This window comes from Paenibacillus prosopidis, assembly GCF_003337375.1.
Lineage (GTDB): Bacteria > Bacillota > Bacilli > Paenibacillales > Paenibacillaceae > Pristimantibacillus > Pristimantibacillus prosopidis.
In genome coordinates this window covers 288,357-346,027 of record NZ_QPJD01000007.1, presented here as the reverse complement: position 1 = coordinate 346,027, position 57,671 = coordinate 288,357, and the positions used below count along the sequence as shown (strand labels likewise).

Sequence of the window (57,671 nt, the reverse complement as noted above, 5' to 3'; positions counted from 1 at the left end):
CGCAAATCGTTGACGTTGACAGCATTCCTGCTGAATGGGAAGGCATCGACATCGGACCGAAAACGCGTGAACTTTATGCTGACGTTATCAAAAGCTCCAAGCTGGTCGTATGGAACGGACCGATGGGCGTATTTGAAATCGAGCCTTTCTCGCATGGTACAATAGCTGTTGCGCAGGCATGCGCAGAGACTTCCGGCTACACGGTAATCGGCGGCGGCGATTCGGCTGCAGCAGCTGAGAAATTCGGCTTGGCTGATCAAATGGACTTTATCTCGACTGGCGGCGGCGCTTCCCTGGAGTTCATGGAAGGCAAAGTGCTTCCAGGCGTTGTTGCACTTAACGATAAATAATAGATTGCCAAAAGATCTTATGAATTTTAGGAGGGAATACGCATGAGCAAAAGAACACCGATTATTGCTGGTAACTGGAAAATGTTCAAAACCGTTTCCGAAGCGGTAACCTTTTTCTCCGAAATCAAAGGAAAAGCTGAGGTTGCAGGCGTAGAGAGTGTTATCTGCGCACCATACACAACTCTTCCCGCGCTTGTTGAGGCTGCAAAAGGTACGTCGATTGCCATCGGCGCGCAAAACGTCCATTTTGAAGATAACGGCGCGTTCACTGGTGAAATCAGCGGCGTTATGCTGAAGGACCTTGGCGTAAAATACGTGATTATCGGACACTCCGAGCGTCGCGCTTACTTCGCGGAGTCGGATGAGATCGTGAATAAGAAGGTTCATGCTGCGTTCAAGAATGGCCTTCTGCCTATCGTATGCGTAGGCGAGAAGCTGGAAGAGCGCGAAGCAGGACAAACGAAGGACATATGCAGAGTGCAAACGGAAGCGGCTTTCCAAGGTCTCTCGGCAGCGCAAGCAGCTGAAGTCGTTATTGCATACGAGCCAATCTGGGCAATCGGAACAGGCAAATCGTCAACTTCCGAAGATGCGCAAGATGTTATCGGCTACATCCGTGGCGTCGTTGCCGGTCTTTATGACCAAGCAACCGCCGAAGCCGTTCGCATTCAATACGGCGGCAGCGTAAAACCTAACAATGTGGCTGAATATATGGGTCAAGCAGATATCGACGGCGCACTTGTCGGAGGCGCGAGCTTAGAGCCTGCATCGTACATCGCACTGGTCGAGGGGGCCAAGTAAGATGGCTGCTCCGAAACCTGTAGCACTAATTATTCTTGACGGCTTCGGTTTGCGCGATGATGTAACGGGCAACGCAGTCGCCCAAGCAAACAAACCAAACTATGACCGTTACTGGTCCACATACCCGCATACAACATTGACGGCATCCGGAGAAGCGGTTGGTTTGCCTGAAGGTCAAATGGGCAACTCCGAGGTTGGTCATTTGAACATCGGCGCAGGCCGGATCGTTTATCAGGATTTGACACGAATCAGCAAGTCGATTCGTGACGGTGAATTTTTTGATAATGAGACGATTCTCGGCGCTGTCCGTCATGTGAAAGCTAACAGCAAGAAGCTGCATCTGTATGGCTTGTTGTCCGATGGCGGCGTTCATAGCCACATTGAGCACTTGTTCGCTTTGCTTGAGCTGGCGAAAAAGGAAGAGGTTGAGGAAGTTTACATTCACGCCTTTCTCGACGGACGCGATGTGTCCCCGGACAGCGCGAAAGGCTACTTAGAGCGTCTGCAAGCAAAAATCGAGGAAGTTGGCGTTGGTCGCATCGCGACGGTTCAAGGCCGTTACTACGCGATGGACCGCGACAAACGCTGGGAACGTACAGAGAAGTCCTATCGCGCTATGGTATACGGCGAAGGTCCTAAATATACGAATCCGGTTCAAGCGGTAGTTGAATCCTACGAGAAATCGGTTTATGATGAATTCGTTATGCCAACGGTTATCGTAGACGGAGAAAACAAACCGGTAGGCCTCGTTGAAACTGAGGACGCGGTTATTTTCTTCAACTTCCGTCCTGACCGTGCGATTCAATTGTCGCAGGTGTTCACGAACGAGGACTTCCGCGGCTTTGACCGCGGCGAGCATCATCCGGTTAACCTGTATTTCGTCTGTTTGACGCTATTCAGCGAAACCGTCGGCGGTTTCGTCGCGTATTCACCAAAGAACCTTGATAATACGCTTGGCGAAGTGCTCGCACAGAACAACAAAAAGCAATTGCGCACAGCTGAGACGGAGAAGTATCCGCATGTGACGTTTTTCTTCAGCGGCGGCCGCGATGCAGAGCTTCCTGGCGAAACTCGTGTGCTCATTAATTCGCCTAAGGTCGCAACGTACGATCTGCAGCCGGAAATGAGCGCTTACGAGCTGGCCGAATCTACGGTGCGCGAGATTGAATCAGACAAGCATGACGCGATCATTCTAAACTTCGCGAACCCTGATATGGTGGGACATTCCGGCATGCTGGAGCCAACGATCAAGGCGGTTGAAGCTACGGATGAGTGCCTTGGTAAAGTAGTGGAAGCCGTGCTTGCCAAAGGCGGCGTTTGCATCATCACGGCTGACCACGGTAATGCGGATATGGTATTCGATGAGAATGGCCGTCCGTTTACCGCGCATACGACAAATCCGGTCCCTCTTATCGTAACGAGAGCGGACGAGACGCTTCGCGAAGGCGGCATTCTTGCCGATATCGCGCCGACGTTCCTGGATTTGATGGAACTGGCTAAGCCGAAAGAAATGACAGGCGCTACATTAATCAACAAGTAAACAAAATCAACCAAATTTAAAACCAAAAAGGAGTGTTTTCTCTCATGTCAATTATCGTTGATGTATACGCACGCGAAGTGCTGGATTCCCGCGGGAATCCGACTGTAGAAGTAGAGGTTACTCTTGAGTCTGGCGGAAAAGGCCGCGCTATCGTTCCATCCGGTGCATCCACAGGCGCATACGAAGCTGTAGAGCTTCGCGACGGCGACAAATCCCGTTACCTCGGTAAAGGCGTTCTGAAAGCTGTTGAGAATGTAAACACGGAAATCGCTCCTGAAATCATCGGTTTGGACGCTCTTGATCAAGTAGCAATCGACCGTAAAATGATCGAGCTTGACGGTACGCCTAACAAAGCTAAGCTTGGCGCTAATGCGATCCTGGCAGTATCGATGGCAGTAGCACGCGCAGCTGCTGACGCGCTTGATGTGCCTCTTTATACTTACCTTGGCGGATTCAACGCTAAGACGCTTCCAGTTCCAATGATGAACATCATCAACGGCGGTGAGCACGCAGACAACAACATCGACGTACAAGAGTTCATGGTTCTACCTGTAGGCGCTGCAAACTTCAAAGAAGCGCTTCGTATCGGAGCTGAAATCTTCCACAACCTGAAAGCTGTATTGCATGACAAAGGCCTTAACACAGCTGTAGGCGACGAAGGCGGCTTCGCACCTAACCTTGGTTCGAACGAAGAAGCAATCACAACTATCATCTCCGCTATCGAGCGCGCAGGCTACAAGCCAGGCGTTGACGTATTCCTTGGTATGGACGTTGCTTCGACTGAGTTCTTCAAAGACGGCAAATACGTGCTTGCAGGTGAAGGCAAATCCTTTACATCTGCTGAGTTCGTTGACCTGCTTGCATCATGGGTTGACAAATACCCAATCGTATCGATCGAAGACGGCTGCTCTGAAGACGACTGGGATGGCTGGAAATTGCTTACTGATAAGCTTGGAAGCAAAGTACAGCTCGTTGGTGACGATCTGTTCGTAACGAACACTGAGCGTCTATCCGATGGTATCGAGAAGGGTGTAGGTAACTCCATCCTCGTTAAAGTAAACCAAATCGGTACGTTGACTGAAACATTCGACGCGATCGAAATGGCTAAACGCGCTGGTTACACAGCGGTTATCTCTCACCGTTCCGGCGAGAGCGAAGACAGCACAATCGCTGACATCGCTGTAGCAACAAACGCTGGCCAAATCAAAACAGGCGCACCGTCCCGTACGGACCGCGTCGCGAAATACAACCAATTGCTTCGTATTGAAGACCAGCTCGGTTCGACTGCTCAATACGGCGGCAAACAAGCGTTCTACAACTTGAAAAGCTTCAAATAAGATGCGTTTGCGGCTTTTTTGAGAAGGGTATGCCCTATTGGGGCATACCCTTCTTTTTAAGACAGCAGCTTGAGGGTTATAAAATATGGAGATCTAGGGTTGTCCTATTGAAATACGTGCCTAGCTATGGTACAATCGGTTTACGTGTTTTTACGGAGCTCCTATGCTGGAGGTGGAATAAATGGAAATCTTCTTGAAGATCGTGCTCGTTATATTTTCTGTCGGCTTGATTGCTGTCGTATTATTGCAAAAAGGTAAGAGTGCAGGTTTGTCCGGAGCAATTACGGGCGGCGCTGAGCACTTGTTCGGCAAACAGAAAGCGCGCGGTTTGGATTTGTTCTTGCAGCGCCTGACGGTTGTTTTGGCAATCGGCTTTTTCATTTTGGCGCTAGTTGTTTCTTATTTCGTTAAACAATAATCGATACGCATGCGGAAAGCGAGGATAATCCTCGCTTTTTTTGTATTTTCGTCATAATCGCGGATGCTCGGCTTCCATTTCGTGTATACTACATGGTATATGATAATCTATCAACCTGTTGCAAGCGATGAGAGGCTGCAGCAGCAGGTTTATGAGGAGAAAATGCGATAATGATGAATAACGAGCAGGAGCTGCTTGATTTTATGAGAGAAACGGCTTATAAGCCGATGACTTATCAAGAACTGGAAAAGCATTTTGGCATCCAAGGTGCGGAAGAGTTCAAACAATTTCTAAAAACGCTCAACAAGCTGGAGGATGAGGGCAAAATCATTCGAACGCCTAATGAGCACTACGGAGTACCGGAGCGGATGAATTTGCTGCGTGGCAAGCTGCAGGCGCATGCGAAGGGCTTTGGCTTTTTAATACCCGATGAGAAGGGTCACCCGGATGTTTATTTACATGCTAACGATTTGAAAAGCGCGATGAATGGCGACATCATTCTCGTGCGCATCACATCGAGAAGCGAGCACGGAGGACGGATGGAAGGAGAGGTCGTCCGTATCGTCGAGCGTGCCGTTACGCAAATTGTCGGAACGTTCGAGGATCACGAAGCTTACGCTTTCGTTGTGCCTGATGATAAACGGATAAACCGGGATATTTTTATTGCAAAGGGCGGTTATCAAGGGGCGGTTTCAGGCCAAAAGGTCGTCGTGCGAATCGTGTCGTATCCTGAAGGACGTTCTGCGGCCGAAGGGGAAATTGTCGAAATTTTAGGACATAAGAACGATCCCGGTGTCGACATTTTGTCGATTATTCGCAAGCATCAGCTGCCTGAGGGCTTCCCGGATGAAGTGATGGCCGAGGCCGAAGCGGCTCCCGATTCGATAACGGAAGAGGAGATCGTTCAGCAGGGACGCCGCGATCTGCGTGGAGAGGTCATCGTAACGATTGACGGTGAAGATGCGAAGGATTTAGACGATGCGGTGCATGTGAAGCTGCTCGAAAACGGCAACTATTTGCTGGGCGTTCATATTGCGGACGTAGGCTATTATGTGAAGGAAATGTCTGAGCTGGATCAGGAAGCATACCGCCGCGGCTGCAGCGTTTATTTAGTAGACCGCGTAATTCCGATGCTGCCGCACCGTTTGTCGAATGGGATATGCTCGCTTAATCCGCAGGTTGACCGGCTTACGCTTTCATGTGAAATGGAATTTGACCCGAATACGCTGAAGCGAGTTCGCCACGATGTATTTACAAGTGTAATCCGTACGAAAGAGCGTATGACTTACTCGAATGTGCGGAAGCTTTTGACCGCTTCGGAAGAGGAACCGCAGACTGAGCTAAAAGAGCGGTATGCGGATCTGCTCGGCATGTTCGAGATGATGGAGCAGCTGGCCATGCGTCTGCGTTCGAAGCGAATGAAGCGCGGGGCTATTGATTTTGACTTCCAAGAGTCCAAGGTCATAGTCGATGAGTCAGGTAAAGCGATCGACATCGTGAAACGTGAACGTTCGATAGCGGAGCAAATTATCGAGGAATTTATGCTTGTGGCGAACGAGACGGTGGCTGAGCATTTCCACTGGCTGCGCGTTCCGTTTTTGTATCGGATTCACGAGGACCCGGATCAAGAGAAGCTATTGAACTTTATTCAGTTCGCGTCGAATTTTGGCTACGTGGTGAAGGGTAAAGGCAATTCCGTGCACCCTCGCGCGCTGCAAACGCTGCTGGAGGAAATTCGCGGCTCTAAGGAAGCGACGGTTATTTCGACGGTTATGCTTCGTTCGATGAAGCAGGCGAAATATGACTCGGAAAGCTTGGGTCACTTCGGTCTGGCGGCCGAGTTTTATTCGCACTTTACTTCGCCGATTCGGCGTTATCCGGATCTGGTTATTCACCGCGTAATCCGCGAGGTGATTGAAGGCGGCGGACATTTGACGGATGCGCGTCATGAAGCGTTGACGGCGCGCATGCCTGAAATCGCGCAGCACTCATCGGAGCGTGAGCGCGTAGCGGTGGATGCGGAGCGCGATACGGAGCAGCTGAAAAAATGCGAATTCATGCTGGATAAGGTCGGCGAAGAATTCGAAGGCATTATTAGCAGCGTGACGAGCTTCGGTATGTTTATTGAGCTCGACAACTCGGTTGAAGGCTTAATCCGTATGAGCGATATGTCAGATGATTATTACCACTTCCACGAGCTGCATATGGCCCTTATTGGCGAGCGTACCTCGAAGGTGTACCGGATCGGCGATGAAGTAAAAATCCGCGTTGCCCGGGTGAACATGGCGGATCATACGATCGACTTTGAAATGGTGGATATGAAGCAGCGGAGCGGCTATAGAGGCGTAGCAGACGGCGGCTTAGGCGGCGATGCACGGGGCGGTAATAAGCGCGGCGGATTTGGCAGCCGTGCGGATAAAGGCACGGCTGCGAGAGCTGGCGGAGCACCGCGTGGCGTAGCAGGGCGCGGAGGAGCTGGCGGCGGCCAAGGCGGAGCACGCGGTGGACAGGGCGGCAGCGTAAGAGGCGGCAACGGCGGGGCGCAGCGTGGTGGAGCGGGACGCGGCGGTGCAGGCGCTGGCGAGCGCGGGAATCCGTGGCGCGTCGGCGCAGCGGATAGCGCCGGCGGCGGAAGCAAGCGGCGCGGCCAGGGTGGCGCCGGCAGAGGCAGCGCCGGTGCTGGAGCAGGGGCGAACGGCGGCAGCGGGAACGCGCCGGCGGAGCGGTCGCCGTGGCTGGAGGCGGATGTGCCGCCGGGCCAAGGCAGTGAGCAGCAGCGCGGCGGCGGCAGCGGGCAGCGCAAGGATATGTGGGGCCTGCCCATCCGCAGCAGCGATGGGTCTGGCTCTGAGGTTCGGGGCGGCGGCGGGAATCGGCGCGGTGTCGGCAATGGCGGCGGAGAAGGCAATAAAAGCCGCAAGAAGAAGAGCGGAGGCAATTCCACAGCCGCTTTTGTTCGTAAAAAACGTAAGTAAATTAGGCTTGGTCGGCGGTTTCTGGCTTTTATTGGGTATAGGAGCCGCCGAGTTTTGGACGAACTGGGAAAATATATTTAAGCTTGTCGCTTGCTTTTTAATTCCGGGTATAGTACACTCAAGGCAAGATAATATGAACCTGAATTCACATATTGAAAAGGGTGTCATTATAGTCATGAAACCCTTTCCAATGTGTGAATTTTTTGTTTAAAGACAAACCAGGCGCATATTAATATTATTTTTTTGGAGGTTTTTACACATGCAACAAGGTACAGTAAAATGGTTCAACGCAGAAAAAGGTTTTGGCTTCATCGAGGTTGAAGGCGGCAACGATGTATTCGTACACTTCTCCGCAATCACTGGCGAAGGCTTCAAAACTCTTGAAGAAGGACAACGCGTTGAATTTAACGTTGTTCAAGGCAACCGTGGACCACAAGCAGAAAACGTTGTAAAGCTGTAGTAGCTTACGAACGTTGATTAAACCGCCCTTAACCGTTTAGGTTAAGGGCGGTTTTTTTTATTTATTAATAAAAAATTTAACTTGCTGGTTGATCAAGATATGTACGTGCTTGCCTAACAAGCTTCGCGTCGATTTCACCATTAATACTTCCGCCGGTTCGAACCCCGGACCCCAAGTGAACAGCTTGAACGCCAGTCGCTTGAACGAACTGCGGCAATGATGGGACTGTTAATCCGCTGCCGGCCATAATCGTTAAGCCATACGGATTGCTAAGCTCAATGAGACGGCTAATACGTTCAACGGCGTCAAGTACGCTTCGCTTGCCACCAGAAGTCAGCACCCACTTAATTTGCGGAAAACGAAGAAGTACGCGCAATGCTTCTTCTTGATCTGCCGCTTCATCGAACGCCCGGTGGAACGTGACTGGACGTTCATCAGCAGCCTCTAACAGTCTCTGCAGTGATTCTTCATCAATAGTACCATTAGGCAGCAGCGTGCCTAGAACGAAAGCATGTACGCCGAGTTGACGCATATGCTTGATTTGAGCGATCATCGTGCTTAAATCTGCCTTATCGTAAACAAAGGACTTACTGTGCGGTCGCATCATAGCATGTATGGGTACCTTTTTTGAAGCTCGTACATCATCTGCAGTTTCTAATCGTTTCAGAGCTTCAAGTACAGCAACGGTAATGGTTTCGTTAGGGGTAAGACCGCCTTGATCAAAAGCAGAGATTAGCTCAATTCGATCTGCGCCGTGAACAGCGGCTGTAACCGCTTCATCAGCAGTGGTAGCAATGACTTCAAGCAGCATAACCATTCTCCTTTTTCTTTGATTGAACATGAGTAGGCTTTGACTTTCCGCCTTGATTTCCGTACTTAAAGTTGTTACAATGAATTCCTGTATACCGTGCAACAACCATTTTATCGTAATAATGTCGAGGTGACCAGCGTGGGAAAGAAAAGTGACGGCAAGCAGCTCGCCCAGAACAAGAAGGCTTCCCATGACTACTTCATCGAAGATACGTTCGAAGCTGGCATGGTGCTGATGGGTACGGAAATTAAGTCCCTACGGAACGGCAGGGCGAACATAAGCGATGCTTTTGCAACGATTCGTAACGGGGAGATTTTTATCCACAATATGCATATTAGCCCATTCGAACAGGGTAACATTCATAATCCGACTGATCCGACTCGTCCTCGCAAGCTTCTGCTGCATAAGACTCAAATTCACAAGCTGCTCGGATTATCCAAGCAGGAAGGATATGCGATTGTGCCTTTGAAGATATATGTGCGCAACGGATATGCGAAGCTTCTCATCGGACTAGGTAAAGGTAAGAAGCAGTACGACAAAAGGGATACAGCAGCTAAGCGCGACGCTCAGCGCGATATCCAGAGAGCGCTCAGGGAGAAGCAGAAGGTCGCTCGTTAAACTTCTGATTTCCATGGATGTATCCATCCATCGCTGCCAATAACAAATGTACACAGTAGCTGTCCATTCGTGATATACTAAGGCAGTAGCAACGGCAAGACAAACAAGAATGTATAAATGCATTCACGCTTTACACTCGGAACAGCCGGCAGATTCATTGATCTGACGTTTGCTGCGCCTTAATCCTAAAGCTTCATTCAAGCTAAACGTTAGTGTCGATCTTATACTCGTCAGTAGTGTAGATCTACAGCTGGCTGTTTATGCAAAAATGGGGGCGTTTATGGATTCGACGGGGATTGTACGAGCGCGGGTTGCGGGTAGCGGGGAGTCGTCCGCTTCATCAACGCTAAAGCCTATTAAACGGCAAACAACAAAACACTTACGCTGTAGCAGCTTAATAACCTGTTAGCGTGCTCCTACCTAGCATCGCCCATGTGACTAGACTAGGGGCTAACAAGTAGTGGGATACGCCGCTTCGGTCTCCGCCTGGGGTCGACGGAAGAAGATAATCAGGCTGACCCAAAGCATAGCCGGTTACGGGGCGCTGCTCGGGTGACATCAAAACTGTGACTACACCCGTAGAAGCCTGTGTGGCGTGATTTTCGGACAGGGGTTCAAATCCCCTCGCCTCCACCAATATGTAAAACCCCGACCGCAAGAGGTTGGGGTTTTTGCATGCTAGGAGAAGCTAGGGAGTAAACATTACCAGTCCGAAGAGGACAAAGTTGTATCTTATTGGCCTATAGCAGCACCTACATGCTTGATCAGTATATTTTCAATCTCTTTTGCATCATCAGGGTGAAACATATGCGAAGACTTCTCGACCCAGAACAAATGTTTTGATTTCGTCGCATTCAAATGATCAAAGTATGTTTGAACGAGGTTGCCGTAAACATGAACATCTTTACGACCATGAATAAAGTAGATAGGTATATCGATTTTTTTAGAGGACTTTATAAAGTTAACTGTAGAAAAATCTTCGATCATTTGTTGAGTGAAAGAAAATATGAAGCCTTTATAAAATGAATTATAAATGTCCTTAAGCGTATAATCAGGCGAGTGAAGCATAATCTTTACAGCGTCCAAAAGGCTGGGAGGTTGAATCTCTTTATCTTTATAGATCATCGAATTAAATTTCATTAACCACTTTCTCAGCTGGCCCCATTGCTTGAAGCTTTCGATATAGGGTGGTTCTCCTAATCGAGTCAATTCATCAACAGCTTTTTTGTGTCCTCTCTTTTTTGCCTCGTTTATTGCCCATTCCCGACATAATCGGTCGTTTTCAGGCCAATCTACAATCTGAGAAATTCCTATGTAAGCATGTAATTTATCGGGAATTTTTGCTGTAAGAGATAGACCGATAATGCTTCCCCACGAATGTGCAGCAATGACTATTTTATCTTGGTTAAAACGTTTCCTGAGATAATCTACAAGCTCCTCTGCGTCAGAAATGAACTGAGATAGTTTTATTGATTCTTTGGGGATGCTTGGGTGATATGACTTCCCTGTTCCTCTCTGGTCCCAAAAAACAAGTACATAATGTTGAATGAGTTCCTTAGTGGTAGTTGCCACCGTATAATCCCGAGATCTACAGCTTACACCTGGCAGCGGCATGCTTGGACCACCATGTATGAATAGAAGTACAGGTTTATCGATATGTTCGGCTTGAATTAAAATCGATTGTTCAATCCCGCCAATGTTCAATATCTCAACTGTACTGATTCCAGTTCCTGATATTTCAAATTCTCTCTTTCTCGAGAGCAACTTCAAATCGCACACCATCCTTATTATATTTATGGTCAGGACTATTTTACCATACGGGGCGCTGCTCGGGTGACATCAAAACTGTACTACACCCGTAGAAGCCTGTGTGGCGTGATTTTCAGACAGGGGTTCAAATCCCCTCGCCTCCACCAAAACTATGAGAAGAGACACCTAGCGAGGTGTCTCTTTTGCGTATACGAGTCGTAAAAAAGTAAAATTTGCTATTAATGATAATGTGAGGTATAATAAGTATATTGGAATTTGACCTGAAATTCACATATTGCAGAGGGTTATTATTTTAATTACTACTAACCTTGTGCAATATGTGAATTTTTTATTTGTAACCGAATAAGAAAGCTCATGTAAAATTAGGAGGTGTTTCTATGCAAACAGGAACTGTGAAATGGTTTAACGCAGAAAAAGGCTTTGGTTTTATCGAGGTTGAAGGTGGCGAAGACGTATTCGTGCATTTCAGCGCGATTGCAGGAGATGGTTTTAAATCGCTTGATGAAGGCCAAAAAGTGGAATTTAACGTGGTCCAAGGCAACCGAGGACAGCAAGCAGAAAATGTCGTAAAACTGTAGATAAGTTAAAATCCCCAAACCATTGTTTGGGGATTTTTTTATCGAAGAGGTGCTTATAAAGGTTTATAAAGAAGAAGATTTTTCTAAGGGGGAAAGTCCATTGCGTTATTCTTGGAATAGACCGCTAGAAAATTTGCCTGAAGAAATGACCAATATCTGGTCCTGTATGAAAGAAGATTGCAACGGTTGGATAAGGAACAGTTTCTCGTTCAAAGAAATTCCAATATGCTCGCAGTGCAAGTCGTCCATGATCAGCAGCAAAAAAAACCTGCCGATATTAATCTCGTCGGATCAGCAAATAAAATTACACAGGAAGAATCAACGAACAGGTGCAATTTCGTAGTATATGAAGCCTGTGTGGCGTGATTTTCGGACAGGGGTTCAAATCCCCTCGCCTCCTACAAACCATGAGAAAGAGCACTGTATTAGGTGCTCTTTTTGCGTTCAATTGAAAACAAAAAAAGGATGTCGTTTAAATTGACCTTACGCTTTCTTATTAATTAAATTTAAGTACCTATTGTCTCCCGTTTTTACCCACAGAAGAAAATTTTGACGGTTATGAATGATTGTTACTTTTATTTTCTCAACGATCGTTTGCTTTTGTATTATATTATTCACCTCTATTCTGTAATAATGGACCGCCTGTATTCACACTTGTACCATCTAGCGCCATCTGCTGCTCTTTGGTAAAGGTAACTCGTAATTTGGAAAGTCCCGTATGTTCATTGATGTAAATGGCCCTGGACTTACCTTGAATGTCCATGAATAGTTTTGTCCATTCTTCAGGGTTGAACATGTAGTCAGCTCCTTTTTGAAAGCGCTTTTATACTTAAATATTATGTTCTGGAAATGTGGTTAATGCATCACTTTACACTCACTCCTCTGCTGCCATGACGTACCACGTAGTTGAATAACTGGTGCCGCTTACATACTCCAAAAATCGTCTTGCTTGATGTTCGGGTCAATTTTCCTTAGGGCTTGTAAGATTTTCTTCATGGTTCGCCCGCTTGGTATGTGATCCGTTTTATTCGCTAATTTGCTTATTGTGAATTTATTCAGCTTTGTTTCTTTCACGATCCATTCTTGGGGGATGCCTTTTCTATCGAGCCATTCTCCAAAAGGCGTACGCTTTTTCCCGATTCCAAACATGACCAATTCACCTCTATCACTAGCTTGGTCAAATTGTCAGGAGATTATACACTAAAAAGTGTAAACTTGTACTAACTTAACGAATGCCCGAGATCAATCTGTGAATACTATCTTGACCTAATATCAATGAAAGTCTAGAGTCGGTTATAAGATATTGATTTGAGGAGAGGTTGACCATGAAAAATAAAATATGTTTAATTACAGGAGGAAACTCTGGAATTGGCAAGGCGGCGGCTACCCAGCTAGCTATAAAGGGAGCTTCTGTAGTTATATTAAGCCGTAGTAAAGAACGAGGAGAACAAGCTGTAAAGGATATTATATCACTAAGTGGCAATACAAATATAGATTTACTAGTGGCAGACCTAGCTTCTCAAAAATCAGTTCGTAATGCGGTACAAGAATTCAAGAGTAAATACAACAGTTTGCATGTATTAATTAATAATGCGGCGGTTTTTCTACCGAATCGCACCGAAACCGAGGAAGGGATTGAATCAACCTTCGCTATAAACTATTTGTCTCATTTTTTACTTACCGATTTATTAATTGATCTACTTAAATCCAGCGCTCCATCTCGAATTATTAACGTTGCCTCTAAACATAGCGGTATAACCATAAACTATGATGATTTAATGATGACGAAGAAATATTCAGTAATTAAAGCTGTGGGTCCTACTAAACTGGCACTCGTGTTATTTACAAAGGAACTTGCCAAAAGGCTTGATGGTTCTGGCGTAACGGTAAACAGCCTTCATCCTGGTATTGTAAAATCAAACTTACTGAACAATATGCCATGGGTTCTTCGGAAGGTATCCAATTTATTTTCAGTTTCCCCTGAGAAAGGCGCAGAAACAACAGTTTATCTTGCCGCTTCAAAAGACGTAGAGGGAGTTAGCGGTGGTTTTTTTGTAAATTGTAAAAGGGTAAAAACGACTGCAATTGCAGACGATGAGTCTTTGGCATTGAAGCTTTGGAATAAAAGCATGGAATTAATCGGTAAACCAAATGTGTAAATACATGCGTAGAAGCCTATTTGGCATGATTTTCGGACAGGGGTTAGACTCCTACAACCATATATCATGAAGAGCGCCTCATGAGGCGATCTTTTTACATTTTCAGGGCGATTATGTAGTACTTCAACTTTTATAAACACACTGATAGGTATATGCCTTTTAATTCACGGTTTTCGCAGATAAAAGCGAGAAATGATTCCCCATATTTCCGCGCCTGTATAATAAATAGCAGGCAGGAGTACAACCCTGCCCGGCAGCTTTATTTTTCCAATAATCTCAAAGCGGTTCCGACTTCGGAGAGATCCTGCTTCAGCAGCTCCCTTTTGTTTTCATCACGGAAAACGGCGGATGGATGATAGGCAGGCATGATACGGATCCCGTCCTTCTCTTGCCAATCCCCTCGAATCTCTGTAATTTTCGCCTTTCGATCGATGACGGCCTGTACAGCTATGCTCCCGAGGCAGACGATGATCGCCGGACGGACCAGCTCAATTTGCCGGAGCAAAACCGGCAACGCTTCTTTTACCTCCGAGATACGCGGCGTCCGGTTGCCCGGAGGCCTTACTTTGATCACGTTCGTAAGATAAGCCTTCTCTCTGTGAATGTCCGCCTTCAGCAAATATTTGTTCAGCAATCTTCCTGCATTGCCGACAAAAGGTCGGCCGGTCTCAGCTTCATGTTCTCCGGGAGCCTCACCGATGATTAGCAGCCGGGCCTGGTCCGGTCCTTCACCGAACACAAGCAGCTCTCCCTGATCGGGTAAAAAGGAACGCAAACAGAAGGCATGCAAGGCTTTCAAATCTTCGATCGATTGCAAATCCTGGTGAAAAACCGTTTCGATGGTCATATGGAAGCGAGCTCCTTCTCCAGCATCTCCCGAAGCATCTGCCCGTTGATTACAGCCTGTGCCCGGTAGTGGTTGTTCATGCTGATGAACGTTTTTTCTGTTTTCTCTACAAGTTTGCGAATGTTCGGTACCCATTCATTCAATTCGTTTGCGTTGTACAAATAATCGTAACGTTCATAGGCCTCTTTGTGCTGCCACCACTTTTTGTAATTCCGGCCGTGGAACCGGACATAGCCGATCCGGCTGGTTGCCCTGACGACTGGCGGAACGAGCGTTTTGAACTGCGGCTCATCGACGCAAACATATCCGAGTTCTTCTTGTTCAAGCAGGTCGAAAATTTGATCGTTGATCCATTCTTCGTGGCGGAATTCGATGACGACCGGAATATCTCCGATCATTTCCTTGAACTCCTTCAAGTAATCCCGGTTTTCGTCACGGTTCCGGAAGCTGGTCGGAAACTGGGCGAGCACGCACCCGAGCCTTCCTGCTTCGATTAATGGTTTCAGCGCTTCCTTAAAATCGATGAAATGCTGTTCGTTATCCTCCCGCTTGTGCGTCATCCCCCGGTATGCTTTCATGACGAATTGAAAGTGCTCTGGCGTTTTCTCCCGCATGTGATACAGCATAAACCGGTTAGGCATGGCGTAAAAAGAGGAGTTCACCTCGGTAAACGGAAATTCCCGGGCATAAAACGCCAGCATTTCTTTTTTGTCCAAATCTTCCGGGTAAAAATTTCCCCGCCAATCCTCATAGCTGTATCCGGCCGTTCCGATCAGTAGCATAATCATCCTCCAAGCGCCTTGATTTTTTTCGCAACCATATGCATCTTCGAATCCTGCATCCGGATGATGCCTTCGATTAATATGCCCGGAGGATTCAGCTGATATAAGAAAGATTTGTAAGTGCCGGGGTACAAAACCGTTTCGATCATGTCGGTATGATCTTGAATGACGAGCACCAACACGTATTCTCCGTCGGTTGTAGGCTGCCGCCTGCTGTGGATGATCGTTCCGCAAATACGTACCCGGGTATTATCGCGGGAGCGGGACAACGCTTCGATCGGAACAACATTGAAACACTGTGAAAACGCCTTCCATTTCTCGGATACGGAAGAATGCAGCGATAAGCCGAGCAGCGCTTTTTCCGCTTTTCTTTTTTCCGATTCAGTGAAGTCGGATATCGTTTCGAGCTCGATAACGCCGAGATCTTCGGCTGTCGTCAAATTGTGCAAAGCCGCGATCATCTGCCGTCGATTGCCGAACAAACGGTCGCAGGCTCCCGAAGCAATCCAGGCTTCTAATATGGGCCGTTTGATCCGATGCTTTCTCATCCGAGTGACGAATTCTGTAAAAGTACGAAAATCTCCGTCGCGGCTTCGGGAACGGAGCAAAGACATGACTGACTCCGGCCCTGAGCCATGGATTGAATCAATGCCCATGCGGATGCCCTCGTCATCGACATGAAATCCGAACCCGCTGCGGTTGATATCGGGACCAAGAAGCGGGATTCTGAGTTTGGAGAGCTCCCTTAGATACACCTTTTTGTCATAATATCCTCCCTCCCCGCTGAGCAAGGAGGCCATAAATTCTTTAGGATAATGCGTTTTCAAATATACCGTCCAGTAGGACAGATAAGCATAGGAGACACTATGGGCTTTGTTAAAGCTGTAGCCGGCAAACCGGACCAAAAAATCGAATACAGCAAGAGCTTCTTTTTCCGCCACGCCCCGAGCCGCCGCCCCTTTAAAAAAACGCTCCTGGTGGAGCGACAGGGCCTCAACCGATTTTGTCGAAAGCGCCCGTCTGAGAGAATCGGCTTCGCCCATGGAATATCCGGCCACTTCATGAGCAATTGCCATGACTTGCTCCTGATACAGGATCAAGCCGTACGTCGGAGAAAGAATGGGCGCCATTTCGGTTAACGCAATCTCGAATTTTTCTTCTCCCCTGCGCCGGCGTAAATACGTTTCCACGATCCCTACGTTCCATGCACCGGGCCGATACAAGGCGAGTAGGTCGGCCAGATCGCTAATGGAGCATGGCTGCATCCTGCGCATTAAATGGCGGATCCCCATGCTTTCCAGCTGAAAGCATCCGAGCGTATTTCCGCTGCCTATCGTTCGGAACGTTTCGGTATCGTCAAGAGGGATTTGATTCACTTCAATGCTCGTGCCGGTCCGTTCGCGAATCGCAGCCAGCGTATCGTGAATGACCGTCAGATTCCGCAAGCCGAGCAGGTCGATTTTTAATAAGCCGAGCACCTTAATATCTTCTTTGGTGAACGTAGTCATCGGGTCCCCATTAGGCCTCGGGTTTAAAGGAATCGTCCGGAATAATTGTTCATCCCCGAGCAAAATGCCTGAAGGGTGAGCAGAATGATAGTGGGGCAATCCTTCGATGCGTTCGGCCAGTTGAAAAAGCGATCGGAACGGTTCCTTATGGACCGGCAGCTTTTGCAATTCCGGAAGTGTCTGCAGACAGTGGCGGATTCCGCCTTTTCCGGAAAAAGAGGTCATCAGTTTGGCAAGTACGTCGATTTGCTTCTTTGGCATTCCCAAATAGGTCCCGGCTTCCCGGACAGCACCCCGTGTGCCGTACGTGTTCAGCACGCCGATATGCGCAATCCGGTTTGATCCGTACTTTTCTTTGATGTATTGCAGAATCTCATGTCTTCTTCTTTGGCAGACGTCCAAATCGATATCAGGCAAAGAGGGACGATCCGGACTCAAAAAACGTTCGAATGATAGGCCGTAGAGCAGCGGGTTTACTTCCGTAATTCCTAGTAAATAGGCCACCAAACAGCCGGCGGCGGAGCCTCTCCCCGGTCCAATGGGAATACCAAGGTTGCGCGCCGCCTTTACAATATCCCACACGATCAGAAAATAATCGGATAATCCGCGCCTCGTAATGACCTCAAGCTCCCGATTCATTCGCTCTGTGATTCTCTGCCGTTCCGTATCTATGAGAGATCGGGAGTCAAGACGGATTTGCAAACCTTCCCGGCACAAATGGCGTAACACATCATTCGAGCTTCGCGGCTGTTCTGCCGCTTCCGTTCCTTTTGAACCGGGAAAGCTTGGAAGCCTGTATTCTCCCGATTCCAGATGAAACCGGATTCGCTGGGCAATTCGAACCGTATTTTCTAAAGCATCAGGAAGATGACTGAATTTCGCCTGCATTTCGAGCTGGGAAGGGAGGTGAAAAGGTCCTGTCATAGACGGTGAAGCAGAACGCTGCTGAGGTTTTCCATGCTGCAGCAGAGGAAGCAATGAAGCGTCTTCGGGAACGAGGTAATGGACGTCGTGGGTCGCTACTATCGGAATTCCCGTACGGCGGGAAAGCTGAACCGTACGCTCGATACAAACATCGTCGTCCGGAAATCCGTGATTCTGTACCTCGAGATAGAAGTTTTCCTTGCCAAACCGCTTCACATATTGAAGTGCTATCTTCTCAGCCTGATCCATCCGACCGCTTGCGATCAGACGATGAATGGCTCCCGTTCTGCCGCCGCTCAGGGCGATAATATCCCCATGGGAAGCCGGCGAAAGGAATGACCCGATGTTCAAATGCTCGATGATCTGCTGGTAGCCTTGATTCGTAGCGGCCAAAACAATGAGAGAATCTCCCGCATCGCCGTCTTCTATTTCACAGCCGATAATCGGATGGATCCCGTATTGTTCGGCCAGCTCGCGAAATCGGATCGCCCCGTGGATTGCGCCCTTATCGGTGATCGCAAGCGCCTCCATGTTCCACGATTTGGCCGATTGTATCAGGTCATCCAACCGGCATACCGCTTCCATCAAGCTGTATTCCGTATGAACATGCAGATGAACGAAGTTTGTATCGGATTCTTTCATGATAGCCACCTCTTACGTATAGGAACATTTGTTCCATCATACCGGGAGAGAATGACCGTTGTCTATTGGAGGATGTTTCCGTTTATATTTTGTTACTTATTGCTTAGAAACAGGTATAACGTTAGGCTATAGGTTCATAACTTTTTCTACTGCTCAGCCATGACGCCAAGAGGTAAATGCTGAAATAAATCGGTATCGAGAACAGAGGGCTCCAACTATTTTCCTCATAGAACTCCAAATATTCCAATAAAGGCTCCGCGATAATGGTATTGCCGATGGCAAAAAAAACAGCCTTCCAAAACGGAGAGAAGCGGGGCTTGTACTGGATCAAGAACATAACCATAACCGGAAGAACGCAAAAATCATAAGGAATGTACGAGGGAACGAACGGGATCGTATCGATCGGGTAATACCACAAGCCGAGATCTACTCCTATAAAGTCCATCCAGGCGGTCAGAAACATGGTGAAAAAACCGACACCCATTAAACGGGCAGAGCTGTCCTTTTTACGGAAAATGGCCCATAATATCCACGGCAAAAAGGTGAGTACGACGCTTACCCACCATCTCCAAGAAAATACGATTTCCTCGGTCCAGAGGGAAATGTATTGCATGTTTGCTTCGGAATCTTTCATGTAGATTTGTTTAACTTTATCCAAAAACTCATTATCTTTCATATTCGAATCCCCTTTTTGAAGGCTTGCGAATCGGTCTATAATTGTTGGAATATCAATAAAATACCCGGATTTCTTAGAATTAAGTCAGAAATAGTTGTCGTTATGTACGTGAAAGATGGAATAGCGGCGGATTGTGGATTTGCCAAGTCAAGAAAAAAAGAACTGACCGCATATGTCAGTTCTTCTTGTTTTGGCGGGGGAAATAGGGGACAATCCTGAGTGCGGAATACGCTCAGTTACCCTTCCTCGCTTAACCTCGATTCCTTAGCGAGGCGGATAGCCTCTTCCCTGTCGGCGACATGGAGCTTGTTCAGGATATTGGTGATGTAATTGGCCACGGTTTTGCCGCTTAGGCTTAGTTTGCCGGCGATATCAGAGTTGCTGAGTCCTTCGGCCATGAGGTAGATGACCTCGCGTTCTCTTGTGGAGAGTGCCGGAAACCAAACCTCACTTGCTGCAGGACGGGTAGCGGCGAAGTATTCCATCATTTTGGAGGCGATGCCGCTGCTAAAGATCGCTTGGCCGCTGCCGACTGCCCGAATGGCATGGAGCAGTTCGTCTTTGTCCGCATCCTTAGCACGTATCCCTTCGCACCGCTGCGCATGGCCGTAAAAACAGAGGCATCATCCTGAAACATGGTGAGGATGAGGATGTTAATGGAAGGCATGGATTTGTTGATTCGCTGCGTAGCTTCAATACCGTTAAGACCCGGCATCCGGATATCCATGAGAATGACGTCAGGAATTAGGCGTTCGGCCATGGAGACCGCCTCTTCCCCTGATGTTGCTTCCCCTGCGACCTCCATATCGGGTATCGTCAAAAGCAATGTACTCACACCGTGTCGAAAGAGCGGATGATCATCCGCAATCAAGATTCTCAGTTTCTTCATAGGTTTCCTTCCTTTAACCGGAATAAGATAGGGAGATAAGCACGAATGACGGTTCCCCTTGGCCGTTTTTGCTCGATCTTGCAATACCCCCCTAATTCTTCTGCCCGTTCTCTCATCGAAGAAAGCCCGATTCCCCCAGAACGGTGATTATCGGGACCCGGCTGCACGCCGTCCCCATCGTCAGCGATTTCGAGCAGCAAACCTTCAACGCGATCCGCTGCTTCGCTATTCGAAGAAGTGACAGTGGACAGCTTGACTGTGCAGTGCTGGGCATGTGAATGACGTAATACATTGACCATGGCTTCGGTAATGATGCGATAGGCTGCTACTTCGACAGCTGCCGGGAGCGGCGGCAGCGAATGGGGAACGTCCAAATCGATATTAAGCGTTGACACAGGTGATCCGATCTCTCGAACGCGTTCACGGATAGAGCTGATGAGTCCCAATTCGTCCAGCGCCGGAGGGCGCATGTTATAGACCATCTCGCGAATATCGGTTACAGTCGCCCGAATAACCGATCGCAGCTCGGTGAGAATGGTTTTGGTCGTCGCAGGATCTTTCTCCAGCAGGTCTTCGGCGGCCGCTGCCGTCAATGCGATCGCGGCCAGGCGGGGGGCCATGTCATCATGGAGATCACGACGCAGTCTCTTGCGTTCTTCTTCTCTTGCTACAATTAATTGCTCGCGGGATTCCTGCAAAGCCGCAGCCGTAAGCTTTAGATCAAAGGTCACCCGAACATTCTCAACCACGACGCCGGCTTGCCGAACAAGCATATCCAGCAGCTTAAGGTCTGAAGCGGTGAAGGTTTCTCCCGCGGAGCGGGGAGCCGCATGCAAATAGCCCAGCATTTCGCCGCGATGAATCAGCGCCTTCCGATAGCTACCCTCCGCATGTTCGCCGTCCTCGGCAACGATAGCGAGTTCCCCGTTCCTGTACAAGGATATAGCCGCATAAGGCAAGCGTAGGGCAGCCCGAATGGTTTTCACGACGGCTTCAAGGGCGGCCTCGGAAGACAGCGGCTCCTCCAAGCTTTTCCCCAAACGCACCAATACCGAATACGGATCGCCCGTATCTCCGTACATGAGTTTATTAATCCAACGCTGCACCTTTTCCTTCAGAGGAGTGAACGATACGGCTACGATGCTCGTGGCTATCAACGAGGTCCACCATTGGCTGGTCTGAAATGCCTTTCCCAAATACCATACGGATAAGGTATACAACGCGATCACGCTGATCGTGAGGATCCCGTATACAATAGTCCGGTTGACCAGCGGATCGATATCCCAAAGCCTGCTGCGCAGGATGGCGATGCTAAGTGCAATGGGGATGACCAGCATACTGGATTGAATGCCGACTTCCAGGAAGAACATGCCGTAGGGATTGGCCGAGAAAGCATCCAGCCTGGTGAGGAACAATACGGTAAAGCTTAATAACCCCATGATGGCCAGCGCGACTCCGTACACTACCCATTTGGTCTGCTGCCGTTCTAACGGACTCAGCAATTTTCGATAGCGATACACTTGTACATAAAGAATACTGATCATCCACGAGCCGACCCATGGGAGGAATGCCCATGGGGACCACATTTGCAAATCCGCCTTACTCCCGGGGAAAAGAAAATGCGGAATGCCGACGGTCAGGATGCCGGCAAGGAGGTATGGCGTCCATAGAGGCGCAAAGCGGCCGGTTGGAAAGACAAAGAAAAACAATAGAAATGCCGTAAAGCCAAGGGCCGTATTCACACGTAAAAGGATATCGAGCAGCCAATGGTTATCCCTAAGCCCATCCAGAATAGGTGTAAAGGTAATTCCAAGCAGCACCAGCATGAGCGTGCCGAATAACCCCATAAGGCTTCGGGAGTTTTTTATAAACAGGATTCCTGCCGTAGAAATGAACACCCCTCCCACCAGGATATAAAGGACAGTATACGCAAGCGCGTATTGTCCTGGGAGTATGCCTTGCTCTGCGAGCCATGCCGAACCTGGCGGCGGATTATTGAAGGACTTACAGGCTTGGTCGATGCAATGGTCCCGGATTTCCTTATAAAACTCCGGGATGCCGACGATGAATAAACTGACACATTCAAGACAGATCAAGATGACAAACAAGCGAAATCCCTTCATAAGGGTTATATCAATCACTCCCGGTTATATGAGATGTTTTGGAAAAAGTATAACATTGGCCATATACTTCGTAAACCAAGAAGCTTGTCAGGATGTTCCTATTTATTTCCCGAATCCAGGGAATTTCTCGCTCTACCTTTGGGAATGCCGGAGTTGATATGATTCCTTTAGACATTAACCAAGGAGGTAGTTAAATATGTTGCAGGTTCCACAAGGTTTATTAAGAATAAGCGGTTGGTTGCTGCTGATTGCAGGCATTATGGGCTTCACCGGGCAGATTGTCCATCTGGAGGACGTACCGGAATCTTTAGGCCATCTGCCGGAGTTTTTGAAGACGGCCGTCAATACTCACGTCCTTCTGGCTTATGCGTCAACGTTTCTTCTGTTAGGGCTGACGGCGATCTTCCTGCGTCAAGCCGGTAAACTTCCCAAGTGGGGATGGGCGGCACTCCCTCTGTTATTTATCGGACTAATGCTCGAAATTTTCCATGGTCCTGTACAAATTATTGCCTATCCGATTCTATTCGGAGACATCGAAACGGAGGAACAGCTCAAAGTGGTGTCTGACCAGATTACGAATATGGATCCGACAGCTTTTCCGCTCAGCATGCTTGTATTCGTTCCGATCGTTCCGTTTCTGATGCTCGGACTGTTGATTCTGGGACTTTCAACGCTTAAGGCGCGTGTTTTTCCAAAAGCCCTGGGCATCTTTACTTTGGTCGTATTGGTTGTGTGCATTACCGGATTCTTCTTCATGCACCTGCGGGTCTTTACCATCTCATTCGGTTATATTTATCTGTTATTCGGAGCGTTCGGCGCCATGTTGGCGTTCGAAAAGAGGGAGCAGCCTCCGGCATCGTTCACCGCATGAATGGCACTGCGCTTTAAGTCCTATTCACATTCGCTTCTACTTATCCCATGTATCCTTCAAAAGAACTAAAATTTTGAATGTACGATACCGATACAATAATAGTGTGTAGATCACTATCTATTGGGGGAATGACACGTGGAAAAAAGTCCAAAATCATTTATTGCTGCCATACTATTGTGTTTCTTTTTAGGGAGTATTGGAATCCACAGGTTTTATGTGGGGAAAATCGGTACAGGTATATTGCAAATAATTACATTTGGCGGATTGGGAGTATGGGCTTTAATTGACTTCATTATGATTGTAATCGGCAAGTTTACCGACAGTGAAGGCAGAAGAATCACCGCATAAACAACGAGAAAGAGCTCATTGGGGCTCTTTTTTTTGGTACAATTTTAAGAATCAGGAAATGCTAATTGTAATCATCATCTTTAGAGGAGAGATCAGAATGCCGAAAGTGCTTGTTGCTGTTCCGGGAGAAAAATTAAAGATTAATACGGTAACCGAGAGTAAGACGGAGATAAGCGAACTTATCGGCGGTGCACTCGAATGTGTTCAGTTAGGCAGCCATTTCGTATTATATTGCAACCAGGATGGAAATAAGCAAGATCTGGCTGTTAATCCGCATTTTGCGCAAGGGATAATTAAGGGGCCCTTCGTCATAGCAAAGGTGGAACGAGAGGGGAGAAATATAGGGATAGATGAAAATGATATCCAGTTCATTATGAATACATTCATTCGAACTCAATAGGATTGAGTATACAAAAATTCCAACTTTTGTTGACATCCCTATACCAACGAGGTATCATATTTTTACATAAATGTATACGCTTTCATATCTAATAACATATATATTAAAGGGAGAGGTGAAAATGACATATCGCATAAATTATCTGAATATTCTTTCTACTAAGAGGAGGTTGTCATTTAAACAAAGATTTTTGAAAGCGGATTCATTTTCTTGAGGACGGCGAAAGTTTCTAACAGAGAGGTGAGAGCCGAATGCAGAAAAAAGAATGTGTAGCTATGCTGCTTGCAGGCGGTGAAGGTAAAAGACTAAGCCATCTGACGACAAAGCTGGCAAAGCCTGCTGTGCCCTTTGGAGGTAAATACCGGATTATCGATTTCACCTTGAGCAATTGCAGTAATTCAGGAATTCATACGGTTGGGGTACTGACCCAGTATCAGCCGATGGTACTGAATTCCTACATAGGAATCGGCAGTTCATGGGATTTGGACCGGAAAAACGGCGGGGTCACTGTGCTTCCCCCTTTTATGGAACAAAGAGGCGGCAGTTGGTATAAAGGAACGGCGCACGCTATCTACCAGAATATTCATTATCTCGAACAATACGATCCTGAATATGTGCTGGTCATTTCCGGCGATCATGTATATAAAATGAATTATGCCCTCATGCTGCAGCAGCACAAGGAAACAAACGCCGACGCCACCATTGCGGTTATTGAAGTGCCGATACAAGAAGCCAGTCGGTTCGGCATTATGGATGTGGACAAAGACGACCGGATTATAGAGTTCGAGGAGAAACCGAAGCAACCGAAAAATAATCTTGCTTCGATGGGAATCTATATCTTTACCTGGGACGTGTTAAAAAGGAACTTAATCGCCGATGCGCAAAATCCGGCATCAAGCAATGACTTCGGCAAGGACATCATTCCATCGATGCTGGATAGCTGTAAATCGCTTTATGCCTACCGTTTTAACGGATATTGGAAGGATGTCGGAACCGTTGAAAGTCTTTGGGAAGCGCATATGGATCTGCTTTTGGAAAACCCGCCCTTTACGCTTCATGACAGCAAATGGCGGATTTACGCGAAAAACCCGAACAAGCCGCCGCATCATATCGCTTCTACCGGCAAAGTTACAGGTTCCCTGGTGAATGAAGGATGTATGGTATTTGGGGAAGTGGATCATTCCGTTCTGTTTTACGGCGTTCATGTCGGTGAGGGAAGCCTAGTCAAAGATTCGGTCATCATGCCATACGCTCAAATCGGGAAGAACGTCACGATCCGCAAGGCCATAATCGGCTCGGGTACCGTCATCCAAGACGGCGCCCATGTGGGGAGCGCGGACGAATCGGCGGAAATCACCTTAATCGGCGAGAACATGGTCATTTCTTCTCAAATGGTATAGGAGTGATTGCGATGAATAATGTGTTAGGTGTCATTAATCTAAGTATCAACCAGCCGCTCTTGCATGAGCTGACGTACTCACGGGCCACTGCGACGGTACCCTTCGGAGGCAGATACCGCCTGATTGACTTCGTATTGTCCAATATGGTGAATTCAGGAATTAACAATGTGGCGGTACTCGCCCACAACAATTACCGTTCCATCATCGACCATTTGGGATCCGGAAAAGAATGGGATTTGGATAGAAAATACCGTGGGCTGTTCATTTTGCCTCCCAACAACAGTCATGCCCCGGGCTTTAACGGCGATTTGCAAAATTTTTATGGTTCTCTTGAATATTTTGAACGGAGCATTGAAGAATTCGTAGTCGTTTCAAGCAGTCACATGATCTGCAATATCAACTATACCGAAGCGGTGGAGAACCACCAAAGGACAAATGCGGATATCACCGTCATCTACAAGGAAATGGACGATGAAAGCGGGGATTTCTCTAACCTTATTACGTTGGATATAGCCGAGAATGGACGGGTCGAACGCATGACAGAGAACCGGCTGACGAAAAAAAGCAACAAAGTGTACATGCGAATGATCATCATTAAGAAAGAGCTGCTGATTGATTTGGTCAAAAAAAGCGTGAATCAAAACTACTACGATTTGGTGCGGCATGTAATAATCCGGAATCTGAACGAATTGAAAGTATACGGCTACGAATATAAAGGATATTTAGCCATCATCAATTCCGTCCAAAATTATTATAAATACAGCAAGGAACTATTGAATCCTGAGGTATGGCAGTCTCTCTTCTACCAGCCTGGCTTGATTTACACCAAAATTAAGGACGAACCGCCCGCCAGATACGCCCAGAGCGCCAACGTGACAAATTCACAGGTGGCAAACGGCTGTATCATTGAGGGAACCGTGGAAAACAGCATTTTGTTCCGGGGGGTCCGAATCGGAAAAGGGGCGGTTGTCAGGAACAGCATTCTGATGCAGAAATGCGTGATCGAGGAGGATACTACTCTGGATCACGTCATTCTAGATAAAGAGGTATATGTCACAAGCGGTAACAAGCTGGAAGGGGATGAAATGTCGCCTACGGTTTTCACTAAGAAAAGCAGGATTTAAATAAATCAGGAAAAAGGCACCTTATGAGGTGCCTTTTTTGCGGAAAATTGTGATTGTCCTGGTGCTGCACTATTGAAGTGTGGTGTTCTGGTAAGGGAACTGAGATGAATAGTTATTGAACTGCTGGTACGCTTGATCAAGCTTCTGCTGCTGCTCCGCCTCTAATTTATAGTGGCCCTGCTTAAACATCAATTCGAAAAATTCATATTGGCACTGATGCGTCTCGTTCAAAATCGTCATAATATCTTGGTGCAGATAAGAATGACTTGCCTCTCTTGCCGATATGTTAAAGCTGTCGGTTAAGTACTTTTCCGTTGCCAAAATGTCATTGACACGGTCGCGGTCATTCATTTCCGGACCTTTAACCTGAGGCTCATTAGACGGTTTTGGATTTTGAATCGCTTGCGAAGCTTGATTTTGATTCATTTGAGGATCCTCCTTTTACTATTGGATTTGCGGAACTTTTTTCATTTCCTCTATATTGTTGTTTTGCAAGTGCTTTAACAATAGTTGGTAATGCCGTTGATGCATTTGTCCCGCTTTGTCGATGGCTTGTTTTATTTCGGGATTGGTGCTTTCTTGAGCGTAGTGCCGGCACTTTTTCATGGCTAAGAGCTCCCACGACAATTGGTCCTTTAAAAATTGGTAGTCTTTCGTCGTAATCACTTGCGGCGGCTGCATCATGACAGCTTGCTGCTGTTGTTGGCCCTGAGCTTGATTTTGCTGCATGTCATTTATCTCCTTTATTCAATATATTAAACGAGAGCTCCGGCATTCTGAACCGTCTTTAACGCTTGTTCGAAATCGGCTTCATCGATAACGATCGTAAGAACGGTGTCTTTTCCGGTAACTTTATTGTCGGGCCCTCCTGCGCTCATGCCGCTAGCACTAACGCTGGCGGCAGCTAATACTCCGGCATCCCGGTCGTTGAAATCGCCGCCTAAGGTTAGATAACCGAGGCTTGGAACATCCCCGGTTATCGGGTTCGAAATATGATCGCTTCCGCTACCGGGGTAGGCGTTAACCCGGTCAATGGATGTATCAATAAGATTCAACCCCTGAAGCTGCTGCAGTGCTTCCTTCGCCTGTTCGGGACTGTTGAAGAAAGCAAGTATATTTTTCTCAGCCATTCATCTTACCTCCCATTCTCAAATTCCTCAATAGCTTGAACTTCGTCCAACATAACTATGCATGATTTGAATATAATTCAAGAAAAAAACGCAATCTACATGGGTCTGCTTTTATAGGTAAAGGGGGTGTTATCCATGGCAGAGCAGCATAACCAAGCGTCTAAAGCAGAAGTGCAGACGACCAAATTGAATAAAATGCCTGCGGCAAATCAAGAGGATACGGAGTTTGCCGTAGAGCCCGCTGAGGAAGCGGCTGAAGCATTTCAACAAAACCAAAGAACAGCAACCAATGAAGAATAATTGCCGGTGGCATAAAAACATCAATTGAATACAAAGGATTGAAACTCAAATGAATGACAGGGAATTGGAAAAATATGTGCCCGTAACGAGCCGTAATGAACGCTATGATGAATCCCGCATCGTCGAAGACGGAAATGAACCAATCAAAGATCCGGACGTTGATGCGATCGCGGCGGTCAAAGGCCATATTGAAAGACAGGACCTGGAAGGTACCGAATTCGGCTCGGAAGAGGAACTTTCGGGCGACGAAGAACAATGCCGCGAGCTTGAATAAGCAGAGAGAAGAAGACACCTGTAAGGGTGTCTTTTTTATATGTGACTAACTATCAATTTCCACGAGATGTAAATAAGTAATGCTGTTGCGTTGGTTAATGTGGTGGTATGATTATTTTAAACCTTCTGCTTTAAGGAGCTCAATTGGATGAGTAAATTACTATACGATGTAAGATGGGGGCCTTTATGATAGGCTATTTCAAAGATTTATTATTGAACATTTTCATAATCTTTACCCCACTGTTTTTTTATCCTTATATACATAAAACCAAAAGCAGAATTCTATTATACCGGTTTTTGTTGTATATTCTCTTTTCAATAGCCATTATTTCAACGATGTCATTTCCGATACATCTTAATGGACTAATCTATGATTTCCGTTCGATCCCATTGATAATCGGTTCTTTGTATGGAGGGTTACCGGTTTCCATTTTATTATATCTCACTGTTCTTTTATGCCGTCATTTTCTTGGAAGTCCAAACGAATTCATTTATATTGCTGCCTTATTGCCTAGTTTTGTCTTATTCGTCTTTGTTTATAAAGTGTACAGTTCTTTAAAATTAACTTACAAAATAATCGTATCGGTTATTTTATGTTCGCTTATTAAACTGATAACCTTTACAATATATCTCTCATGGACGGGTAGAACCGAACTATTATTCGATAAACCGCTAGCAACCTTGGAGACATATGTATTGCAAGGAATCATTGTTGGTCTATGCGTGTATGTAATTGAATTTCTAAACAAATATTTTCACATGCAAGAAGAGGTTATCAAAAGCGAGAAAATGAAAATTGTTGGCGATATGGCCGCTTCCGTAGCTCATGAGATTCGCAACCCGCTTACAACCGTAAGGGGTTTTATCGAATTGCTGGGAACGGCATATTTAGATAAAGAGAAGAAGGATTTTTACAAAAGAATATGCTTTGAGGAATTAGACCGTGCGCAGCTTATTATTACTGATTATCTCTCGCTTGCAAAACCGGATCCTGAAGTGATTGAAAAAATTAATATTAATGACGAAATCAGTTATTTATCGAATGTTCTTCTGACTTATGCGAATTACAATAATATACAAATAAATGAAACCAAATTGAAAGACAACTCGCTTATTATTGTCGGAGACAGATATAAATTTCGGCAGGCTTTAATTAATATTGGCAAGAATGCTATTGAGGCTATGCAGGGCGGCGGTGTTTTAGAGCTTAAGACTAATAAATCGAATGATCATGTTGTGATTGTCATCAGTGATACGGGTAACGGTATGACTTCAGAGCAAATCAAACGGCTTGGAACCCCCTATTACTCCACAAAGGAAAAAGGGACCGGACTCGGAACCATGGTTTCATTCGGTATCATAAAAAAGATGAATGGAAAAATCGAAATTAAAAGTGAAATAGGAAAAGGCACGGAATTTAAACTTATTTTCCCGAATAGATGACATTAGCTTCTCTCCTCCAGCACAAAAACCCCGACCTGTAAGAGGTCAGGGTTTTTGTGCGTTTATTTCTATGCATTATGCTTTTTATTTTTCTTTATTGCTATTGCAATCGTAAGAGCTAGACCGCCCCACAGAAAGACCGCACCGAACAGAAACATGCCAATCGCCGCTCCACTCATGAACGGGACACCTCCTGTTTATAATCTGTTTTCCATTTGAACGCGTATGCGAGGCAAAATGCGATTAACAGAGTCATACCGACCATTATCCAACCGAATATAAGCAGCGCATGAAACGGGTAGCCTTCGTACGCTTCCGAGAATTCAAATTGGAAGTTCTTGACGGTCATGAATAGCAATACGATCGGGGTCATGCCCATAATCATCACGTTCCACCAAACGCCTACGCGGAAGTCGGAAACCAGGTTGTTATCCTCCCGAATGCGTGTTATGTTAGCGAACCAGCCAATAAGGATCACTTCCAGCAGGCCTGCAATGACAATACCAAAGTTATTAATGAAATGGTCCACGATATCAAGCAGCACCGCACCGGCTCCGGTTGTATAAATAATGCTAATGAGCGCGCAAATGCCGATGACCCAATTCACGGCTGCTTTACGGGTCAAACGGAATTTATCCATCAAGGCAGCAATCAACACTTCAATGATGGAGATCAAAGACGTATAACCGGCAATGATGAGCGACAGGAAAAAGAGCGCTCCGAACAAACCGTTTAGTACAGGGAAGGCGTTAATGATTTTTGGAAATACGACAAAAGCAAGACCGACGCCTGCATCAGCCACATCTTTCACATCGCTGCCTGAGGACACCGCCATAAAGCCAATCGCTGCAAATACGCCGATTGCGGCAAGAAACTCGAATCCGCTGTTGCTGAAGGCCATAATAAATGCGCTGTTGTTAACTTCCTGTTTCTTATTGAGATAGCTGCTGTAGGTGATCATAATCGCAAACGCAACCGAAAGACTAAAGAAAATTTGCCCATAGGCCGCCATCCATACTCTATGCCATTCCGGATTTGTGCCCCCGAGAAATTCCGGCAGTATTTTTCCGAAATTCGGCGTGAACAGGTGATTTAAGCCTACAGCCGCACCCGGCAGCGTAACTGCACGGATAACAAACAAGATCATGATAACAAACAGAATAGGGATAAAAAGTTTACTAACCTTCTCAATGCCTTTCTTTACGCCGCGGTAGAGCACATAATACGTCCCTGCCCATACAGCGATTAGGGGGATCAGAATATGCCACTGCAAGCCTCCGAAATTCCATCCTGTTTCCGTTACAACATCGTCGGGTACCCCTAAATAGGTACCAAACAAAAATGCCTCCGTATCCTCTCCCCAGCTCAAGTTGAACGAGTAGAAGAAATAGCTGATCGCCCAAGCAATAATCGCCACATAATAGGTCGTAATGACAAAACAAATCAGAACCTGCCACCAGCCGAGCCACTCGAACTTACGGGATAGCCTGCTCAGTGACAACGGCGCGGATCCTCGTCCTGTCCGCCCGATTCCGAATTCCAACAGCAGATCGGAATTCCTGCCGTTATTAATGCGAAGAAGTACGGGATTAAAAATGCCCCTCCTCCATTGTCGTATACTACGTACGGAAACCTCCAGATGTTGCCCAGACCGACCGCAGAACCGATTGCAGCCAGTATGAAACCTGCCCGGGAGCCCCACTGTTCACGTTGTTCTTCCAATTAGTTATCACTTCCTTATTTAATGAATATAAAAACGTCATATGAGATTATAACATGATATTCTTTATATTGAACCTATTAAACGCTTTTATAATCATTGTATACTTATTAAAATAATACCATCTCCGATCAAACATACGAATTGGATGTGAGCGGTTATATGCAAACATGGAAGCGAACGATGTGGATCTTATGGGAGGGTGTGCTGCTCTGCAGTGCCAGTTATACGATGGCGGTTCCTTTTCTCCCGCTTTTCCTGTTCGAACTCGGCGTTAGTAAATCATCGGTAAACTTATGGGCAGGAATCGTGCACTCATCCGCTTTTCTCGTCGGAGCAGTGATGGCCCCTTTTTGGGGCTCGATGGCCGACAAATATGGCAAACGTAAAATGGTCATTCGCGCAGGCATAAGCTTGGCGATCATTTATGCGTTGATTGCGGCAGTACAATCCCCCTGGCAATTGATGGCGGTTCGCATGCTTCATGGGTTTGTGGGAGGATTTGTTCCTGCATCAATGGCGATCGTAGCATCAGTAGCGCCGCGGGACAAGATGGGCTGGAGTCTTGGTATTATGCAAGCGGGAACGATGACAGGGGGAATTCTAGGTCCTTTCTTCGGCGGTCTGCTCGCGACAGCTTTTGGGCAGCGGATGTCATTTGTCGTTGCGGGAGCGATCATTCTGACGGCCACGCTTGCGGTTATCTTCTGGGTCAGGGAAGGTCATACGAGAACCGGGGGGAACAAGTCGACCTATTGGGGCAATTTTAAACTCGTAATCTCAAGCCCTACCTTAAGGAATTTACTTCTGCTGCTGCTTGTCTTTCAAATAGCCTATAATATGATCCAGCCTTTGCTCACCTTGCATATCGCCGACCTTCAGGGTAACGTGCGGGATGCCGTGTTAACGTCAGGATATGTTTTTTCATTGATCGGTATAGCTGGAATTATTGCTTCACCGCTATGGGGCAGGGCCGGCGAGCGGCTCGGGTATATGCGGATGCTATCGTTTTGTTTGGCGGGATCGGGGCTTGTCGTCTGTTTTCAGTATTTTGTAGATCAGCTGTGGTTATTTACCTTCGTACAATTCGTATTCGGGTTATTCATAGCGGGCATTGCTCCAACCGTCAATACTTTGTTTGTGCAGAGCACGCCGGAAGAATTCCGGGGAAGATCGTTTGGCTTGACGGCAAGCGCCAATCAGCTTGGCTCCATGGCGGGCCCTTTGATCGGCGGCGGTCTTGGTTTATTTCTGGGCATTCATTGGATATTCGTGACGTCAGGCATGATACTTTCTTTAGCCGGACTGTTGATCATGATGCAGGGTTTAAGCGCACGTAAAAAGCGGACAATGGTTCGCTATACCGTAGATAGGAATGTCGAATAATATCGAAACTTGTAAAACACTATATAATTGGATTATTATAGTAGAAGGAATAGTAGAAGAGATACTTTGAAAATTTGATAAAGGCAAAATCATTGAAAGATGATGACGCAAAGCTACAGGGGCTAACGTTTTTTTAAACTATGCCAGCCAGTTGCCAATAGAAGCTAAACTTATTTGAGCTTATCTATGCGCAACGCGGGTAAGCTCTTTTTGCGTTCTTTTTCTAAAATCCGTCTAGGAAAGGAAGCTCATACGAATGGGTATAACGAACTGCACAAAATGCGGGCAAGTGATGTTTAATAGACAATCTTTTTTTTGCATGATTTGTACGGATGAACTAAAAGACGATATTGAAAAGGTGAAAACTTATTTAAGGAATCATTCAAAGCCTACTTTGTTAGAGGTACATAAAATGACGGGAATACCGATAAAAACGATACAAGAGTTCATTAAAGAAGGGATTATTTCGAGATATTAGAAGCAATGATCGATAGCCATGATGAAAGAGCACCTTGGAAGGTGCTCTTTTTCATGCCAAGCTTCCGGCACCCACCGAGCGATAGTGAATAAATTACAGTTATTGTGCAAAAAATACCATCATCAAATTCAAATATGAGTGGAAAATATGATGAATAAGCTGAAAACGGACTTCAAGGACATCGACCAATTAAAAAATCTATCTGGGCAATCTAGCGACTTTACAACCAGTCAAATTTCTATTGCCGATCAACAAGTAAGCATCTCCTATTTCAAAACGTTGATCGACGAGAATCTGCTGCAGTCCAATGTCATTCTTCCGGTGCAAAACCGTGCATTGGATTCCGAGCTCCGGAAGCTTGAGGATCTAAAAGCTTGGATTCCGATTGATGATGTTGAAATAACGGATCAGGTTAATGACATTCAAGCGAAGCTGCTGAAAGGATATGTAATTGCCCAGCTTGATCAACACGATCGGAAATGTGCGCTGGTTAATGTTGCGAGTAAAGAAGGATTACGAAAAAACAACGATACCGAAAACGAGTTCAGTGTTGTCGGACCGAAGGTCGGGTTTGTCGAGGACCTGGATACGAACATCCGCTTGTTAAGAGCGCAAATCAACATCCCAAACTTAATAGTAAAAGAAGTAACGATGGGATCAGCATCCAAAACAAGAGTCGCGATTATTTACATCGACGGGGTGACCAATGAAAAGATCGTTCAAACCGCAGAGCAAAGGCTGAACCAAATCGATTATGACATTATCTGGGATACGTCTGTTTTAGATCAATTCATCTCGGACAACTCGTTTACGCCGTTTCCGTTATTTGTGACTACGGAACGCCGAGACCGGGTAGTGTTTGGCCTGATCAGCGGGCAAGTTGCGATCATAAGCGACGGTTCTCCTTATTTTGTTATGGCGCCCTCTACATTGTTTCAGTTTTTCATTTCCCCGGAAGATTATTATTTGTCTTGGTTATTGGGTTCTTTTTTTAGGCTGATTCGAATTTTCGGAGTTGTTTTTTCTTTATTTGCAACGTCAATGTATATCGCCATAACCACTTTCCATTACGAGGTCATCCCGAGAGATTTGTTGGAGCCGCTAATTTATTCCAGAAAAAATGTCCCGTTCCCCCCTCTGATTGAAGTGCTTTTCTTGGAAATTACAATCGAATTTCTCCGGGAAGCCGGCGCCAGATTGCCGACAAAGATCGGTCAAACATTAGGTATCGTAGGAGGTATTATAATTGGACAGGCTACTGTCCAAGCCGGTTTGACAAGCAATATTCTGGTCATCATCGTCGCCTTTTCGGCGTTGGCCTCGTTTGCGACACCGATTTATAAGATGTCGAATACGATACGGTTTTTACGTTTCCCCTTGATCGTTTTGTCAGCTTTATGGGGCGGACTAGGCATGTTTATCGGGATTGTTTTTCTGCTCGTCCATATTACCCGTCTTACCTCATTAGGCGTTCCGTATATCGTGCCAATATATCCTTTACGGGTCCAGGATCTTAAAGACAGCTTTATACGTCCGTCGTTTCAATTTCTTAATCATAGGATGCGGTTCTTAAAACCACATTCTTTAATTAGGTACAAACCTGAGCCGGTTAAACGGAAGAAGAACGATTTTCACGATAAATGAGAGAGAAAGCGGGGATTATGGATATGAGAAAAGCTTTTCTGATTATCGTTCTAAGTACATTGATTACCGCGTGCGGCGATCAAAATATTGTGAATAATATTAAACTTATCCAAACCGTCGGTTACGATGCCGCCCGGAATGGAATACAAAGCGCTGCTCTTATTACCAATTACGAAGAAGTAGGAAAAACGAAGTTAGAATTTTTCGTGACGGAGTCGAACTCCATGTACGACAGCATGCCAAGGCTAAATACAAAGCTTGATTTCCCGATTGAATATGGACAGCTGAGAATGGCGCTGTTTGGAGAAACGTTCGCGCGCAAAGGTATCGAAACAGCAATCACCAGTCTAATCCGCGATCCCAAAATATCACTCAGAACTCACCTCGGTGTTGCGGATAGAGACGCTTTGGAAATATTGAACGTAACCGAGAACAAACGTGATCCATATTTTTTATTCGATATGATTAAGCAGAATATTAGGAGCGGAAATTTTCCGTTGACGAACCTTCACGTAACTTTTTTTAATTTTTTCGGCGAAGGACGGGATGTCTTCTTACCGTATTTCACAGTAGAACACGGAGAAATAAAAATCGACGGTTTAGCTTTGTTCAAAGGCGATAAATTCAAAACCAAAATCAGTATAAGGGAAGCATTCTTACTGAAGATGCTGCTGGAAAACTCAAAGAATGGGAGCATCATGGTTCCTGTGAGGGGACCGAATCAAAACCGCGGCGATTACTTCTTAATGAACAGTATCGGTTCTAAGTCAACATTTAAGGTGATTAGCATCGGACCTCCGGCATGCGTTTCAATCCATTTGAAATTGGACGCACAAGTTAGAGATGTTCCTAAATGGATTAATCTTGCATCGAAGGATCAACGTGTATGGCTTGAGAAAATGATGGAGGCATATTTTGAAAAAGAAATTCAAAAGTTTGTATCGTTATGCAAAAGAAATAACGTGGACCCGGTAGGCTTTGGCGATCTAATAAGAAGCAGATCATATAAATGGGATGATCGGGATTTTCAAGATCATTATGAGGCATTAAAAACAACAGTAAGCGTTAATGTTACCATTGTCCAGACCGGTCGGTGAGTGACGGCAGCAATGTTAAAGTTTGGGAGGCGGCATTTAAGTGAGAAATGAAATCAGCGAAGAATACATGGTATCTCCCTACTTAATCATTTTCCCTCTTTATGTCAGCATTGTGGGAGTTGGAATTCTGAATTACCAATCTAAATTAATTCAGCATGCCGGTTATAACGCATGGATATCCGTTATTTTGACGGGTATTAGCATTCACGTTATCTTATGGATGATTTACAAAATATTATCATCTAATCGTAATGATCAAGAAATAATCTCACTTAACCATACGCTTTTCGGGAAATTTTTGGGCAACTTTGTAAACCTGGCAGTTGTTCTTTATTTTGTTTACGGGGCATTTGTTAAATTTAAAGTCTATATTGAAATGGTTCAAATTTGGCTATTTCCAAGAATGAACATTTTGCCCCTCACTATCATTATCGCTCTGCTTATATACTATGCTGTGTCCGGCGGATTCCGATCCGTTACAGCAATCGGCGTTTGGACTATATTGATTTCCTTACCTTCTGTTATTCCTCAAGTCTTACTGACATTGCCGTTTTTGCATCCGTTAAACTTGCTGCCGCTGCTGAACCATTCGGCAACCGATATTTTACTCTCTTCAAAAACCATGGTGTTTCAATATTTGGGGCTCGAGACGATTCTCTTATTTTATCCGTTTATAAAAACACCGGCAAAGTCGCAAAAATGGGCGCATATTATCGTGATATTTGTTACATTTTTGTATTTGGTTCTCTTAATCCTGGCATTTATGTTTCTCAGCGAAGGTCAGCTGCGGCATTGTATATGGGCGACATTGGCTATGATCAGTATCTTTGAAGTACCGCTGCTTCAGAGTCTTGAATACTTTTTCGTTTCATTATGGTTTATAAATATTATAGCCGGTATTTCAGTATATCTATGGGTGGCCTGCCGCGGAATGAAAACCGCATTTCGCATTGGCCAGCGACCAAGTTTGATTGTTTTTCTAATTGCGGCTGTGACGTTGAATTATTTCATTAAGGACCACGGCAGAATTGAGTGGATTTCCGAATTGTACGGAACCGTCGGATTTTATTTCATTTACGCATATATCCCTTTTATGTTTGTATGCGTGCTTATAAGAAAAAGGTTGGCGTTTCATTTCGAAGAAAGAAAACCGGCCTAAATAGTTACGCCGGCCAGACCGTTTAAAATAGCGGTTTCCTAGCTGTTTCAAACGAAGAATGCATGGCGAGGTTGAACATTGATCGTCGCAACCGGATCAATCCTGTCAACTAAAATCTACGCATAATCAAACGAGTTTTTAGAAAACATTAGAAATGTCACAAAATATAAAGTCTGAAACATGCCGAAATGGTGTGGAGGCTTCATAGGAAATTATAGTGGGGAAATGGAAGCCAATCATTTTGCTTCATCTGCATGTAAACCGCTCCATTCTTCAATAGTATCGTTTATGATAGTATGCCACATATAAGTGCGTACTTACGTATTTGAATCTTATTATCTATAATAGCATTAAGATTCATCATCAACAATCCAAATTTGAAAGGAGAATATGTATGAACAGTCTTTTTGGGAAAACGATTGTGGTAGCCGGAGCAACCGGAGGTATTGGTGAGGGCGTAACCAAGCGTCTCCTCCAGCATGGAGCGAAAGTGGTCGCGCTTGGCCGTAATGAGGATAAGCTTGAACAATTACGAGTATATCTTTCCTCTAGCGTTGATACCAATAATTTAATCACCCTGCAAGTCAATCTTGATCAGGGCCAGGAGGGAAGTCGCGAGGTTTACGACAAATTGAAAGAGCGATTTGGTTATTTAGACGGAGCGGTCGTCGCCATTGGCACCTGGGGCGAAGCAAACAGAAGGCTGATTGACGTCAGCGATGAGCTTTGGGAGCAGGCCATTCAGGATAATCTAACCAGCCACTTCCGCACTTTGCGCACGCTTGTTCCGTTGCTTAAGACGGACGGGGCTCTGATTCATTTAAGCGGTCTAAGCGCCGATAGTCCTTATCCGGGAGCGGGTCTCATCGGATTAACCAATGCCGCTAAAAAGTCACTTGTGCTCACAATGGCTGCTGAACAAGATTCTAATGGTCCTAGAATATACGAATTAATTATAGGTCCAATTCGAACGCGCGAACGTGTTGCAAGAGGAGTAGCTCGAGCGAACTGGTACGATCCGGAGGATCTTGGAGGTTTTATGTCTGAACTCATTCAAGGCGATACTGAAGCTGCACAGAAACCTTTACATTACATGATTCAGCGCGGAAGTTGATGCAACTATCTCAAATGAAGGGTGGTACGTATAAATGGAACAAGTATTAGATGAAAATAGACTGACTTCTTCATTCCCTATCGGTTATGTGTCTTTAAACATCACCAATTTGGAAAAATCGATTGATTTTTATCATTCGATTATCGGACTCCATGTATTATTGAAAACCGAGCGGTTCGCTGTCATTGGTACGATTACGGGGCAGCCGTTAATCATTTTGAATCAAGAAGAAGAAGCGGTACAAAGAAAATCCAATGCTACCGGAATCGATCATCTGGCAATCCTTGCTCCGAATCGGATTGAGCTTGCCCGGCATCTGAAGCGAATATTGGAAAGGGATTATTCCATTCGAATGATCTCTGATCATGGAGTAAATGAATCGATATATTTAAACGATCCTGATGGCATTCTTATTGAAATTACCCGAGATTTTACGCCGGAGGAGCTTGTTCTGCACATGCCGCTTAGTTCCCAGGAGCTGGCACAACAACTTTTGGAAATGAGCCGTCAATTACAATCTGACTCACCCGAAATCGCAATGGATAGGATAATCGGCCATGTTCTTCTTAAGGTTTCAGACCTTAGCCAAGCCGAGCAATTTTATGTCCGAGATCTTGGTTTCCACGTATCGATGCGAATCCCGGGCGCCGTATTCGTCTCTTCCGGTAATTATCATCATCATCTCGGATTTCATGTTTGGGAAAGTAACGGCGGCCCACGGCCGGAACTTTCCGCAATTGGACTTCGTTATTTTTCAATAATCGCACCTAATGATGAAGCTTTAACGGAAATGACGGCTGAATCTCCTCACGACTTTCGTTTTGTGCGCGATCCTGCGGGGAATGGTATTGTTGTGAGTCAGCGTGCGACCATTCACCACGAGGAACTGCTCGATATGGATCAGATCATTTTGGAAAGGAGTAATTCCATTGAAAATCAATAAAAAATACGAGCGTATCACCTTCGCGTTTCTCATGGCATTGTGCATGTCTGCGATCATTTCATTTTTCATGGTATTGGTCAATACAGGATTCCAATTGGAGCTCCTTGGAACATGGCTGGCGACATGGGGAATGGCCTTTTTCATCGCGTTTCCTGCAGCTTGCGTCTTACCTAAACAGATAGGTAAGATCATGAGGAAGATTTCGTTTATAGAGAATAAATGAAGAGTAAGCAATGCTATGATTCCCCAATCTATCGGAATTAATCGGTGGAATACTTTTTGTTCTATATCGAGGTCCAGGACTACTAAAGGTAATTCCGGTTACTTTTAACTTTTACTGAGCTGCTCTTCTATATAAAGGAGGCCCATATGTGTGAAGTCTTATACCTCTGACCGTATTAAAATCCCGCCAGGATTTTGGGCAGGATTGCGTAAATTAGGGATTGCCGCCCACGACGTAGCTCGCAAAGCACGACTGCCGCTTACCATTATTACTGAATCAGTAGTCACCACCGCCCAATATTTCGCGATCTGGCAGGCTTATTCCGATCTCATTGGTGACACTGCCAAAGGAATCATCAAGCTTGCGACCGTCTTTGAAACAGCGAAGTACCCACCAACCGTCTTAGCGACTTACCACGCTCGTGACTACCGCGACGCTCTAAACCGGATGGCTCGGTACAAACAACTGTGCCCCCCCGAAAGCTTACGTATCACCGAGGAGGGCGAGCACTGTACAATCGAACTGGAATGGCTGTATACCGAGCAACCCGGTCCGCCGATGCTGGTTGGTATCACGCTGGCCTATCTTCTGGAGCTTGGGCGCCGGGGCACAGGTCAACCTTTGACGGCGCGGTTCGTCGAATTTACGCACTCAATGGGCGATGTACAGGCCCTTGAAGCTTACTTCGGCTGCCGTATCCGGACTGGTGCAAAATGTAACCGGTTGACGCTACATCGAAGAGATCTGGACCGTCCCTTTGTATCGTACAACGAAGAGTTGCTGGAGATCCTGACTCCCGTTCTGGACCGATCGTTGGATGAACAGCAGCGCAGCCGCTCAATTACCGAGATGGTCAAATGGATCATGAAACGCAGCCTCACAGGAGGGCGTCCCGACATTCAGGCTGTCGCGAAGGAGCTCAGTATGAGTGATCGTACCTTGCAGCGCCGGCTTACTGACGAAAACACGAGCTTCAAGCATCTGCTGACACAAGGTAGACATGAGCAGGCACGAGAGTACTTGGCAGACCCCTCACTCGATATTAAAGAAGTGGCTTTCTTGATTGGATATGAAGACCAGAACTCGTTCTACCGCGCCTTCCGCCATTGGGAAGGTGATACTCCTTCAAATTGGCGTACTGAACATTTAGGTACAAACTCGATATCAGAAGGACAGTTAGGAATGCCGACTATTCATGATTAAAATTCCCAACCTAACCAATTCTGCAGAGAGCTAGTATTTACTGAGTTTTATCATTTGGCGTGTTAAACAAGAACTTTGGCGCAATATGCTAGTTACTGAACAATCCAGACAAGGTAATATAATCACTATCCGGAGCACAAGAGTGTTTTAAAAATGACTACTAATCAGCTTGCAGTGAATGAGTGACAAACGAATGATATGGGCCATATTAAAGGGGAGCTTTAACTTTTTATAATCATAATAAGAAATTAAAAGGAGAAATGTATTATGGATATGGGATTAAACAATAAAACAGCTTTAGTTACAGGATCAACGAAAGGTATAGGTAAAGCAATCGCCATTGAACTTGCCAAAGAAGGTGTTAATGTACTAATTAATGGACGAAATTATGAAGAGGTAGAACGAACTGTAAATGAAATTAAGTCAAATTTTCCGGCTACCTCTCCTCAAAATGCTACAGCCGATATTGTGGATATTGGGCAAAGAGAAGCTTTATTTGAAAAATACCCCAATATTGATATTTTAGTTAACAATATGGGTATTTATGAAATTATGCAATATGAGGACGTTGACGATGAAGTATGGGAAAAATACTTCCATACTAATGTTCTTGCTGCAAATGGATTATCTAAATTTTATTTACCTAAAATGTTGAAAAATGATTATGGCCGCATTATCTTTATTGCGAGTGAAGAAGCAATTATGCCTTCAGGACTAATGCCTCAGTATAGTATGACAAAATCAATGCTATTATCATTGTCAAAAAGCTTATCTAAATTAACAACAGGAACAGAAGTTACAGTCAATACGATCATGCCAGGACCAACACTCTCTGAAAATGTGCATCAAATAATTGAGGGTATGTACCCTAATGAAGATATGACTTTCTCAGAAAAAGAGAAAAAATTTATGACTACAAACCTACCTCAATCTGAAATACAGCGATTTATCAAGCCTATTGAAGTAGGTAGACTAACTACATTTGTATGTAGTCCTTATGCATCCGCATTTAAAGGTTCTCCAATCCGTATGGATGGGGGAATGGTACCGACTATTTTTTAACATTTTATAAGGGCTGTAGCGAAGTGCGGGATATCTGCTTCGTACAGCCTTTTCTGTATGAGGGAGGGTGATCATACGAAAATATCTGAACAAGCGTATCATATCGGGCAAGGATTTTTTCAAATTCGCTTGATGCGCCTGGGATCGCCCGGCCAGAGTCGGCAAGCAGGCTGATGATATTTAAGCCTGCGGCCGGCTCTGGCCTCTTCTCTAATCAGTGCCCCGCGAACGCATATTTGTTTTATTCGGCTAAGTACAAGCTGTAGTATTCCACAACGAATCGAGAAGGTTATCGAGAATTTTTTTTAGCCATATGTTCCATATGGGATACGCCCCATTCATGCATTTGCTGCAATATGCCGTATAGGCTACGCCCATATTCCGTAATAGAATATTCGACCTTTGGAGGGACCTCGGCATAAACTTTTCGCTCAATAATATCTTGTTCCTCAAGCTCACGAAGCTGCGCGGTAAGCATCTTTTGCGTTATATTCGGGAGCAGTCGTTTCATTTCCCCGAATCGTTGGGTTCCTCCATGCAGCAGATGAAGCAAAATGATTGGCTTCCATTTCCCTACTATAATTTCCAATGAAGCCTCCACACCATTCCGGCATGTTTCAGACTTTATATTTTCCATGTAAACCGCTCCATTCTTCAATAGTATCGTTTATGATAGTATCCCACATATAAGTGCGTACTTACGCATTTGAATCTTATTATCTATAATAACATTAAGATTCATCATCAACAATCCAAATTTGAAAGGAGAATATGTATGAACAGTCTTTTTGGGAAAACGATTGTGGTAGCAGGAGCAACCGCTAAAAAGTCACTTGTGCTGACGATGGCTGCTGAACAAGATTCTAATGGTCCTAGAATATACGAATTAATATAGGTCCAATTCGAACACGCGAACGTGTTGCAAGAGGAGTAGCTCGAGCGAACTGGTACGATCCGGAGGATCTTGGAGGTTTTATGTCTGAACTCATTCAAGGTGATACTGAAGCTGCACAGAAACCTTTACATTACATGATTCAGGCCGGAAGTTGATACACCTAACTCGTTCATTTTTGGCGCAAGAAGAAAAAGCGATTCAAAGAAAATCCAATGCAACCGGAATCGATCATCTTGCAATACTTGCTCCGAATCGGATTGAGCTTGCCCGGTAACTGAAGCGAATAATCGAAAGGTATTTCCATTCGAATGATCACTGATCATGGAGTAAATGAATCGATATATTTAAACTTTGCCTATCCGCTTCTTTTGAACCAGACCGGCTCGTTGAAGAATGGACAAGTACTGTGAAAAATGTTTTTCGATTACATGAAATACATCGGATTAATCGGCGAAATACTGTTTATCCTATATACAGGTCCGGGTCTGCTAAGCTTGGGTCCTATTCCGGTGAACTCAGATATTTTTCCATTACGACGTATTCGATTCCCCCTTTGACGAAGAGCAGATTCGTTTCTTCCAATCCGAATTTCCGATAATAGTCGGACTTGCTTTTTCGGGAATTGCACCAAATACGATCGACTCCCCTTTGCCTCGCCTCGTTTATAAGATAACGAAGCAATTCGCTGCCATACCCTTTTCCTTGTTCTTCCTCCAGGGTTGCAAACTTGCGGAACTGGGCGCCATCGGGACCGATAAAAAGCGAAATCACGCATACAAGCCGGTTTTCCACGAAAAGGCCGTAATGCATGCCAACATCGTCATCTTCGAGTTTTACGTACTCCAAAGCTCTGCCCGGCCACAAAACTTTCTGCCTTATTGCCCATGTCGTTTCTTTATCGATCTTCCGGATGTTCAGCATATAGCTACCCAACCTCTTCTCTTCCCGAGATGTCGTCTCATTATTGCTCGTCTGATTATTATGGGTTCTCCGCTTACTTTTTACAAGAACGGCATTTCCGAACTGTAACGCGACTTGACATTGCCGCAATAGGCAACCAAACTTATAATAATCAGGCTGGAAAGGATATGGAATGATTGTGCGTGAAAAAATCTTAATTGTCGATGATGATAAAGATATTGCGGATCTGCTGGAAGTTTATTTGAAGAATGACGGATATACCGTATATAAGTTTTATGATGGAACCGGAGCATTGGCATGTATCGAACAGACGGAACTGGATCTGGCGATACTAGACGTTATGCTGCCTGATTTGGACGGGTTTAAGCTTTGCAGTAAAATCCGGGAAAAATATTTCTATCCCGTCATTATGCTGACAGCCAAAATTGAGGATACGGATAAAATAACAGGCCTTACCATCGGTGCGGATGACTATATCACCAAACCCTTTAATCCAATGGAGGTGATGGCAAGAGTCAAAACGCAGCTTCGCAGATACAAGAGGTATAATGGGCAGCAGCAAATCGAAGCCGAGCAAAAAGAAGTCGTCGAATACGATATCAGAGGACTTCTCATCAATAAAGCAACGCATAGATGCACCTTATATGGAGAGGAATTAACGCTTACCCCCATTGAGTTCTCGATTCTCTGGTATTTGTGCGAGCATCAAGGGAATGTGGTTTCTTCGGAACAACTATATGAAGCCGTATGGGGAGAAAAGTTTTTAACGAATAACAATAACACGGTTATGGCGCATATCGGAAGACTGCGTGAAAAGCTGCATGAACCCGCGAAAAAGCCGAAATTCATTAAAACAGTCTGGGGAGTAGGTTATAAAGTTGAATAAAAAAGATATTCAAAAGCGTTTGATGGGGCGTATGCTTCTGCGCTTATTCTTTTTAGCGGCCATAACTTTTTTCCTTATTATTGGGGGGATGTTGATCATTTTAAGGCTTGAAGGTCTGAACCCCATGTCAGATGGTGTGCTAAATTGGATTGAAGGCCGCCTCCTATTGATTGCCCCCGCTTGCTTTGCCTTGAGTATTTTCATCATTTTTTGCGTGCAATGGAAGCAGCTCGTGTCCTATTTGGCAGAAGTAGCCGAGGCCGTACTGATCATCGGTGAAGACGAACACAAGACGGTGGAACTGTCCCCCATCCTGCTCGAAACGCAGGAGCAGTTCAATCAAGTCAGAAATAAAATAAAAGCCAAGGAAATCGCTGTCCGTGAAGCGGAACAACGAAAAAACGATTTAGTCGTTTATCTTGCGCATGATTTAAAAACGCCGATTTCCTCCATTATCGGATACTTGACTCTACTTAAAGATGAAAAACAGATTTCGCGGGAAATGCATGACCGATATGTTGCGATCGCGCTAAAAAATTCCGAACGGCTGGATGACTACATCAATGAATTTTTTGAAATCACTCGTTTCAATTTATCCTATATTTCGCTGAATTACAGCAGAATCAATCTGACAAGGATGCTGGAACAGCTGGTCTTTGAATTTCAGCCGATGCTCTCGGAAAAGAATCTCGGATGCCGTTTAGATATGCCGGCGGGTCTTGAGCTGCGATGCGATGCCGACAAAATCCAAAGAGTCTTTGATAATTTGATTCGCAATGCCGTAAACTACAGCTTTGAAAACAGTGAGATTCAGATTACGGCCACTGTTTTAGATACTGCGGTTACCTTGAGTTTTGTGAACAGCGGCAATACGATTTCAGCCGAACAGCTTGAACGTATTTTTGAGCAATTTTATCGCCTGGACGCTTCCCGCTCCTCCCGCACCGGCGGGGCCGGGCTTGGACTTGCCATTGCAAAGCAAATTGTAGAGTTGCATGAAGGCCGCATTATGGCAACCAGCCATGACGATACCATATGCTTTGCTGTGGAGCTCCCCCTTTCGTAGGAAAATCGTAAGAAATTCTGTATAAAAGAATCCGTTTTCCGTGAAACGATGCGGATAAATAACACCCTTGCTTCGAGTATGATTGTGGTACCGAAGCAAGGGTGTTTTTTGCTTAGTGGGAAATGAAAGGGAGAGTATGTATGCCAATTTTAGAAGTGAAGAACCTGAAAAAAATATACCAAACAAGGTTTGGCGGAAACCAAGTCGAGGCGCTATCCAATATATCCTTTACGGTCAGACAGGGCGAGTATGTGGCCATTATGGGAGAATCCGGTTCGGGGAAAACCACCCTGCTGAACATGATGGCTTCGCTGGACAGGCCGACAGAGGGCACTGTTTTATTAAATGGGAAAAGCTACGCGGATATCAGAGAGGATGAATTATCCTCCTTCCGTCGGGGCCATCTTGGCTTTGTATTTCAAGACTTCAATCTGCTGGACAATTTCAACATCAAGGATAACATTCTTCTGCCGCTCGTATTGTCGGACTGCTCCAGAAAAGAAATGAAAGAGAAGCTGCTTCCGCTTGTTAGGAAATTAGGAATTGAGAAGCTGCTCGAGAAATATCCTTATGAAGTTTCCGGAGGTCAAAAGCAGCGAACTGCAGTAGCCCGTGCGTTACTCACATCCCCCAGCTTAATCTTGGCGGATGAGCCGACCGGTGCGCTGGATTCCCGTTCTTCCGAAGAGCTTCTGAAACTGTTTGACGAAATCAACCGTGAAGGACAAACCATCATGATGGTGACCCATAGCGTTCAGGCCGCCGGGTGCGCCAATAGGGTTCTTTTCATTAAGGATGGAAAAATCCTCTGTGAGGTTTCCAAGCGCTTTCCGGATGAAGATATTAAACCACAGCTATTCAACGTCCTTTCCGTGATATCGGCCGGAGGGAAAAACAATGAATAACAAGCTTTATCGAAGACTGGCGGTAACCAATTTAAAGAAAAACGCATCGATGATGTTGCCTTACCTGATCACCTGTGTCACTGTCATCTCACTTTATTATATCGCCAGCAACCTTAGCGCGGATGCAGGTCTGAAAACCGTGCCGGGCGGAAATGCTATCGTTGACTTCATGAAGTTCGGCATTCGGTTATTTGCGGCCCTATCCGTTCTCTTTCTCCTTTATGCCAACAGCTATATTATGAAGCGCCGAAAAAAAGAGCTGGGGCTTTATCACATTCTGGGACTTGAAAAAAAGCATATTCGCAAGGTGCTTTCGATCGAAAGTGCGATTTGCTCTTTTGCCTCGATTGCTTGCGGCCTGATCATTGGAATTGGCTGTCATCCATTCGTAACGGCGGGATTGACTAAAATCATTGGCACAGAACTTCCGTTTTCGGGTGCACGATCAGGACCAGCCGCAGCAAATACGATCATTACCTTTTGCGTGATTTTTTTGCTGATTTTCTTCTTTAATATGCGTCAAATTCGTACCGCAAGCGCCGTGGAGCTTTTAAAGGGAGGGCGGCTCGGCGAAAAAGAGCCCAAGGCAAATTGGCTATTGGCAGGTCTGGGCGCTGGACTTCTTCTGTGCGGTTACACCCTTTCGTTTTTCGTTCACGACCCGGAGAAAGACACCGATATCATGATCGGTGCCGTTGTGTGCGTCATGATAGCAACCTACTTGTTATTTATGGCTGTCAGCATCGTAGTATTAAAGCTGCTGCGACGCAACGAGAATTTCTATTATAAATCAAAGAACTTTACCTTAATTTCCGGCATGCTGTATCGAATGAAGCAAAATGCCGTAGGACTTTCCAATATTTGCATCTTTAGTACCGCTACACTTTTGGTCATGACAACGACAGTTTCTCTTTATTTTGGCATTAACAATATGGTGGCTAACCAATATCACCATGATGTTTCAATCACTGCGGAAGCAGTCGAAGAAGATAAACTGTCCGAATTGTTGGCATTTATCGAGAAAAATAAAAAGCAGTATTCGCTTCAAACGGCAAACATCCTTCAATACACCGGGGGTAGCTTTACAGAGGATCTCGATGAAGACGGCGAATCGGACTATTTCTTTTTAATGCCGCTCGAATCGTATAACAAGCTAACAAGTCAAAACATTGGCCTTGCCAAGGACGAGGTTCTTGTATATTCAGGAAGCACCAATGTACATTCGGATACGCTTTCCTTTGCTCAGAAAAAGGTCAGGGTAAAAGAATATTTGAAACAATTTCCAGTCGATAACGATTTCAGCGGTATCTATGGGATGAAGTGGCTCTATATGGTTTCCCAAAAAGATGGACTCTTGGCGGATCAATTTGGACCTTATGGTGCATCCGGTCTGCATGTTGAGTTTGATTTAACTGGAGAGGAAAGGGATAAATCCGATTTTTCCTACGCCATTTCCAAAAAGGCAGAACGTTCCAGTGTAGAAGTGAATTCCAGATTTGAATTCCGCGACTCACTTATGGTGCTTTATGGCGGATTGCTGTTTCTTGGGATGCTGATCAGCATGATTTTGCTCGCGAAAACAGCGCTCAGTATTTTCTACAAACAGATTTCCGAAGGGTTTGACGATAAGGAACGCTTCAACATTTTAGAGAAGGTTGGAATGAGCAGCAAGGAAATCCGCAGCACCATCCGCCGACAGATCTTAATTGTGTTTTTCTCGCCACTGCTGCTCGCATTGATTCACCTATGCGTTGCACTTCCAATGGTGAGCAAATTGCTGAAAACCACGTTTATGGACAATTGGGTCATTATTTTAAACAGCAGCGCCGTTTCCGCAGCCATATTCGTGATGATTTACGGCGCAGTATTTCTATTGACAGAACGGGTATACCGGAAAATCGTAACACCTTCAAAACAGTAAAAGGAGAGCAGTATTCTATGAAAACTAAACTTAAAATGTATAGCCTGGGTCTTACTCTTCTGATCCTACTGGGCTTCGGCTTCATTAGTTATGTTGTATGGGATAACAACCGGGTGGTTGTCGACAAGGTAACCCTTTCTCATGCCGAACTTCCGGAGAGCTTCGATGGCTATAAAATCCTTCAGATTACGGACTTGCATGAAAAAACATTTGGTCCCGAACAGAAGAAGCTTGTCAACTTGATTAAGAAACAGGAATATGACCTCGTACTTTTTACCGGAGATTATATTATTGACGGCAGCGGTCATTTGAAGCCGCTTGAGGATTTGCTGGGGGGTATGCCGAAGGATAAAGAAATGTATTATATCCCCGGCCATACGGATGTAAACAACAGCATTACGTCGCTTGTCGCGGGCAACCGTTTCTTTGATCTGTTCGCCAAGTATGGCGTAAAGCCGTTATATCCCGGTCAAAAAATCACGATCAATGGAGAGTCGATCTGGCTGAAGACCAATCCCTATGTGGGCATCAATGAAATTGTCGACGGCAGTCCGTCACAGCAAATGATTGACGCGAAAAAAGCTTTTGACCAGTTATACAACAACGCATCCGATCCGTTTACCATCGAGGTATCGCACCAGCCTACAGAAATCGACCACGAGAATGATTTGCTTCATGATTACCGTACGACAACGCTCGGAGAAACGGATGAAGAGTGGATAGATTGGCATCTCAGCATTAACGGGTTTACGCATGGAGGACAATACTATTTGCCGATCATCGGCCCTTTATATGCGCCGGGCTATGGCTTCTTCCCCGGTAAAGTAAATGTAAGAGGTGTTCATACCGTAAACGGGCATACGCAGTATGTTTCCCCGGGACTTGGCGCAAGCGGCCCCTCTTTCGCAAGGTTTCGCCTCTTTAATACGCCATCCGTTGGATTGATTACGTTGAAAAAGGCGTAAGAACCAGTATCCGCCCGTTTGATTCGATCTAAGGAGTGACCCCAATGTCCATACAATTCACGATTCCATCGTGGTCTATTTTAGTTCCGCTGTTTCTGGTTCTAACCATTTTCTTTGGTTTCAAGACCTTTAAAAGAAAGGTTTTTTCTGTGGAGCGGCTTCTCCTGCTCCTAACGTTTACACTGTATTTCCTGGCTGTTCTTCATTTGGTCTTCTTCCCGATTGAAGTGAATATCGGCCGATTTGCCAACCAAACAATATGGTATAACAGTATTAATTTTATCCCGATCTTGACCATTGACGTTAAGACCTTTTTACTGAATATTCTCATGATGGTGCCTTTTGGAATCTGCCTGCCGTTGCTGAGATCTAAATCCAGGACCGCTGCTAGTGTCGGGAAGTTTGCACTTTGCGTAAGTCTTTCACTTGAGGTTATGCAAATGATTATCCGGGTTACGCTTGGCAGCGGCAGAAGTACCGATATTAACGACATCATCGCTAACACGCTCGGAGGTGTATTCGGTTTCCTTATTTATAAAAGGCTGACATATGTGAAAGCTGTTCGATGTATGATAGACCGGTATCGACTGGGGTAGGTTGCCTTCAAATAATGAAAAACCGGAATCAGATGAACCCATCTGATTCCGGCTGCATACTTTTTACTGAACACTTCGGGCCGGGGCCCCTTGCTTTCCGGCACTCATCCGCAGCTTCAACATAAACACAGCAACGATCGCCAGGATGACGCCAATCATTCCGATCCATGTTATCGATGATAAGGACACTTGATCGATCATGATCCCTCCGATTCCTGCACCGGCCGCCATGGATAATTGCATCATGGATTGGTTAAGGCTTAACATGATTCCAGAATAATTCGGTTCAATCCGCACCAGATTCAATTGCTGCGTCGGACCGGAAGACCAGGCTGCAAACGACCACAAAACCAGTATGCCAACAATAGGCAGCCATGAATTGGTGAAGGCAACGGTAATGGACAGGAGAAGGAGTGCGGCGACGTGCAAAAGCATTCCCCAGGTCAATGTCGGGAACACGCCCCATTTATCCGTGCTGAACCCGCCAAATTTCGATCCGACTAAGCTGGCGATGCCGAATGCCAACAAAACGCCGCTCAGCATCCCCTCGTTCAAGCCTGCGACATCGAGGAGATAAGGCGAGATATAGGTATAGGCGATCGAATACCCACCCAACCAGAAGAAGGTTATACCAAGTCCAAGCGATACATTTCCGTTTTTCAAAAAGGCAAGCTGCTTTGACAAAGGAACGGGTGCATCCCCTTTGATTCGAGGTATTGCAAAGTACAGAACAACCATCGCCAGCAATCCCGCCAGCGCCAGCAAACCAAAAACCGACCTCCATCCGAATTCAGACGCTACGATTCGTCCAAGAGGAACACCGATAATTAAGGAAGCGGTAAATCCCATCACTACAGTAGCAATGGCGCTTGCTTGTTTACCTGGTGCGGCAATTTTGGCGGCAATGTCCAAGGCTGTTACCACGACCATTCCGGCACCTAAAGCCATGATGATACGGGCTGCGACAAAGAGCTCATATCCAGGCAGAACAAAAGAGAGAACATTCCCTAATACGAAGATGCCGAGTGCCGTAACCAACAGTTTTTGCCTTTCCACTTTTGCCGTCAACGCCATGAGGATCGGAGTAAAGATGGCGTAAACGAAGGAAAAAATCGTTACAAGCTGCCCTGCCGAAGTAACCGAAATCCCCATCGTATCCGAAATCGTATCTAAGATGCCGGAAATAACATACTCAGATGTACCGACCAAAAAACTTACCAATGCCAAGATATAAATTTTCCACGTATTAGACAATGAGATCACGTCTCCTTAAATTGGTTTTGTTATTTTAAATCAAATTACCTTTTATAACACATTGAGATTACCACATATCTAGATATGTCGATATGTTGTGTGAAAAAAAACTGAATACGTATCAAGTATTCAGGGTAATTTAGAGTTCACCATTAAAGAACGCTGCAATTTTACGTATATTTTCTTCATCTCTTTTGTAATACGTATATTTGCCTATACGTTCCGTGTGAATCAGACCGGCTCGTTGAAGAATGGACAAATACTGTGAAGCTGTTGACTGTGTCATATTCAGCTTATCTGTCACTTGACTAACGCAAACCCCGATTTTTCTCATATCAACTCCTTCGTGGGGGATAAAATGGTTTTCCGGCTCTTTGAGCCATTGTAAGATCTGCAGCCTGGACTCGTTAGACAACGCTTTAAACACTTCAATAGGATCCATACTTTTATTATATCGATAATTCACGATATGTCAATAGGGATAAGATTATCGGCGAAATGGGATTATAAGTTAACCATTAATCTTGAATTTTTCGATTATATCCTGTAAGTCGCGAGCCATTTTGCTGAGCATATTAGCGGAGGATACAATCTCCTGTGTGCTTGCGTATTGCTCTTGGACGTTTGCGGAAACGTCCCGGGTGGATACCGCGGTATTCTCCGCGACCTGATTAATTTTTTGCACGGACCGGGCGGCTGACCGGGATTGATGGACAATCCTGTCGGTCTGAGCGGCTATGTTCCCGATCATTGCAGCAAGCTCCTTTACCGCTGAGAATATACGGCCGAATGCTTCCCCCGCTTGTTCAACGACTTGTAGCCCGGACTCTACCTCTTTAGAGCTTGCCGTTGTTGTATGGGATACCTCATCAATTTCATGGCGAATACTATTTGTCAGGCTTGCAATCTCTTCCGCAGCTGCAGATGTTTGCTGGGACAGCTTTCGAACCTCTTCAGCTACGACGGCGAATCCTTTTCCAGCCTCTCCAGCCCTCGCTGCCTCAATGGAGGCATTTAAGGCAAGAAGATTTGTTTGCTTGGCTATACTTGATATTACATCATTGGTTGATGCTATTAACATCGATCGGGACCCCAATTGTTGTACCGAATGAGACAGCTCGTCCATTTTGATCCGAATAGTATCCATTTGTGCACTGGTCACTTCGATGGATTGCTTTCCTTCCGAAGCTGTTGAAAGTACTTGTTCCGACTTCCCTTCCGTTGTATCTGCCAGCATGACAATTTCCTCAATCGCTTGATTCATGCCTCCAATGATCGTAACGCATTCGTCTACCGTGTCTACCTGCGTTTCCGCTCCTGTTGAAACGTTTTGAATGACCGTACTAATCTGTTCAGAGGTTGTATTTAAATGAGAAGAATTTGCGCTCATTTGTTCAGCTGCGGCAGCGACTTGGACTGCATGGCTGTCAACCTGATTGATTACCGAATAGAGGTTGCTCTTCATAAGATTGAATACGCCGGCCAATTCCCGTATTTCATCATGGCTGCGCACCTCGACATCGTTGCCTGTTAAATCGCAGTCGGCGATTAGCTTGGCAGCCATGACGATTCTTCTCATCGGCTTTACGATCAGCCTGGACAGGAGGAGACCAATGCTCACAGCCAAGACTAAAGCCGCTATGCTGACGGCTATTAGAAGCTTAACGGTCCGGTCAACAGCGGCTTGATTCTCCTGCTTACTGATATCGGTAACGCTTATTAACCGGGCTTGTATTTTGCCGGCCATCTTGGTTACGCTTTCCGTTATCGGTACAGTACGCTTCAGCAGCGTTTCGGCCTCTTCCAGTTTTGCTTCTTTTAGTGCTATGTATATTTGGCCGGTTAAATCGGTGATCGTATGATTTGAGCTTTGCATGAGGGAGTAGAATGTTCGATCTTCTTTATTCGAATCAAGCTCCGTAACCGCTGCAATCAGCTGATTTAACTTTTGATTGGCTTCCAAAATTTTCTGTTCGTTCCCCTTGCCAGGACTGGCCAGCTCATCTTGAAGTAAGCTGTATTGCAGCAGAGCTTGATATTGAATATCCGAGTTCGTCTGTAAAATAGCCATGTTGTGGTCCAGGATTTGAACGTATGAACTCTGGACACGCTTCAAAGAGTAATATGCATAAAAACTAGATACACCGACAAGCAGAGCCACGAAGATAAAAGAGAGAATAATTTTTCGGCTCAAGGAAAAGGAGAAGCGGGTAATGCCAATACGGCTTGGATGAGGATGTGGAACGGTTTGCATAAATGATCCCCCTTGTTGGTGCATTGAAGTGGTATGAATGTATCATATGTGCAATAGCGTGTCTTTACAATTTGATAAACTTTTTTATAAATTCTGAACTTTTTTAGCATTGAAATATCAATCCATCGGTAGTCCTTCTCCTGATCCGATCCATAATGCCCATCGTCAAGCGTGAGTTGCCCAGTAACGTAATGGAGGCTGCCGAACATGCCGGCAGCCTCCATATGCTGTTTATTAAACAAACGTTTTTAGTTAGCCGATCACTTGACGGATGACATCGGCAAGCGTTGTAATCGGACGGCCAAGCAATTTTTCAAAATCATTGCTCTCGATGTCCAAATAACCTTCACGAATCCCGTTTTGAATCGCAACGAGGAAAGGGACCACTTCGGCAGGAACGCCTGCGTTGCTCATGATCTTGCCGTAGGTTTCGTCATCGACTTGCTGGACTGGAACTTCACGGCCGATTATTCCGGCAAGGATCGATGCAAGCTCTTCTTGTGTCAAGGGCTTGCCCGACAACTCATAAACCGTATTATTGTGGCCTTCGCCGGCAAGCACGTTAGCCGCCGCCTCAGCATAATCGCGGCGGCCGGCCCAACCGACTTTACCCGATCCGGCCGATGTGACCCAAGGCGCACCGTTTAACACAGCTTGAATCGTGCTCAGCTCATTCTCTAAATACCAGTTGTTGCGCAGGAAGGAGTAAGGGATTCCCGAATGAAGGATCGCTTCCTCCGTTGCACGGTGGTCCGACGTAATAACGAACGCGCTGTCTTTGGCATTCGCTGCGCTCGTATAGGCTATGAAGCTTACATTCGCTTCTTTCGCAGCATTAACTGCTGCCAGTTGCTGTTGAGCCCGATTTTGCAAATCCCCAGAGGATATGATTAATAGTCTGTCGATGCCTGCGAAAGCCGAAACGAGCGATTCCGGATGATGGAAATCTCCATAACGAACATCCACGCCACGAGCCTTCAAGTGTTCGGCCTTTTTCGGATCACGAACGCTTACGGCCAAATTTTCTGCAGGTACAGACTTGAGCAAAGATTCAACTACCAATGATCCAAGATTTCCTGTTGCCCCGGTTACCAAAATTTTCATGTTTTTACCTCCATTTTTTAGTGGTGTTCTGTCGAATAGCTAAATGATACCGCTGAAATCTTACATTATATAAACTAGCTATTCTTAGTTGTAATTACCTTAGTTATAATCATATCTATTACAACTAAAGCAATGAAAAAAGCTCAATTGAGCTTATTCATTTCGGGTTGATTTAACAGCTGTTGAATTGTAACCTGCTTCAGCCGATGTTCCATAGCCGCTTGGGCTTCTTTCAATTCGGCACGCAATGTAGTGTCGATCACTCTGCCTACCGGACATTCAATAACGGGGTTGTGAAAATGAAACAATTGATCGTCATCAATGATATCGACGGCATTATAGACGTCCAGCAGGGTGATTAGGCTGGCATCTTTTTTCATATAAGCTCCACCGACACCCGGCCGAACATCGACAAGTCCGGCTTTCTTCAACATGGACATAATCTTGCGAATGATGACAGGATTGGCGTTAACGCTTGCTGCAATAAAGTCTCCCGTACATTCTTCCGAAACGGAACTAATAAACGTTAAAATGTGCACCGCGATTGTAAACCTACTGCTTAATTGTTTCAACTCAATCACCACCGATGTAACCATAATAATTACAACACAGGCATTTGTCAAATGAATTTATTTGTACCTTTACCCATGCTATTCTGCCAGCTTAACGCCCCACCTGTTTGCCTAGTCGAGGCTCGCCTCTAATCTTCGTTAAGTTGTTTTTAAATTACAAATAATTTCTACTTTCTCTATGGCTCAGGTGATTAATGATAAATATAATAAGTTACATGTTTTACTTGGCCACCGAGGAAGGGGGATAACCTTTCATACCTTTGAATACGTTGCTGAAATAGGAAATGTCCTTAAAGCCGCACCGTTCAGCGACTTCGGAGACCGTGAAGCCTCCGGTTGAAAGCAGCATTTCGGCGTTATTCACACGAATGATGTTCAAAAACTCTTTATAACTACGGCCGGTATTTTTTTTAAACAATTTGCCGAGATAGACAGGATGCAGGTGGACCTGCTTGGCGAGCTCGCCGATGTCGATGTCTTCTGAATAATGATCGATAATGTACTCTCTTACTTTATTGATTCTCGAATCCGGGAGAGTTTGGGACGATTGATGATAAGAAATGCTCAGCAGCCGGTGCACAATTAATTGGAACAGTCCCCGCGCTTGCATCATGTAGCAAGGCTGTTTGCCCATCCAAACATGCGTGAATTGTTTGATGTAGCCCAAAATTTCATTTGTGATATGGTTTTTTGTAACCGTATCGAAGGGGAGGCGAACATGGTTGTCCGGCGATTTCCAGTAGAAATTGAAGGCATAGGAATGCATAGGGGATTCCTTGAAGGTGTGAGCAACCCGGACGCTGCCTTCCGGAATATAGATCATGTCCCCGGCTTCAACTGTAAATTTCTCGCCGTCTACGAAATAATTGGCTTTTCCTTCTACAACAAACGTAAGATCGTGAAAATCAATGGTTTGTTCGATGATTTCCCAATCCGGAAAACATCTTCTATCGACGAATAGAAAAATATTGGGCGCAAGGTTTTGGTATTTATCGATATCCATAATCATTTGGCCTCCCATTGTCTATTACAAAATAGTAGCACTTAAAGCAGCTGCTATAAAGCGTTTCCACATTGAATTAGAGATGCATGAACGGATTGTGACAAGTTACACGGGAGGAGAAAGCTGTGAAATCAATGAACAACATAAAATGGCATGAGAGTACTATGAGTAAAGCGGCGGAATGGTCCGATGAGGGTTACGAAGCATGGCTTCGATTCGATCCCTTGGCAAAATCCGAATTGGAGGTGTATACCGATTGGTGCTCGGAGATTATTCTATCTGAACAGTCTGTTATTCTGCAGGCAGCCCGGGCTGAGCTTATCCGAGGTATCGCCTCGATGCTGGGACGAAAGCCGATGGTTAAGGCAAAGCCGAGCAAGCCCCGGTATCTTTTTGTCGGAACACTCGATTGCGCAGAACTTGAAGGCTTAATTGATAAGAAGACGCGGGAATCTCTGCAAGAAGAAGGCTATTTGATCAAAACCGTGGAAAACCCGGAAGGCAGCTGCATTGTGTTGACGGGTCAGACGGACAAAGGCGTCCTCTATGCAGCCTTCCATTTCTTGCGGCTGCTGCAAACCGGGCAAAGCCTGAATGGGCTTTCCATTAAGGAGACTCCGCGTAATCGGCTGAGAATGATCAATCAATGGGACAATATGGACGGCAGCATCGAACGAGGTTATGCAGGCAAGTCCATTTTCTACAAAAACAATAAAATAGTTACTAATGTGAAGAGGATCCAAGACTATGCCCGCATGATGGCGTCCGTCGGCTTGAATGCCATCGCTATTAATAATGTGAATGTTCATGATGTGGAGACGAAGCTGATAACGTCCGAATTATTGCCTTATGTAGCCAGAGTAGCGGATATCTTCCGGGCGTATGGCATTACTTTATACTTGAGCATCAATTTTGCGAGTCCTATCCAGATCGGAGGTCTTCAAACAGCAGATCCCCTGGATCCGCTAGTCAAACAGTGGTGGGCGGATAAGGCTTCGGAGGTCTATCGCCATATTCCTGATTTTGGAGGCTTTTTGGTGAAAGCTGATTCGGAATACCGGCCGGGCCCGTTCACATACGGGCGTGATCATGCGGATGGGGCGAATATGCTTGCGGATGCGCTGGAGGCGTTCGGAGGCTTGGTCATTTGGCGGTGCTTCGTCTATAATTGCCAGCAGGATTGGCGGGATCGGTCTACGGACAGAGCGAGAGCTGCGTACGACCATTTCTGTCCTCTCGACGGAAGATTCTGCGATAACGTTATCCTTCAGATAAAGAACGGGCCGATGGACTTTCAGGTCCGTGAACCGGTGTCCCCCTTGTTCGGCGGCCTGCGGCACACGAATCAATTGCTGGAGCTTCAAATTACGCAGGAGTATACGGGACAGCAAAGACATCTATGTTATTTGGTACCGCAGTGGAAAGAGATCATCGGTTTCGATACGCATGCCTCCGGAGAAGACTCGACGGTAGCGAGAATCGTCGAAGGCTCCATACATGGGCGCCCGTATGGCGGATTTGCGGCGGTTTCCAACATTGGAGATGATACCAATTGGACCGGACATCTGCTTGCCCAAGCGAATTTCTACGGATATGGCCGGTTGGCATGGAATCCGGAGCTGTCCTCGGAGCAGATTACCGAAGATTGGGTGCGGCTGACGTTTGGCAACGACAAGACGGTGATGGAAACGATCAGTCGCATGCTTCTCGATTCCAGGACTATTTATGAAAATTATACGTCTCCGCTCGGCATCGGTTGGATGGTTAATCCGGGCCATCATTACGGTCCTAACGTTGACGGGT

Annotated in this window: 58 protein-coding genes, 1 other RNA gene, 2 pseudogenes and 1 riboswitch (2 of these 62 cut by a window edge); of the genes and pseudogenes, 37 read left to right on the top strand and 24 right to left on the bottom strand. The window is 45.6% G+C overall.

The window, feature by feature from the left end; genetic code table 11:
• The 7 genes from DFP97_RS13480 to DFP97_RS13445 all read left to right on the top strand — a co-directional run.
• Nucleotides 1-350: the 3' portion of a phosphoglycerate kinase gene (locus DFP97_RS13480; protein ID WP_114380542.1), read on the top strand. Its footprint begins 835 nt before the window's first position; 350 of the gene's 1,185 nt are visible here — the last part of the coding sequence; its start codon lies off the left edge, out of view; its stop codon occupies nt 348-350.
• Nucleotides 351-392: 42 nt separating this feature from the next.
• Complete coding sequence (tpiA, locus tag DFP97_RS13475; protein ID WP_114380540.1) at nt 393-1,151, top strand: triose-phosphate isomerase; 759 nt, start codon at nt 393-395, stop codon at nt 1,149-1,151.
• A gap of 1 nt (nt 1,152) precedes the next feature.
• Nucleotides 1,153-2,691, top strand: coding sequence for a 2,3-bisphosphoglycerate-independent phosphoglycerate mutase (gpmI, locus tag DFP97_RS13470; RefSeq protein ID WP_114380538.1), 1,539 nt, complete (start codon nt 1,153-1,155; stop codon nt 2,689-2,691).
• 44 nt (nt 2,692-2,735) lie between these two features.
• The gene (eno, locus tag DFP97_RS13465; RefSeq protein ID WP_114380536.1) at nt 2,736-4,028 is read left to right on the top strand and encodes a phosphopyruvate hydratase; all 1,293 of its coding nucleotides are present in this window, start codon (nt 2,736-2,738) and stop codon (nt 4,026-4,028) included.
• 181 nt (nt 4,029-4,209) lie between these two features.
• A complete protein-coding gene (secG, locus tag DFP97_RS13460; RefSeq protein ID WP_114380534.1) occupies nt 4,210-4,446 on the top strand; it encodes a preprotein translocase subunit SecG in 237 nt (78 codons plus the stop codon).
• A 173-nt stretch (nt 4,447-4,619) separates the two neighbouring features.
• Nucleotides 4,620-7,421 (top strand): ribonuclease R, encoded by a 2,802-nt coding sequence (rnr, locus tag DFP97_RS13455; protein WP_114380651.1) that lies wholly within the window; start codon nt 4,620-4,622, stop codon nt 7,419-7,421.
• A gap of 259 nt (nt 7,422-7,680) precedes the next feature.
• A complete protein-coding gene (locus tag DFP97_RS13445; protein ID WP_028609190.1) occupies nt 7,681-7,881 on the top strand; it encodes a cold-shock protein in 201 nt (66 codons plus the stop codon).
• 76 nt (nt 7,882-7,957) lie between these two features.
• Here the strand turns inward: DFP97_RS13445 and DFP97_RS13440 are convergent, their stop codons facing one another.
• Nucleotides 7,958-8,692, bottom strand: coding sequence for a copper homeostasis protein CutC (locus DFP97_RS13440; protein ID WP_181873506.1), 735 nt, complete (start codon nt 8,690-8,692; stop codon nt 7,958-7,960).
• A gap of 138 nt (nt 8,693-8,830) precedes the next feature.
• Here DFP97_RS13440 and smpB point away from each other — a divergent pair, with 138 nt between their 5' ends.
• The gene (smpB, locus tag DFP97_RS13435; protein WP_114380648.1) at nt 8,831-9,310 is read left to right on the top strand and encodes an SsrA-binding protein SmpB; all 480 of its coding nucleotides are present in this window, start codon (nt 8,831-8,833) and stop codon (nt 9,308-9,310) included.
• Between the two features lie 270 nt (nt 9,311-9,580).
• Nucleotides 9,581-9,946, top strand: a transfer-messenger RNA (tmRNA) gene (ssrA, locus tag DFP97_RS13430).
• A 96-nt stretch (nt 9,947-10,042) separates the two neighbouring features.
• Here the strand turns inward: ssrA and DFP97_RS13425 are convergent.
• Nucleotides 10,043-11,080: an alpha/beta hydrolase gene (locus DFP97_RS13425; protein WP_245976198.1), complete on the bottom strand. Its 1,038-nt coding sequence runs from the start codon at nt 11,078-11,080 to the stop codon at nt 10,043-10,045.
• 377 nt (nt 11,081-11,457) lie between these two features.
• Between DFP97_RS13425 and DFP97_RS13420 the strand changes: the two genes are divergently transcribed.
• Entirely contained in the window at nt 11,458-11,658 is a 201-nt protein-coding gene (locus DFP97_RS13420) for a cold-shock protein (protein WP_114380526.1), read from the top strand.
• Nucleotides 11,659-11,707: 49 nt separating this feature from the next.
• Complete coding sequence (locus DFP97_RS31915; RefSeq protein WP_281270968.1) at nt 11,708-12,001, top strand: cold-shock protein; 294 nt, start codon at nt 11,708-11,710, stop codon at nt 11,999-12,001.
• 267 nt (nt 12,002-12,268) lie between these two features.
• Here DFP97_RS31915 and DFP97_RS13410 read toward each other — a convergent pair whose 3' ends face one another.
• Both DFP97_RS13410 and DFP97_RS13405 read right to left on the bottom strand, forming a co-directional pair.
• Complete coding sequence (locus tag DFP97_RS13410; RefSeq protein WP_114380522.1) at nt 12,269-12,454, bottom strand: hypothetical protein; 186 nt, start codon at nt 12,452-12,454, stop codon at nt 12,269-12,271.
• Between the two features lie 128 nt (nt 12,455-12,582).
• Complete coding sequence (locus DFP97_RS13405) at nt 12,583-12,807, bottom strand: transcriptional regulator (RefSeq protein WP_114380520.1); 225 nt, start codon at nt 12,805-12,807, stop codon at nt 12,583-12,585.
• Nucleotides 12,808-12,983: 176 nt separating this feature from the next.
• Between DFP97_RS13405 and DFP97_RS13400 the strand changes: the two genes are divergently transcribed.
• A complete protein-coding gene (locus DFP97_RS13400; protein ID WP_114380518.1) occupies nt 12,984-13,817 on the top strand; it encodes an SDR family oxidoreductase in 834 nt (277 codons plus the stop codon).
• A gap of 259 nt (nt 13,818-14,076) precedes the next feature.
• Here DFP97_RS13400 and DFP97_RS13395 read toward each other — a convergent pair whose 3' ends face one another.
• The 7 genes from DFP97_RS13395 to DFP97_RS13370 all read right to left on the bottom strand — a co-directional run bounded on the left by DFP97_RS13395 (nt 14,077) and on the right by DFP97_RS13370 (nt 22,193).
• The gene (locus tag DFP97_RS13395; RefSeq protein WP_114380516.1) at nt 14,077-14,664 is read right to left on the bottom strand and encodes a uracil-DNA glycosylase; all 588 of its coding nucleotides are present in this window, start codon (nt 14,662-14,664) and stop codon (nt 14,077-14,079) included.
• Nucleotides 14,661-15,446: a DUF72 domain-containing protein gene (locus tag DFP97_RS13390; protein ID WP_114380514.1), complete on the bottom strand. Its 786-nt coding sequence runs from the start codon at nt 15,444-15,446 to the stop codon at nt 14,661-14,663. The genes DFP97_RS13395 and DFP97_RS13390 overlap by 4 nt, the downstream gene beginning before the upstream one ends.
• Before the next feature lie 2 nt (nt 15,447-15,448).
• A complete protein-coding gene (locus tag DFP97_RS13385; protein WP_114380512.1) occupies nt 15,449-18,520 on the bottom strand; it encodes a DNA polymerase III subunit alpha in 3,072 nt (1,023 codons plus the stop codon).
• 121 nt (nt 18,521-18,641) lie between these two features.
• Nucleotides 18,642-19,196: a CBO0543 family protein gene (locus DFP97_RS13380; protein WP_114380510.1), complete on the bottom strand. Its 555-nt coding sequence runs from the start codon at nt 19,194-19,196 to the stop codon at nt 18,642-18,644.
• A 236-nt stretch (nt 19,197-19,432) separates the two neighbouring features.
• Complete coding sequence (locus DFP97_RS31520; protein ID WP_245976196.1) at nt 19,433-19,684, bottom strand: response regulator transcription factor; 252 nt, start codon at nt 19,682-19,684, stop codon at nt 19,433-19,435.
• Nucleotides 19,681-20,085 carry a response regulator gene (locus DFP97_RS31515; protein ID WP_245976194.1) on the bottom strand — a complete coding sequence of 135 codons (405 nt, stop codon included), beginning with the start codon at nt 20,083-20,085 and terminating at the stop codon, nt 19,681-19,683. The genes DFP97_RS31520 and DFP97_RS31515 overlap by 4 nt, the downstream gene beginning before the upstream one ends.
• The gene (locus DFP97_RS13370; RefSeq protein ID WP_245976192.1) at nt 20,082-22,193 is read right to left on the bottom strand and encodes a sensor histidine kinase; all 2,112 of its coding nucleotides are present in this window, start codon (nt 22,191-22,193) and stop codon (nt 20,082-20,084) included. Before DFP97_RS13370 ends, DFP97_RS31515 begins: the two co-directional genes overlap by 4 nt.
• Before the next feature lie 211 nt (nt 22,194-22,404).
• On the opposite strand from DFP97_RS13370, the gene DFP97_RS13365 reads away from it, so the two are divergent.
• From DFP97_RS13365 to glgD, 5 genes are all read left to right on the top strand, one after another.
• Nucleotides 22,405-23,079: a hypothetical protein gene (locus DFP97_RS13365; protein WP_114380507.1), complete on the top strand. Its 675-nt coding sequence runs from the start codon at nt 22,405-22,407 to the stop codon at nt 23,077-23,079.
• A gap of 135 nt (nt 23,080-23,214) precedes the next feature.
• The gene (locus DFP97_RS13360; RefSeq protein WP_114380506.1) at nt 23,215-23,427 is read left to right on the top strand and encodes a TM2 domain-containing protein; all 213 of its coding nucleotides are present in this window, start codon (nt 23,215-23,217) and stop codon (nt 23,425-23,427) included.
• Between the two features lie 97 nt (nt 23,428-23,524).
• Nucleotides 23,525-23,827, top strand: coding sequence for a DUF3846 domain-containing protein (locus tag DFP97_RS13355; protein WP_181873505.1), 303 nt, complete (start codon nt 23,525-23,527; stop codon nt 23,825-23,827).
• Between the two features lie 251 nt (nt 23,828-24,078).
• Nucleotides 24,079-25,227: a glucose-1-phosphate adenylyltransferase gene (locus DFP97_RS13350; RefSeq protein ID WP_114380501.1), complete on the top strand. Its 1,149-nt coding sequence runs from the start codon at nt 24,079-24,081 to the stop codon at nt 25,225-25,227.
• An 11-nt stretch (nt 25,228-25,238) separates the two neighbouring features.
• A complete protein-coding gene (glgD, locus tag DFP97_RS13345; protein WP_114380499.1) occupies nt 25,239-26,351 on the top strand; it encodes a glucose-1-phosphate adenylyltransferase subunit GlgD in 1,113 nt (370 codons plus the stop codon).
• Nucleotides 26,352-26,420: 69 nt separating this feature from the next.
• On the opposite strand, the gene DFP97_RS13340 is transcribed toward glgD, so the two are convergent.
• Genes DFP97_RS13340 through DFP97_RS13330 form a run of 3 tightly spaced genes read right to left on the bottom strand, consistent with a single transcriptional unit; the run spans nt 26,421 to nt 27,481 of the window.
• On the bottom strand, nt 26,421-26,777 hold the full coding sequence (locus DFP97_RS13340) for a spore coat protein (protein WP_114380497.1): 357 nt from the start codon (nt 26,775-26,777) through the stop codon (nt 26,421-26,423).
• 18 nt (nt 26,778-26,795) lie between these two features.
• A complete protein-coding gene (locus DFP97_RS13335; RefSeq protein ID WP_114380495.1) occupies nt 26,796-27,080 on the bottom strand; it encodes a ferritin-like domain-containing protein in 285 nt (94 codons plus the stop codon).
• A 26-nt stretch (nt 27,081-27,106) separates the two neighbouring features.
• Nucleotides 27,107-27,481, bottom strand: coding sequence for a hypothetical protein (locus DFP97_RS13330; protein ID WP_114380493.1), 375 nt, complete (start codon nt 27,479-27,481; stop codon nt 27,107-27,109).
• Nucleotides 27,482-27,616: 135 nt separating this feature from the next.
• Between DFP97_RS13330 and DFP97_RS30745 the strand changes: the two genes are divergently transcribed.
• The 4 genes and pseudogenes from DFP97_RS30745 to DFP97_RS31510 all read left to right on the top strand — a co-directional run bounded on the left by DFP97_RS30745 (nt 27,617) and on the right by DFP97_RS31510 (nt 29,497).
• Nucleotides 27,617-27,781: a hypothetical protein gene (locus tag DFP97_RS30745; RefSeq protein ID WP_181873504.1), complete on the top strand. Its 165-nt coding sequence runs from the start codon at nt 27,617-27,619 to the stop codon at nt 27,779-27,781.
• A gap of 49 nt (nt 27,782-27,830) precedes the next feature.
• The gene (locus tag DFP97_RS13325) at nt 27,831-28,055 is read left to right on the top strand and encodes a hypothetical protein (RefSeq protein ID WP_114380491.1); all 225 of its coding nucleotides are present in this window, start codon (nt 27,831-27,833) and stop codon (nt 28,053-28,055) included.
• A gap of 173 nt (nt 28,056-28,228) precedes the next feature.
• Nucleotides 28,229-28,669 (top strand): annotated as a pseudogene (locus tag DFP97_RS32270) (LytS/YhcK type 5TM receptor domain-containing protein); the annotation flags it as partial.
• Between the two features lie 81 nt (nt 28,670-28,750).
• Nucleotides 28,751-29,497, top strand: a complete 747-nt coding sequence (locus tag DFP97_RS31510) for an ATP-binding protein (RefSeq protein WP_245976190.1) — start codon at nt 28,751-28,753, stop codon at nt 29,495-29,497.
• Nucleotides 29,498-29,565: 68 nt separating this feature from the next.
• Here the strand turns inward: DFP97_RS31510 and DFP97_RS13315 are convergent, their stop codons facing one another.
• A complete protein-coding gene (locus DFP97_RS13315; protein WP_114380487.1) occupies nt 29,566-29,676 on the bottom strand; it encodes a MetS family NSS transporter small subunit in 111 nt (36 codons plus the stop codon).
• Nucleotides 29,673-31,219: pseudogene (locus DFP97_RS13310) on the bottom strand (sodium-dependent transporter). The gene DFP97_RS13315 and the pseudogene DFP97_RS13310 overlap by 4 nt, the downstream one beginning before the upstream one ends.
• A gap of 160 nt (nt 31,220-31,379) precedes the next feature.
• On the opposite strand from DFP97_RS13310, the gene DFP97_RS13305 reads away from it, so the two are divergent.
• The 9 genes from DFP97_RS13305 to DFP97_RS13260 all read left to right on the top strand — a co-directional run bounded on the left by DFP97_RS13305 (nt 31,380) and on the right by DFP97_RS13260 (nt 41,526).
• Nucleotides 31,380-32,603, top strand: a complete 1,224-nt coding sequence (locus DFP97_RS13305; RefSeq protein ID WP_114380485.1) for an MFS transporter — start codon at nt 31,380-31,382, stop codon at nt 32,601-32,603.
• Nucleotides 32,604-32,675: 72 nt separating this feature from the next.
• Nucleotides 32,676-32,762: riboswitch (cyclic di-GMP riboswitch) on the top strand.
• A 466-nt stretch (nt 32,763-33,228) separates the two neighbouring features.
• Nucleotides 33,229-34,725: a spore germination protein gene (locus DFP97_RS13295; protein WP_114380481.1), complete on the top strand. Its 1,497-nt coding sequence runs from the start codon at nt 33,229-33,231 to the stop codon at nt 34,723-34,725.
• 23 nt (nt 34,726-34,748) lie between these two features.
• Nucleotides 34,749-35,822: a Ger(x)C family spore germination protein gene (locus tag DFP97_RS13290; RefSeq protein WP_181873502.1), complete on the top strand. Its 1,074-nt coding sequence runs from the start codon at nt 34,749-34,751 to the stop codon at nt 35,820-35,822.
• A gap of 40 nt (nt 35,823-35,862) precedes the next feature.
• Complete coding sequence (locus DFP97_RS13285; RefSeq protein ID WP_114380477.1) at nt 35,863-36,981, top strand: GerAB/ArcD/ProY family transporter; 1,119 nt, start codon at nt 35,863-35,865, stop codon at nt 36,979-36,981.
• Between the two features lie 394 nt (nt 36,982-37,375).
• Nucleotides 37,376-38,095, top strand: a complete 720-nt coding sequence (locus DFP97_RS13280; RefSeq protein ID WP_114380475.1) for an SDR family NAD(P)-dependent oxidoreductase — start codon at nt 37,376-37,378, stop codon at nt 38,093-38,095.
• 34 nt (nt 38,096-38,129) lie between these two features.
• Nucleotides 38,130-39,038 (top strand): VOC family protein, encoded by a 909-nt coding sequence (locus tag DFP97_RS13275; RefSeq protein WP_114380473.1) that lies wholly within the window; start codon nt 38,130-38,132, stop codon nt 39,036-39,038.
• On the top strand, nt 39,025-39,261 hold the full coding sequence (locus DFP97_RS13270; protein WP_114380471.1) for a DUF2798 domain-containing protein: 237 nt from the start codon (nt 39,025-39,027) through the stop codon (nt 39,259-39,261). The genes DFP97_RS13275 and DFP97_RS13270 overlap by 14 nt, the downstream gene beginning before the upstream one ends.
• Nucleotides 39,262-39,411: 150 nt before the next feature.
• The gene (locus tag DFP97_RS13265) at nt 39,412-40,464 is read left to right on the top strand and encodes a helix-turn-helix transcriptional regulator (RefSeq protein WP_114380469.1); all 1,053 of its coding nucleotides are present in this window, start codon (nt 39,412-39,414) and stop codon (nt 40,462-40,464) included.
• Between the two features lie 267 nt (nt 40,465-40,731).
• Nucleotides 40,732-41,526 (top strand): SDR family NAD(P)-dependent oxidoreductase, encoded by a 795-nt coding sequence (locus tag DFP97_RS13260; RefSeq protein WP_114380467.1) that lies wholly within the window; start codon nt 40,732-40,734, stop codon nt 41,524-41,526.
• Nucleotides 41,527-41,815: 289 nt separating this feature from the next.
• On the opposite strand, the gene DFP97_RS13255 is transcribed toward DFP97_RS13260, so the two are convergent.
• Together DFP97_RS13255 and DFP97_RS13245 are read right to left on the bottom strand one after the other, a co-directional pair.
• Nucleotides 41,816-42,163, bottom strand: coding sequence for a winged helix-turn-helix transcriptional regulator (locus tag DFP97_RS13255; protein WP_114380465.1), 348 nt, complete (start codon nt 42,161-42,163; stop codon nt 41,816-41,818).
• 759 nt (nt 42,164-42,922) lie between these two features.
• Nucleotides 42,923-43,354 (bottom strand): GNAT family N-acetyltransferase, encoded by a 432-nt coding sequence (locus tag DFP97_RS13245; RefSeq protein WP_245976188.1) that lies wholly within the window; start codon nt 43,352-43,354, stop codon nt 42,923-42,925.
• 166 nt (nt 43,355-43,520) lie between these two features.
• On the opposite strand from DFP97_RS13245, the gene vanR reads away from it, so the two are divergent.
• The 6 genes from vanR to DFP97_RS13215 all read left to right on the top strand — a co-directional run bounded on the left by vanR (nt 43,521) and on the right by DFP97_RS13215 (nt 49,681).
• Entirely contained in the window at nt 43,521-44,228 is a 708-nt protein-coding gene (vanR, locus tag DFP97_RS13240) for a VanR-ABDEGLN family response regulator transcription factor (RefSeq protein WP_114380646.1), read from the top strand.
• On the top strand, nt 44,221-45,294 hold the full coding sequence (locus DFP97_RS13235) for a sensor histidine kinase (RefSeq protein WP_425453523.1): 1,074 nt from the start codon (nt 44,221-44,223) through the stop codon (nt 45,292-45,294). The genes vanR and DFP97_RS13235 overlap by 8 nt, the downstream gene beginning before the upstream one ends.
• 140 nt (nt 45,295-45,434) lie before the next feature.
• Nucleotides 45,435-46,199: an ABC transporter ATP-binding protein gene (locus tag DFP97_RS13230; protein ID WP_114380459.1), complete on the top strand. Its 765-nt coding sequence runs from the start codon at nt 45,435-45,437 to the stop codon at nt 46,197-46,199.
• Entirely contained in the window at nt 46,192-48,120 is a 1,929-nt protein-coding gene (locus DFP97_RS13225) for an FtsX-like permease family protein (RefSeq protein WP_114380457.1), read from the top strand. Before DFP97_RS13230 ends, DFP97_RS13225 begins: the two co-directional genes overlap by 8 nt.
• 17 nt (nt 48,121-48,137) lie before the next feature.
• Nucleotides 48,138-49,085 (top strand): metallophosphoesterase, encoded by a 948-nt coding sequence (locus DFP97_RS13220; RefSeq protein WP_181873501.1) that lies wholly within the window; start codon nt 48,138-48,140, stop codon nt 49,083-49,085.
• 44 nt (nt 49,086-49,129) lie between these two features.
• Entirely contained in the window at nt 49,130-49,681 is a 552-nt protein-coding gene (locus tag DFP97_RS13215) for a VanZ family protein (RefSeq protein WP_114380453.1), read from the top strand.
• A 63-nt stretch (nt 49,682-49,744) separates the two neighbouring features.
• On the opposite strand, the gene DFP97_RS13210 is transcribed toward DFP97_RS13215, so the two are convergent.
• From DFP97_RS13210 to DFP97_RS13185, 6 genes are all read right to left on the bottom strand, one after another.
• Nucleotides 49,745-50,935, bottom strand: a complete 1,191-nt coding sequence (locus DFP97_RS13210) for an MFS transporter (protein WP_114380451.1) — start codon at nt 50,933-50,935, stop codon at nt 49,745-49,747.
• Nucleotides 50,936-51,074: 139 nt separating this feature from the next.
• Complete coding sequence (locus DFP97_RS13205; RefSeq protein WP_114380449.1) at nt 51,075-51,377, bottom strand: ArsR/SmtB family transcription factor; 303 nt, start codon at nt 51,375-51,377, stop codon at nt 51,075-51,077.
• A 69-nt stretch (nt 51,378-51,446) separates the two neighbouring features.
• On the bottom strand, nt 51,447-53,189 hold the full coding sequence (locus tag DFP97_RS13200) for a methyl-accepting chemotaxis protein (protein ID WP_181873500.1): 1,743 nt from the start codon (nt 53,187-53,189) through the stop codon (nt 51,447-51,449).
• A 252-nt stretch (nt 53,190-53,441) separates the two neighbouring features.
• A complete protein-coding gene (locus DFP97_RS13195) occupies nt 53,442-54,293 on the bottom strand; it encodes an SDR family oxidoreductase (protein WP_114380445.1) in 852 nt (283 codons plus the stop codon).
• Nucleotides 54,294-54,436: 143 nt separating this feature from the next.
• The gene (locus DFP97_RS13190) at nt 54,437-54,865 is read right to left on the bottom strand and encodes an Rrf2 family transcriptional regulator (protein WP_114380443.1); all 429 of its coding nucleotides are present in this window, start codon (nt 54,863-54,865) and stop codon (nt 54,437-54,439) included.
• A gap of 220 nt (nt 54,866-55,085) precedes the next feature.
• A complete protein-coding gene (locus DFP97_RS13185) occupies nt 55,086-55,868 on the bottom strand; it encodes an AraC family transcriptional regulator (RefSeq protein ID WP_114380442.1) in 783 nt (260 codons plus the stop codon).
• Nucleotides 55,869-56,032: 164 nt separating this feature from the next.
• Between DFP97_RS13185 and DFP97_RS13180 the strand changes: the two genes are divergently transcribed.
• Nucleotides 56,033-57,671 carry the 5' portion of an alpha-glucuronidase family glycosyl hydrolase gene (locus tag DFP97_RS13180; RefSeq protein WP_114380642.1) on the top strand. 434 nt of this gene lie beyond the right edge of the window, so 1,639 of the gene's 2,073 nt are visible here — the first part of the coding sequence; it begins with the start codon at nt 56,033-56,035; the stop codon falls past the right edge of the window.

Coding starts and splice junctions, on each gene's coding strand:
- tpiA (WP_114380540.1), top strand. CDS start 393: ATGAGCAAAAGAACACCGATTATTGCTGGTAACTGGAAAATGTTCAAA.
- gpmI (WP_114380538.1), top strand. CDS start 1,153: ATGGCTGCTCCGAAACCTGTAGCACTAATTATTCTTGACGGCTTCGGT.
- eno (WP_114380536.1), top strand. CDS start 2,736: ATGTCAATTATCGTTGATGTATACGCACGCGAAGTGCTGGATTCCCGC.
- secG (WP_114380534.1), top strand. CDS start 4,210: ATGGAAATCTTCTTGAAGATCGTGCTCGTTATATTTTCTGTCGGCTTG.
- rnr (WP_114380651.1), top strand. CDS start 4,620: ATGAATAACGAGCAGGAGCTGCTTGATTTTATGAGAGAAACGGCTTAT.
- DFP97_RS13445 (WP_028609190.1), top strand. CDS start 7,681: ATGCAACAAGGTACAGTAAAATGGTTCAACGCAGAAAAAGGTTTTGGC.
- DFP97_RS13440 (WP_181873506.1), bottom strand. CDS start 8,692: ATGCTGCTTGAAGTCATTGCTACCACTGCTGATGAAGCGGTTACAGCC.
- DFP97_RS13420 (WP_114380526.1), top strand. CDS start 11,458: ATGCAAACAGGAACTGTGAAATGGTTTAACGCAGAAAAAGGCTTTGGT.
- DFP97_RS13410 (WP_114380522.1), bottom strand. CDS start 12,454: ATGTTCAACCCTGAAGAATGGACAAAACTATTCATGGACATTCAAGGT.
- DFP97_RS13405 (WP_114380520.1), bottom strand. CDS start 12,807: ATGTTTGGAATCGGGAAAAAGCGTACGCCTTTTGGAGAATGGCTCGAT.
- DFP97_RS13400 (WP_114380518.1), top strand. CDS start 12,984: ATGAAAAATAAAATATGTTTAATTACAGGAGGAAACTCTGGAATTGGC.
- DFP97_RS13395 (WP_114380516.1), bottom strand. CDS start 14,664: ATGACCATCGAAACGGTTTTTCACCAGGATTTGCAATCGATCGAAGAT.
- DFP97_RS13390 (WP_114380514.1), bottom strand. CDS start 15,446: ATGCTACTGATCGGAACGGCCGGATACAGCTATGAGGATTGGCGGGGA.
- DFP97_RS13385 (WP_114380512.1), bottom strand. CDS start 18,520: ATGAAAGAATCCGATACAAACTTCGTTCATCTGCATGTTCATACGGAA.
- DFP97_RS13380 (WP_114380510.1), bottom strand. CDS start 19,196: ATGAAAGATAATGAGTTTTTGGATAAAGTTAAACAAATCTACATGAAA.
- DFP97_RS31520 (WP_245976196.1), bottom strand. CDS start 19,684: ATGATGGAATACTTCGCCGCTACCCGTCCTGCAGCAAGTGAGGTTTGG.
- DFP97_RS31515 (WP_245976194.1), bottom strand. CDS start 20,085: ATGAAGAAACTGAGAATCTTGATTGCGGATGATCATCCGCTCTTTCGA.
- DFP97_RS13365 (WP_114380507.1), top strand. CDS start 22,405: ATGTTGCAGGTTCCACAAGGTTTATTAAGAATAAGCGGTTGGTTGCTG.
- DFP97_RS13355 (WP_181873505.1), top strand. CDS start 23,525: ATGCCGAAAGTGCTTGTTGCTGTTCCGGGAGAAAAATTAAAGATTAAT.
- DFP97_RS13350 (WP_114380501.1), top strand. CDS start 24,079: ATGCAGAAAAAAGAATGTGTAGCTATGCTGCTTGCAGGCGGTGAAGGT.
- glgD (WP_114380499.1), top strand. CDS start 25,239: ATGAATAATGTGTTAGGTGTCATTAATCTAAGTATCAACCAGCCGCTC.
- DFP97_RS13340 (WP_114380497.1), bottom strand. CDS start 26,777: ATGAATCAAAATCAAGCTTCGCAAGCGATTCAAAATCCAAAACCGTCT.
- DFP97_RS13335 (WP_114380495.1), bottom strand. CDS start 27,080: ATGCAGCAAAATCAAGCTCAGGGCCAACAACAGCAGCAAGCTGTCATG.
- DFP97_RS13330 (WP_114380493.1), bottom strand. CDS start 27,481: ATGGCTGAGAAAAATATACTTGCTTTCTTCAACAGTCCCGAACAGGCG.
- DFP97_RS30745 (WP_181873504.1), top strand. CDS start 27,617: ATGGCAGAGCAGCATAACCAAGCGTCTAAAGCAGAAGTGCAGACGACC.
- DFP97_RS13325 (WP_114380491.1), top strand. CDS start 27,831: ATGAATGACAGGGAATTGGAAAAATATGTGCCCGTAACGAGCCGTAAT.
- DFP97_RS13315 (WP_114380487.1), bottom strand. CDS start 29,676: ATGAGTGGAGCGGCGATTGGCATGTTTCTGTTCGGTGCGGTCTTTCTG.
- DFP97_RS13305 (WP_114380485.1), top strand. CDS start 31,380: ATGCAAACATGGAAGCGAACGATGTGGATCTTATGGGAGGGTGTGCTG.
- DFP97_RS13295 (WP_114380481.1), top strand. CDS start 33,229: ATGATGAATAAGCTGAAAACGGACTTCAAGGACATCGACCAATTAAAA.
- DFP97_RS13290 (WP_181873502.1), top strand. CDS start 34,749: ATGAGAAAAGCTTTTCTGATTATCGTTCTAAGTACATTGATTACCGCG.
- DFP97_RS13280 (WP_114380475.1), top strand. CDS start 37,376: ATGAACAGTCTTTTTGGGAAAACGATTGTGGTAGCCGGAGCAACCGGA.
- DFP97_RS13275 (WP_114380473.1), top strand. CDS start 38,130: ATGGAACAAGTATTAGATGAAAATAGACTGACTTCTTCATTCCCTATC.
- DFP97_RS13260 (WP_114380467.1), top strand. CDS start 40,732: ATGGATATGGGATTAAACAATAAAACAGCTTTAGTTACAGGATCAACG.
- DFP97_RS13255 (WP_114380465.1), bottom strand. CDS start 42,163: ATGGAAAATATAAAGTCTGAAACATGCCGGAATGGTGTGGAGGCTTCA.
- DFP97_RS13230 (WP_114380459.1), top strand. CDS start 45,435: ATGCCAATTTTAGAAGTGAAGAACCTGAAAAAAATATACCAAACAAGG.
- DFP97_RS13225 (WP_114380457.1), top strand. CDS start 46,192: ATGAATAACAAGCTTTATCGAAGACTGGCGGTAACCAATTTAAAGAAA.
- DFP97_RS13220 (WP_181873501.1), top strand. CDS start 48,138: ATGAAAACTAAACTTAAAATGTATAGCCTGGGTCTTACTCTTCTGATC.
- DFP97_RS13215 (WP_114380453.1), top strand. CDS start 49,130: ATGTCCATACAATTCACGATTCCATCGTGGTCTATTTTAGTTCCGCTG.
- DFP97_RS13205 (WP_114380449.1), bottom strand. CDS start 51,377: ATGGATCCTATTGAAGTGTTTAAAGCGTTGTCTAACGAGTCCAGGCTG.
- DFP97_RS13200 (WP_181873500.1), bottom strand. CDS start 53,189: ATGCAAACCGTTCCACATCCTCATCCAAGCCGTATTGGCATTACCCGC.
- DFP97_RS13195 (WP_114380445.1), bottom strand. CDS start 54,293: ATGAAAATTTTGGTAACCGGGGCAACAGGAAATCTTGGATCATTGGTA.
- DFP97_RS13185 (WP_114380442.1), bottom strand. CDS start 55,868: ATGGATATCGATAAATACCAAAACCTTGCGCCCAATATTTTTCTATTC.